This is a genomic window from Clostridium sp. (assembly GCF_016650035.1).
In the GTDB taxonomy this organism is placed as follows: domain Bacteria; phylum Bacillota; class Clostridia; order Clostridiales; family Clostridiaceae; genus Clostridium_AD.
Genome location: NZ_JAENWM010000002.1, coordinates 1 through 57,671, shown reverse-complemented (window position 1 = coordinate 57,671; position 57,671 = coordinate 1). Strand labels below are relative to the sequence as shown.

Sequence of the window (57,671 nt, the reverse complement as noted above, 5' to 3'; positions counted from 1 at the left end):
TATATTTACAGATGCCATGGAAACTAACACATATGTTATGATGATTTTTACGATGCAGCCTATCCCTAAATTGTATACAGGCTTCATATAATTACCTATGCTTTGGAGTATTGCAGTGCTTGTCTGAGTTAAAATTATAAATGGTATTGATATAGATATATATTGTAAAATTTCATATCCTGCTGCATCTTTCATGAAAACTAAATGCATTATAGGATAAGCCATAAAAAACATACCTAAAAAAGATGGAAGCGAAATTACATTGGACAGTTTGATGGCCATATCTACCCGTTTAACGAGTTCACCTCTTCTACCCAAATAAAACGCTTCTGCAATTATGGGTACTAATGATGCGCATAGAGCCACAGAAAGCGCCAAAGGTACATTCATCAAGGTAAACACCTTTCCTGTCAGCTGGCCATACATAACGGCGGATTGTAATTGTGTGAACCCAGCCTTCAGAAGTTGCTGTGGCACTAAAACTGAATCTATTAACGACATAATAGTCCCTACCGCCGCTCCCATAGAGATTGGTAGTGCCGCCTTCCCGAGTTCTGCTAAAATATGCTTTCGTTTTGATACTCTTCTCACAGGCAACCATTTTTTAGTTCTCATGTAAGTTAAATATAAATATATACTTCCCATAGCTCCGCCCACTAGAGTTCCGAGGGCTGCTCCTGCAGCTGCATATTCAATTCCCATTGGATACAACAAATACGCAAATAAAACTCCAGCGAAAACTCTTCCAATCTGTTCTACTATCTGAGAAATAGCAGTAGGCCTAACATTCTGTAGCCCTTGAAAATAGCCCCTAAATGTACACATAATAGAAACAAAAATTGGAGCTGTAGAAATAACCAAAAATGAATAATATGATTTAGGATCCCATTTTAATATAGATATAATAGGCCTTGCAAACAGTATCATAAGCATTGTAACTGCTGAGGCTAATGTAACCATAAAAAAAAGTGTTTGCCTTAATACCTGCCGGGCTCCTTCTTCATCATTTTTAGCACTCATCTCAGCAATAAATTTGGACATAGCTATGGGCACACCAGAAGCTACTGCTACGAATGTCATATAGAGTGGATAAGACATTTGATAGTACCCCATGCCTTGATCTTTTATAAGTGCCTGAATTGGAATTCTAAAAAATAAACCTAAAAACCTTGCAAATAATCCTGCCATCCCAAGCATAATAGTCCCTTTTATCAATGATTGTTTCTTCATAATAACCTCCTTGTATTCCTATAGTGCATACAGTAAATACATTCTCTGATTATAATTACTTGATTAAAGGACTTATTATTACTCATATTACAAAAATAAAAGTATATATTACTGCAAATAGTTTCACTTTGCTCAGTAATATATACTTTTTACTCTTATATTCTTATTGTTCCATTTGTTTTCCTAAAAAAGATGCAGCAGTTTCAGCCAACTTTAATTCTAGATTTCCAAATTTAGCTTCTGGCTCTATAGACACTATTAGTACTGCTCCAATTGCATCACCTTCAGTTATTATAGGCGCAATAACCTGTGCACTATATTTATTTTGCGTTTCATCATCATACAATGCTATAATTTTTTCTGAGCCCTCACCAAAGATGATAGCTTTTCTATCTTCCATAATTTTTTCTAATTCCATACTAATTTTTTTATCAACATATTCTTTTTTAGCACCGCCGCTTACAGATATTATATTATCCTTATCGCATATAATTATTACATTACCTATAGTCTGTTGTAACGAATCCGCATATTCCTTAGAAAATTCACTTAATTCACCTATAGGCGAGTATTTTTTTAAAATAACTCCTCCTTCTCTATCAGTAAATATTTCCAAAGGATCTCCTTCTCGTATTCTCAGAGTTCTTCTTATTTCTTTTGGTATAACAACTCTTCCTAAATCATCTATTCGTCTTACTATACCGGTTGCTTTCATTTAACTAATTCCCTCCTTATATAAAATCTTATATAATACACTTCCACTATTATTATCTTTCTAAACTTGAAATTTTATGCACATTTGTATATGTTTAATTTTAATATTCAAAAAAACCAAAAAAAATAAAGAATACCTTCTATTAAAGGTATTCTTTTAAAGGTATTCTTTATAATAAAATCTATAGATTTTTTTCATATTTCGTTATTTTGCCTTCTTCTTGCCATTTTAACATTGTATCGCTCCAAGTCTTTTCTTTTCCCTGTGCTAATAATGTTTCTTGTATTTCGTCCTTAACATCTTCAAATTTCTTTGGATCATACTCTTCCTTTTCAAGAACTTTTATTAAATGAACTCCAGCATCTGTTGTAATAGGTTCTGAAACCTTACCTTTTTCTGTGGCAATAGCCGCTGCTAAAAAAGTTTGATCAATTTGAGTCTCAGTGTATTCCACAAATCCTAAGTCTCCACCAGCTTCTTTACTAGCTGTATCAATACTTTTTTCTTTTGCAAGTGCTGCAAAATCCCCACCCTCATCTAAAAGCTTCTTAATTGCTGCTGCTTCTTCAGGCGTTGCAACTAAAATATGTGCTACTTGAACTCTATTAGGTTCTTCTGTATACATAAATGGATTAGCACCATAGTATACTTTTTCCTCTGCCTCGTTTACCTTAACATCTTTTGTAACTTCTGTAATTAAAGCAGTTGAAATAACACTTGGCTTTATATTTTCTTTTAATTTTGCTTCTGTAGTGTTATAATTTTTTAGCTCTTCCTGAAATGCCTCATCAGTTTCATACCCTGCTTTTATAATTTCTAATTGTTTATTAATTTCTTCATTCAGTTTTTCTTCAGTAGGCATTACTTTTAACTCATTTGCTTTATAATTTATAATTTTTTCCTGAATTAGACTTTCTAATATTTGAGTCTTTTGAGTTGCTATTACATCCATAGCTTCAGTATTACTGGCATAATTTTCTCCATACTGCTCCTCTATCTGAGGAATGACCCCTTCTAATATTATATCCACTTCTCCTCTTGTTATTTTAGTGTCAAAAACCTTTGCTACTACACTTTTAGCAACACCTTCTGGTGTTTTTTCTATCATATTACAGCCAATTAAAGATGTAGTGACCATAGTTATTAAAGCTATACTAATTATTTTTTTTACGTTTTTCATTTTATTTCCCCCATTCTATATATGATATTGTAATTTAAATCCTTATTACAATACCTATTAATTTTATCATAGATTTATTTTTTTTCAACTATACTTTTTATATACTTCACAATATCTATGAGATTTGTAATAGTATCTTCTTTTGTTAAATTCTTGTTTTTGTATGCAAAGGCTGGTTTACTACCTAATTTAAATACAATACTCCTATTATATTTATTAATTAGCGCTTTAACTAATGTCCCATTTATCCGATCACCACTATCAAATTGTAATATTACCTCCTCATCTGCGTCTTTTATTTCTATTATTCCTATCTTTGATGCCATACTTCTAAGATAAGCTATATTCATAAGATTTGCAACAGGCACTGGTATATCTGAAAATCTATCCTCTATTTCCTCTTGTATGTCTAACATATACTCATAACAATCAATAGCAGCAATTTTTTTATAGATTTCAATTTTTTGTGACTCATCTTCGATATAGGTACCAGGAATATATGCATCTATTTTAATTTCAACAGAGGTTTGAATAGGTTCCACTTCCACATCGCCTCGTATATGTTTCACTGTTTCTTCAAGCATCCTACAGTATAAATCATAGCCTACGGAAGCCATATGTCCATGTTGAGCTGCTCCCATCATATTTCCAGCACCCCGAATTTCAAGATCCCTCATTGCAATTTTAAAACCTGACCCTAGTTCCGTAAAATCCTTAATTGCCTTAAGTCTTTTTTCAGCTACCTCGGTTAACACCTTGTCTTTTTTATAAGTAAGATACGCGTAGGCTATTCTATTTGACCGCCCAACTCTTCCTCTTAATTGATAAAGCTGAGAAAGTCCCATCTTATCAGCTTCATAAATTATTATAGTATTTGTATTTTGGATGTCTATCCCTGTCTCAATGATGGTAGTACACACTAATATATCATACTTGTTCTCCATAAAATCTATCATAACGGATTCAAGTTCCCTTTCTGTCATTTGCCCATGACCAATACAAACTCTTGCTTCAGGAACTAGTTTACCTATATAGGCTGCCATTTCTTTTATAGTTTCTACTCTATTGTACACAAAGAAAACTTGACCATTTCTATTTAATTCTCTTAGAATCGCATCCCTTATTAGTTGATCATTAAACTCCACCACATAAGTTTGTATTGGATATCTCTCCTCTGGCGCAGTTTCTATCACACTTATGTCTCTTACTCCAGTAAGAGACATATGGAGGGTTCTTGGAATCGGAGTAGCAGTTAGGGTAATTACGTCTACGTTCTTTCTAAGACTCTTTATTTTTTCCTTGTGAGTAACCCCAAATCGTTGTTCCTCATCTATAATTAATACCCCTAAATCTTTAAATTTTACATCCTTTTGAATTATTCTATGGGTACCTATTAATATATCTACATTTCCTTCTTTTGTAGCCTTAAGAACAACTTTCTGCTGTGCTGGCGTTCTAAATCTACTAACCATTTCAACTTTTACTGGAAAATCGGAAAATCTTTCAGTAAGATTTTTATAATGCTGCTCAGCAAGTATTGTAGTTGGTACTAAAAACGCTACTTGTTTACCATCCATTACTGCTTTAAACGCCGCTCTAACTGCTACCTCTGTTTTACCATATCCAACATCGCCGCATATTAATCTATCCATAGGTTTGTCTGATTCCATATCTTTTTTGATTTCTTCAATCGCTATTATTTGATCTGGTGTTTCCTCATATGGAAATTCTTCTTCGAATTGTTTTTGCCATACAGTATCCTTACTATATATATAGCCCTTAAGTGTAGCCCTTGTTGCATAAAGTTTTACCAAATCCTCTGCAATATCTGCAATAGAATTTTTCACCTTATTTTTAGCCTTGGCCCATTCTACTCCACCTAGTTTGCTAATCTTTGGAGCTTTGCCTTCGCTCCCAATATATTTTTGCACCATATCTAATTGTTCTACAGGAACATAAAGGGTATCACAAGCACTATATCCAAGGACTAAATAATCCCTTTTATGACCGTGAACCTCTAACTGACTAATCCCTTTGTACACCCCAATACCATGATTTACGTGAACAACATAATCCCCCAGTTTAAGTTCTGTAAAACTTTTTATTTTACTCGCTCCTTTTTTACTGGAACGACTCACAGTTTTTCTTTTTGCTCTTCCAAAAACCTCTTTGTCTGATATAACACATATCTTTAGCTCTGGATATTCGAACCCTCTTAATTGATTACCAAAAGTAACTACTACTTCTCCGAACTCAATTTTAGAAATACTATCTTTATATACACTATCAATACCTCTGTCCCTAAGTGTATCTATAAGCCTTTCCCCTCTGGTTCTTGTACCAGAAAGAATTACAATCTTATAACCTTTATGCTTTTTATCCTTTATATCTTCAATAAGAAGGTCTAACTTTCCATGATAATCATTAGCCTCTATTTGAGAAAAAGATACTATAGACCTTGGTTTAAGCACCTTTGCAGATTTGGCAATTGACTCTAATGTCATCACCTCAAGTGTCTCTAAATCCTGATATATGTTGTCCTTATTAATTAGATTTTCTGCCTGTTTAGGCAGTATATTGCCTCTTTTTATAAAATTCTCGTAATTTTCTTGAAACTCAAAATACACACTATCCAGTTTCCCGGAGCACCTCTGTGCGTCATCAACTACTATAAAAGAACCTTTCATATAGTCTAAAAAAGTGGATGTATTATCATAAAAATAAGGCATATAACTATCTACAGAGTCAAAGCTCCAAGTTTCTTTAAGCTGTTCTAAGTTAACATTAACTAAAGACTTTATTCTTTCCATACTTTCCTTGTCTTTTCTTTTATTAAAGCTACCTAATACATTTTGTAAATCTTCCTTTATTTTAATATATCCATTATTCATTATTTCCTCAGTTAATATTATTTCCTTTGCTGGGAATATCTCTATTTCATTTACCTTATCAATACTCCTTTGAGTTTCGCTGTTGAACGTTCTTATAGAGTCTATTTCCTCATCAAAAAGTTCTATTCTAAATGGTAACGCCGAAATAGGAGGGTATAAATCTATAATCCCTCCCCTTATGGAAAACTGTCCTTTAGTATGGACCATATCAACTCTTTCATATCCACACTGAATTAATTTCTCTGAAAAATTATTAATGTTTAATGTACCTCCTACAGATAATTCAAAAACATATTTTCGAAATAAATCTAAAGGAATATATGTAGCCGCTAGGGCTTCTATACATGTGATTATTATTTTTTTACCCTTTTCAGTAATTTTTTTCATTACTTTAAGTCTTTCCCATCTAAGGTCACCAGATACAGCATCTACATTATAAAATCCCACTTCTCGAGTTGGATAATAATACACATCATTCGCATAAAAACATAAATCTTCATAAATATTTTTAGCCTCTACATCGCTGTGTGTTAAAATTAATAGAGATTTATCCAGTTGCTCGTACACACCACTCACTAAATAGTTCTTAGCTGATTCTGATAGTCCATACACACCAATTGGATACATTTTTTTTTCTACATTTGTTATTATATTTTTAAACTGACTACTATCTTTCAAAGGCTTCATAAGCCCTTTTAGCCTCATGCTAACACCTCTCACTCACTGAATAATTTATATATAATGTTTTAATAATGACTTTAATTAAGCACTAAACCCATTAAAATCATTCATAGCCTCAGAACATCCTTTTTCTATTATCGTTTCGACAGCTTTTATACTAGCATCAAAAGTCTTTTCTATAAGCACCCGATCCTCTTTAGAAGATCTCCCTAAAACGTGTGGTATTATAGAATTTTGTGGTTGCCCTACACCTATTTTTATTCTTGTAAACGCATCTGAAGATAAATTAGAAATAATGCTTTTAAGTCCATTATGTCCTCCTGCACTACCTTTACTTCGTATTCTTAATTTACCTGCATCCAAACTAATATCATCATGTATTATGATGATATTCTCCCTTGGAATCTTATAAAAAGAAACTGCTTCTCGTACACTCTCTCCACTTAAGTTCATATAAGTGCTAGGTTTTAAGAGAATAACTTTTTCTCCTGATATATTAACTTCTCCATATACACCTTTAAATTTTATCCTATTAATACTAATGTTATACTTACCCTTCATTAAATCAATTACATCAAATCCCACATTATGCCTCGTATGTTTATATTCATCTCCCGGATTCCCTAGTCCAACCACCAAGTACATTGCTACCTCCAAATATTCTTATGTTTAGGATGTTTATCTAACACATAATTATTTTATTTCTTTTATTAATAATAGTATACCAAAATATTATTAATTTCCACACTAAATATAAATATTACTATACGATTCATGCTAATAAATATAAAAAATAACCAGTAAATGTACTAGTTATTTTAGTTTACTTTTAGTTCAGAGAGAACTATACTAATTTTTTTTATTTTCCCATCTCTCCATATTTTACATGATATATCATCGTTAACTTTGTATTCTGACAAAATGTTATTTAAATCCTCCATGTTTTTAGCACTATGCCCACCTATTTCAGTTATGATATCAGTGGGCATAATTCCAGCTATAGCAGCTCCGCTTTCTCTTATAACATCTTTCACATACACTCCCTCTACACCACCACTGGCAGCAGAAGTTGCTGTTTCACCATAAATACCTATAGATGGTCTAATAACCTTGCCATCAGTCATTAAATCATTGATAATATCTTGAGCTTCATTTGAGTTAATAGCAAACCCCATTGCAAAAGCGTCACCATAAGAACTTACTTTCAAACTATTTATGCCAATAACTTCTCCATTGCTATTGCATAATGCTCCACCGCTACTCCCAGAACCGATAGTTGCATCTGTTTGTATTACTTTATATATGGTTTGTTCTGCAGTTTTTTTATCAATCATATTAATTTCCCTGTCTGTTGCACTTATAATTCCTGCAGTAACTGTTCCCGTAAACTCTTTTCCCAGTGGATTTCCAATTGAAATAGCTAAATCTCCAACGTTAATTTTTGATGAATCTCCAAATTTCGCAACGGGCAAGTTGCTAGCTTCAACTTTAATAACAGTTAACCCTGTTCTCTCATCCGTTCCTACTAACGTAGCCCTCAAAATATTATCATTACTAAGTTTTACTTTTATTTCTGTTGGACCTTCAACCACATGGTAATTAGTAATAATATATCCATCACTTTTAAATATAATTCCAGAACCACTGCCTTCTGCAGTATTTTCTATTCCTTCTGACTTATTACTAATACCAACTACCACCGGTGACACCTTGCGCGCAACTTCGGAAATAGTCTTATTATAAGTCCCACTAGTGTTATTGTTCCCTAAACCTCCTGAATCTAAAACACCGCTAAAATCTTTATTAATTACAAATTGGGCTGTAATTCCACCAGAAAGTGCTGCTATAAGTATAAAACTAAATACTTTTAAAGATAATTTAAAATAATTCTTTTTATTGTTTTTTCTAAATTTAATTTCTCCAAAAATATCATGACCACATTCTGCATTCTTCCACATGGCATCTCTTATTTCTTCAGAAGATTTATGGTTATCCTTTTTATTCATAGCATTACCTCCTACTAAGTTATTTTACTTTCGTTAATGTAAAGGTAAAACAAACGCCATTCTCCTTATTTTCAACCCATATATCTTCCTGTAATTGAGTTATTATATTTCTAACTATAGAAAGCCCTAGCCCAGTACTCTCTTTTGCCGTTCTTGATTTATCCGCTTTATAAAATCTATCCCAAATATGTTTTAAATCTTCCTCAGCTATTAGAGGACTTTCATTAAAAACGGATACGAAGACTTTTTTTCCTTTAGTTTTTGAGATAATTTTTATTTTTCCAATTGGGTTTACATATTTTATTGCATTATCAAGTAAATTTGTTATAACTTGCACTAACCTATCTGTGTCTCCAGCTACAAATAAATTTTCTTCATCAAAGCACACATCTACGACTGCTCTTTTTTCCTTGATTTTAGTTTCATTTTTTATAACTGTAAGTCTAATAATTTCATTTATATCCACTTCTATAATCCTTAATCTGAACTCCCCAGCCTCTATTGCAGACATATCTAATAAGTCATTTACAAGCCTTGTTAGTCTTTGGATTTCTTCATAGGCAATAGACAAATAATATTTTTCTTTTTCCTCAGGAATTACGCCATCTAATATTCCACCAATAAATCCTTTAATTGATGTTATAGGTGACCTAATCTCATGGGATACATTCGATATAAAATTCCGTCTGTTTTTCTCTATTTTCTCTATGGAATCGGCCATAAAATTAAAGGATTGAGCAAGTTCTCCAATTTCATCGTCGGAATTCAAATAAACCCTTTTATCCACATCACCATTAGATATTTTCTTAGCTACAGAATTAATCTCTGCTAAAGGCTTTATAATTATTTTTTGAGAGAAATAATATATAACTATGCATGAAATTATTATAACAAAAATTGCAGATATCCAAATTATTTCATAAACCCTATTTAATGGTTCACTTAATTGTTCAATGGAATTGTACAGAATTATAGAACCACTAAATCCTACCTCAGTCATCATAGGTGTGCCATAAATTCTTACAGGTTTATCATCATATAAACCACCATAGGGCTCTGTAACTTCAAATGTATGACCCGATCTAAGATCTTCTAGTTCCTTATCAAAAACCTGTTTATGCATAAAATCCACATGTTCTTTATTAGATACGGCATAAACCATCCCATAACTATCGGTAAGCCAAATATCTGACTTTATAATTTGTCCAATAAAAATTATATAATTATTTACTTCCTCGCGCGTATAATCATTATCCATAGCAATTTTTTGTATCATATAGGAATATTCCAAAAATTGTTGTTTTCGTTCGTTCAAGAAATAATTCTGAAACCAATAAGACAAAAAAGAAGCAATAAATATTAAGCTGAGAGATATTATAATTGTATAGGTGGCTAGCATTTTAAAAAACAGCCCTTTTTTCACCATTTATTTCACCTCGAACTTATATCCTACTCCCCAAACAGTCTCAATCTGCCAATTGGGTCCTCCTTGAAGCTTTTCTCTTACCCTTTTAACATGCACATCTACAGTTCTAGAGTCACCTGGGTAATCGTATCCCCAAACTTCACATAATAATTGTTGCCTAGTAAATACTCTGTTCTTGTTAAGCGCTAAATAATGTACTAATTCAAATTCTTTAGGTGGCATTTTTACCTCTTCACCTTTATATGTAACATTATAAGAATTAATGTCAATTTCTAGTCCTTCAAAATTTAAAACTTCTTTACCACCATTGTCTAAGTTATAACGCCTAAGAACAGCTTTCACTCTTGCGATTATTTCTTTTGGTTCAAAAGGCTTTACTACATAATCATCTGCTCCAAGTTCTAGGCCTAATACCTTATCAAAGGTCTCCCCTTTAGCAGTAAGCATAATAACCGGAGTTTCATAATCTTTTCTTATCCATTTTAATACATCGATTCCATCAATATAAGGCAACATTACATCTAAAAGCACCAAATCTGGTTTGTAGCTTAAAAACGCCTCCTGTGCAGCCCTACCATCATATGCTACTTTTGTCGCATATCCTGAACTTTCTAGATACATCTTAATTACCTCAGCAATATTTTTATCATCATCAACTATTAGTATTTTTCCTATAGTTCCTTCCATGTTTGTACCTCCATTTTTTTTATGTGTTTTTCATTTATTATTTTTGATATTTTTATGTTCTATGTGTTTTCAAAAATAGATAGTCATTTGCTAATTTATCTTTTGTAAGATTATTATAAATAATTAGTCTTATAAGTAATTTATCATACTTTGCTGTTAACTTATTAGTTTTTTTGAAAATGTTACAATTTATTCACCATTTCCATTAAATAATTTTGATATCCAGCATTTTATTGCTTATATATATTATAATCATTATCTCACTTTTATATATATAATTATAACAATTTAATACAATATTCACTATAACGAATTGCATAAAAAATAACGCTAACCTATTATAAAGATAACAGAGTAGCGTTATTTAAAATATGTATCTACAAATTACATTTCTTTACTTTAATTCATTACATGAACGCTATTAAACATCCTCAAATAATTTACTTACAGAGACATTCTCATATATTCTTCTTATAGCTTCAGCAATAATTGGTGCTACAGATAATGTTGTAAATTTATCACTGTGTTTACTTTCTGGCACATCAATAGTATTTAGTATTATTAATTCTTTTATTACTGAATCATTTATTCTTTGAATAGCAGGTCCAGATAATACCCCATGACTGCAACAAGCGAAAACATCTTTTGCTCCTAGCTTAACTAGTGCATTAGCACCATTAGTTATAGTTCCTGCTGTATCTATCATATCATCCATCATAATGCAAGTTTTGCCCTTAATGTCACCTATAACATTCATAATCTCTGAAACATTAGCCTTTGGTCTTCTCTTATCCACTATAGCTATTTGCGCATGTAACTTATCCGCAAATTTTCTTGATCTAGCTACGCTTCCAAGATCTGGTGCAACTACTACTACATCTTCTCTATCTTTGAATCCATGTTCGATAAAATATTTTGCAAGTATAGGTGTTCCCATTAAATTATCAACAGGAATATTGAAATATCCTTGTATTTGAGCTGCATGCAAATCCATAGTAAGTACTCTATCCGCTCCTGCAGTTGTTATAATATCTGCCACAAGCTTAGCTGTAATTGGGTCTCTAGCTTTTGCTTTTCTATCCTGTCTTGCATATCCATAGTACGGTATAACAGCAGTTATTCTTCCTGCTGAAGCTCTCCTAAAGGCATCAATCATAATAAGTAATTCCATTAAATTGTCATTTACTGGTTCATTAGTAGATTGAACAAGAAATACATCTGCTCCCCTAACCGTTTCGTGGATATTAACAGATATTTCTCCATCACTAAAAGTGCCAACTTCTGAATCTCCAACTTTTAGTCCTAGAATTTCAGCTATATCTGCAGCTAATTTAGGATTTGAGTTACCGGTAAAAATCTTAATGTTTTTGCTCTGGTTTATCATCTGTAGTCCTGATTTTTAAAATTATAATAAATAATATTTATACTAATTTTCATTCTGTCCACTAAACAGAACGGTAGTATCATAGGCTTTGAAATTTGTACTTTCCCCTTTTACTACAAAAATCAGTTTTACACCTCCCTTTATAATTTACTTATTGAATATTGTCCTTGTTGCACTATTTTTTAAGTCCTTTTTTAATTACCCAGTTCTCAATATTTACCTGTTTTGCTCTAGCTATTGAAAGTGCATTTTCAGGCACCTCTTTAGTTATTGTAGAGCCAGCAGCAATGTATGCATTATCATTAACTTTTACAGGTGCTACTAGGTTAGTATTACAGCCTATAAAAGTATTATTGCCTATTATAGTTTTATATTTTGATTTTCCATCGTAATTTACAACCACAGTTCCGCAACCAAAATTACATCCACTTCCAACCTCAGCATCACCAATATAAGTAAGATGGGATACCTTTGTGTTATCTCCAATAGTTGACTTTTTAATTTCAACAAAATCTCCTATTCTAGCATGTTTTCCAATGCTACTTTCTGGTCTTATGTATGCGTAAGGTCCCACTGTAGTTTCCTCGCCTATTTGGCTTTGGATTACAACAGAGCTTTGAACAGAAACTCCCTTTTGAAGAATACTATCTACAATTCTATTATTTTGATAAAGAATGCAGTCTTCTTTAATAATAGTTTTACCCTCAAGTATATTCCCTGGATATATAATAGTATCTTTACCTATAATAACTTCAGAGTCAATGTATGTATTATTCGGATCCATTAATGTAACTCCATTTTCCATATGCACTCTATTTATTCTTTTTCTCATAATTAATTCTGCCTCTGCAAGCTCTACCTTAGAATTAACAGCAGTAATTTCATGGACTGGTACATCAAAAGCTCCAACCTTACATCCCTCGCTTTTTAGTATACCGATAACGTCTGTTAAATAGTATTCCCTTTGAGCATTATTATTATTTAACTTATCTAAACTATTAAGTAATTGTTTTATATCAAAGCAATACATTGCTGAATTTATTTCTTGTACTAATACTTCTTCCTCAGTACAATCTTTAAATTCAACTATTTTTTCAACTTCGCCATTTTTACTCCTAATTATTCTGCCATACTTTGCAGGTTCACCACTTCTTGAAGTTAATATAGTCGCCTTAAAATCGCCTTTTTCATGATAATCTATTAGTTCCCTAACTGTCTTTTCAGTAATTAGTGGACCGTCTCCAACAAATATTACTACAGTGCCTTCATTATCGCCTAGAAATTCTTTAGCACACATTACTGCATGTCCTGTCCCTAATTGCTCGTTTTGAAGGGAGTAACTAATTTTTCTATCTTGTGTTCCTTTTTTAAGTTCCGCAGCCCCTATTCCAATTACCACATTAACATTCTCAATGTCTGCATCTCTAATAGTGTCAATAACATGATTTATCATTTCCTTGCCACAAACTTTATGTAGAACCTTAGGAGTATTAGAGTTCATTCTTTTTCCTTCACCCGCAGCTAATATTATAGCGCATTTATACAAATAAAACACCTCTTTATACATTAATTCGACAAATTTAAACATTATTTGTTATATCATCTTCAATTAAAATATCACTTATATTATATTTTATATTACCCTTAATTGCAACCAGCCATAGATATTATTTGCTTATTTATTTTAAAAAATAAAAAGGGGGTTCCCCCCTTTTTATAATTCTGCTTTTTCTTCTACTTTTTCTTGCAGATTTTCTATTACTTTTCTTACTACTGGCTCTTCATTTTTTACTTTTTCATACTCACTCAAAATAGCTGCTTGAATTTTTTCTCTTGTCCCAGTATTTATTGGGTGTGCTATGTCCTTAAATTCTCCGTCTGGAGTTTTTCTACTCGGCATAGCGATAAAAAGTCCACTTTGCCCTTCTATAACTTTAATATCATGAACAACAAATTCATTATCAAAAGTTATTGATACAATTGCTTTCATTTTACCCTCTGTAGCTATTTTTCTAATTCTAACGTCTGTGATTTCCATACACTCCACCTCCAAGTTGCGTTAATATTATACTATTTCTCTATAACTTGGGTTTTTCCTTCTTAAATTATAAAAAAATATTTAATTTTTTGAATATTATGCCTTTTCAGTGATTTTTGATGAAATTAACAGGGGTTTACCATCTTTACTTATCCCTTTAAACTGAATAATTGATATATAATCATCTATTAGCTTATGCTGATTTTCTATATTATCAATAAGAACACCAACACCTAAAACTTCACTTTCAAATTCTTTAAGCAAATTAATTATGCCTCTTGCAGTACCTCCTGCTTTCATAAAATCATCTATAAAAATGCATTTACTTCCTACTTTGATGGATTTTTTTGAAAGAGACATAGTCTGGATTCTATCACTTGAACCAGATATATAATTTATACTAACTGTACTTCCCTCGGTAACCTTAGTATCACGCCTTACTATAACTAATTGGACCCCCATCATTTTTGCTACTTCATAAGCAAGCGGTATTCCTTTAGTCTCTACCGTTACTACATAGTCTATATTTAATTCACTAAAAGCAGCTGCAAGAATTATTCCTGCTTTATGCACTATTTCCGGATTATACATAATATCAGTCATATATATGAAATTTCCTGGTATTATTCTGTCATTCTGTGCTAAAATTCCACATAACTCATCTGCAAATATACCGCTCTCAATGTTTGATATTCCACAGATATATTTCACACCCCCAGCTGCTCCTGAAACTGTTTCAATCCTTCCCATAGATAATTCATTTAAAGTTTCGCGAACAATAACAATATCTTCGCTAATTGTTGATTTAGCTGCATTAAATAATTCTGTAAATTTTTTTAAATTTATTGTCTTATTAGGGTTTTCTGTTAATATTTTAGTAATACCTGTAACTCTTTGATTTCTACTATATTTTTCCATAATATCACCTATGTTTTTTTATTTTTATTTACGAATTATAATATATAAAAGTACATTATCATTCGTAATTTTATTGTAGTTCAATTTTGCATCTTTTACAACGGTTATCTAATTAAATTCAAAACATAAAAATATTATTGCTTATTTGTATTGTTTTTATGTTATTTTGTATATAATTAAGAAGTGACCCGTACCTTAAAAAATGTCGTGCCAAAGATAACACAATTATTTTATAAAGCTGCACTATATATAATAATTTGTTACAATCAATATTAATGCTATTCGCATATACTAAACAAGTGTAATTATTTAAAGGAGTTGATATAATGTCTTTTGATTTTATAAGAGATAAAAACAAAAAAGTTCATTTCATAGGAATTGGTGGTATAAGTATGAGCGGCCTTGCAGAAATTCTTATGAAAAACGACTATAAGGTTTCTGGATCTGATATGAAGTTATCCCATATAACAAACAAACTTAAACAAAAAGGTGCCGAGATTTATATAGGCCACAATAGTGATAACATAATAGATGCAGATTTAGTTGTTTACACTGCCGCTATTTCTCCTGAAAACCCTGAATATATTAAAGCTATGGAATTAAACCTACCTTTAATGGATAGAGCCGAATTTTTAGGTCACATTATGAAAGGTCATAAGTATAATGTAGCCGTATCAGGTACCCACGGTAAAACTACAACAACTTCCATGATAGCTCACATAATTTTAAAAGAGGATGTAGACCCTACCATACTAGTAGGTGGCGAACTCGATGCCATCGCTGGCAACGTTTTAGCTGGTAATGGCGACTATTTTATTACAGAAGCCTGTGAATATAAGGAATCATTTTTAAAATTCTTCCCTTATATAGGCACAATACTAAATATAGATGCAGATCACCTAGATTACTACAGAGACATCGATCACATTAAAGATGCTTTTAAAAAATTCATCAATATTATACCTGTGGATGGCTATTTAGTTGCAAATATAGACGATGAAAATGTTAAAACTGTTCTAAATAATAATTATAGCTGTAACATACTTACTTATGGTATAAATGAAGGAACACTTAAGGCAAAAAATATTACCTATAATAACCTGGGTTGTGCTACCTTCGATGTATATAAAGACGACAAATTGCTATTTCAAATAAATCTTAATGTGCCGGGGCAGTATAATGTTTTAAATTCCCTTGCAAGTATAGGCACGGCTCTAATACTTGGTTTTTCTGAAAACTCAATTGTGGATGGCCTTTCAGGTTTTAATGGTACACATAGAAGATTCGAACTTAAAGGTACTAAAGATGGTGTAACTGTTATTGACGATTATGCTCATCATCCTACAGCAATTAAAGCAGCCCTAAGTGCTGCAAGAAATTACCCTCACAATAAGATTTATTGTGTTTTTCAGCCCCATACTTATTCAAGAACCATAAGTTTATTTGAAGATTTTTCAGATTCTTTTTATAATATGGACAGTTTAATACTTGCTGATATTTATGCTGCCAGGGAAAAAGACACCGGGGTAATAAGCTCAACTATGCTTGGAGACAGAATCCGAGAGAAAAATGTAGATTGTATAAACTTGCATAGTTTTGAAGCAATTGTATACCACCTTAACGCTAATTTAAAACCAGGGGATATGCTTATTACAATGGGTGCAGGAGATGTAAATAAAATAGGAGAAATGTATTTAAAATAATCCATTGAATATTTTTTTAATTGTTTATTGACATACATTAACAAATAAAGTATTATGAAAAAGTGATTTTTAAAGCCATGGAAACTTCCATGGCTTTTTTCTGTAAGGCATTTTATTTCTGAATATATTTCTACCTTAAAGGAGGCTCCGATTTAATGAAACGGATTTTAAAATATGTTACAAAGTATAAACTATTTATTGTTATACCTGCTATTGCAATGTTAATTAGCATAGCACTTGATATGTTTAATCCCTATTTAGTAAAAATTATGATTGATAAGGTTCTACAAAATAAACAATATGATCTTCTTACTTTTGTGTTAATGTCTTTAGCTGGAATTACTCTTGCTAGGTCAATTCTTGGATATATTAAGGACTACATTTTAGATTATGTATCTTCTAGAGTAAGCATAGATTTAAAAACTGATCTCTTTAACCATATTCAAAGATTACCTTTTAAATATTTTGATAACATGAACACTGGTGAGCTTATGTCAAGGATGAGTTCTGACGTAGATAATGTATGGATGTCCATCGCTTTTGGTATAAGCCTTGCTATAGAACAGCTAATTTATTTTTTAGTTGCCTCTATCCTTATATTTCTCATAAATTGGAAACTGGCAATAGTAACACTCCTAACCATGACCTTTATTGGTTTTATAGCAATGAAACTTGAAAAAGAGGTGGGGGAAGCGTTTGATAAAATAAGTGACCATAATGCAGTTTTAAACACCACAGCTCAAGAAAATATTGCTGGTGCAAGGCTTGTAAAAGCTTTTGCTCGCGAAAAACATGAAACAACAAAATTTTTAAATCACAATAAAACAAATTATCATCTTAATATGAACCAAGCTAAAATATGGAGTAGACGCTTTCCTATGATAGAATTTTTGTGCAATATATCTGTTCTAGCCGTAGTATGCGTCGGTGGCCTTTTAGTAATTGATAAAGCCTTGTCTATAGGTGAGCTCGTAGCCTTTAGCCAGTATGTATGGATGTTAATTTGGCCTATGAGGATGATAGGCTGGCTTACAAATATGATAACTCAAGCTAATACTTCTGCTAAAAAGATATTTAATATCATGGATGTTGTGCCAGAAATTAAAGATAAAGATGATGCCATATCTATGAGTGAAGTTAAGGGCCACATAAAGTTTTACGATGTGTCTTTTAAGTACAATGATAATTATATACTGAAAAATATAAATTTAGATATACCTGCTGGAAGCACAGTTGCGATAATGGGTACAACAGGGTCTGGTAAAAGCTCTCTTATAAATCTTATAGGCAGATATTATGACATCTCAAAGGGGTGCATTACTGTAGATGGTAATGACGTGCGTGATATATGCATAGGTGATTTGAGGCGTAGAATGTCCATTGTTGCTCAAGACACTTTCCTGTTTTCAGAAAGCATTTCTGAAAATATACGTTTTGGGAAACACGATGCATCCACTGAAGAAATTAAAAATGCCTGCAAGGATGCTTGCGCAGATGAATTTCTTGAAAACCTTGCAGAGGGGTATGACACAGTTATTGGCGAAAGAGGCCTGGGTCTCTCCGGTGGTGAAAGACAAAGACTTTCTATTGCAAGGGCGCTTGTTAATGATTCAAGCATTCTAATCCTTGATGATGCCACCTCAGCCCTAGATATGGAAACTGAATACAATCTTTTGAAAAATCTTCACAATAGAAATAATAGTGCAACTACTTTTATAATTGCACATAGAATATCTGCAGTTAAAAATGCTGACATAATACTGTTTCTTGAAGATGGTCATATCGTGGAAATGGGAAATCATAAAACACTCATTGAAAAGAAAGGGTACTACTACGATGTTTACACACAACAATTTACAGACTTTATGGACCTTGAAGGGGTGGTGATATAATGATTAAAAATTCATCCAAACAAGATGAACAGATTAACGAAACTTCAAAGGGAGAGTTAATTACAAGGATATTTAGTTATTTAAAGCCTTATAAATTCAAAGTAGTTTTAGTTATACTTCTTATGATTTTAGTAATGATATGCTCCCTATTAAACCCCTATATTTTAAAGCTAGCAATAGATAAATATATAGTGAATTCAAATATAAAGGGATTGTTTCAAATTGCTGGATTCATGCTGTTTTTTAATATAATAGCACTTATTGCGTCTAAAATTAGATTTAATATGATGGCCTCTGTTACTAACTCTGCGCTACTGGATATAAGACAAGAATTGTATACTCATATTCAGAAACTATCCCTCACTTTTTTTGATAATAGACCTGTGGGGAAAATACTTGCAAGGGTTATTGGGGATGTAAACTCCCTTCAAGATCTTTTCTCCAGTAGCGTAACTAACCTAATCCCAGAAATTTTAACCCTTGTATTTGTTACAATCATTATGTTTTCTATGAATTTTAAATTAGCTCTTATTTCAATATCATTTTTGCCAATATTAATTATAGGGTTTGCTGCTATAGAAATTTTTTCTAGAAAGCGTTGGCAGCTATATAGAGCTAAACGTTCAAATCTTAATGCCTACACCCATGAAGATTTCTCGGGTATAAGAATAATCCAATCTTTCGTCTCAGAGGACAAAACTTCTAAAACCTTTGGAACCTATGTTAAAGATATGATGGATTCCTTTATGAGTGCAGTAAGATTAAACGATTTGTTTTGGCCAATGGTTGAACTCTCTTGGGGTCTTGGGAGCTTACTTGTATATTGGTATAGCGTTCCGCTTATTAAATCAAACCAATTAACCATTGGTGAACTGGTAGCCTTTAGCGCTTATATTTCAATGTTCTGGAAACCTATTATGAACATCAGTAATTTTTATAACTCTTTAATAACAAACTTTGCTTCTGCTGAAAGAATTTTTGAAATACTAGATGTAAAACCAGATATACTAACTATTGACAATGCTATACAAATGCCCAAAATAAAAGGTGATGTGGAGTTTAAAAATGTAATGTTTAGTTATGATGATGATGTTCCCGTATTAAACAATATTAACTTTACGATAAAATCTGGAGAAACGGTAGCTTTAGTAGGTCCTACAGGTGCAGGAAAAACTACTGTAATAAACTTGATTAGTAGATTTTACGATGCAAATAGCGGTGAAATTTTAATTGACGGTAAAAATGTATCCCATGTTGATATAGGATCCCTTCGAAGTCAAATGGGCATAATGTTACAGGATACTTTCCTCTTCTCTACTACCATTATGGAAAACATTCGTTATGGAAAACTAGATGCCACAGATGATGAGGTAATAGCTGCAGCTGTTGCCGTTAGTGCCGATTCATTTATCATGAAACTTACGAATGGTTATGCAACAGAAGTAAATGAACGAGGTGCTAGGCTTTCTGTAGGCGAGAGACAACTTATATCCTTCGCTCGTGCACTCCTTGCTAATCCAAGAATATTAATATTAGATGAAGCTACTTCTAATATTGACACCACTACAGAAAAGCTTGTACAAAAGGGAATCAAAAAACTCCTCTACGGTAGAACCTCATTTGTTATTGCACATAGGCTATCAACTATAAGATATTGTGACAAAATAATGGTTATAGACGATGGCAGAATTGTAGAGAGTGGAACCCATGAGGAGCTTATAGTTTTAAAAGGATTATATTATAATCTTTATATGTCTCAATATAAATTCTTAAATGAAGGTGCTTAGATTAATTAAAATCAGAAAGGAATATTTTTTTATGAAAAAAGTTATATACAGTGTAAATGCTTTTTCAGATATGCCTCTAGGCGGGAATCCAGCTGGAGTAGTGCCCAATGCTATTGGCCTTAATTATAATGATATGTTAAGTATTGCCCGAGAAATGAATCTATCGGAAACCGCCTTTATTTTTCCACTACAAAATGATGAGTCAGATTATGAGGTAAAATTTTTCACACCCACTCAAGAGGTAGATTTGTGTGGTCATGCTACAATTGCTTCTTTCTTCGCTTTAGCTTCAAAAGGTGTTATTACTGGAACTGATAATATTAAAATTATAAACCAAAAAACAAAGGCTGGAATATTACCAGTTGAGCTTCATTTTAAAGATTCTAAAATACAAAGCATAATGATGACCCAATCTAAGCCAAAATTTGTTTTTAATGTTAAACCCGTAGGTGAACTTGCTGAAATTATGGGGTTAAAAGTAAGTGATATAGGAATAGACGGGTATACTCTTGTCCCTCAAGCTGTATCTACTGGACTTACGGACATTATACTTCCGGTTAAAAGTTTATCAACACTAAAAGCCATAAATCCGAACTTTGCTAAATTAACCGAGTATAGTAAGAATCTAAATATTACTGGAGTACATGCTTTTACACTTGAAACTGAAGAAGAATCCTCTACTCTCGCTTGTAGAAACTTCGGCCCTGCAGTTGGAATAAATGAAGAATCTGCCACAGGAACTTCTAATGGAGCACTGGGTGCATATTTAGTTGAAAATGATGTGCTTAAATTTAAAAATAATATAACTATAATCTGTGAACAAGGATACTATATGAATAGACCTAGTAAAATAATTGTAAGCCTAATCGGAAGCAAAGATAACTTAATAGTAAAGGTTGGTGGCAAAGCCATTATTGTTAAAGAAGGGCTTACTTCAGAGGTATAAATAATTTTTTTATCTTTAATGGTATACTGGATTTAAAATATTAATAAGGGGGAGATACTATGACCGAAAAAGAAAAAATGATTGCAGGCATGCTTTTTGATGGAAAGGACCCACAATTATTTGCAGATAGAGAAAGGGCTGGCAATTTATGCCATGAATTTAATAGTATGGCTTTTGATAAATATGATGAGAGAAAGGCATTACTCAGAAATTTATTTCAAACAGAAAATACTTGTTACATAGAGCCTACTTTCTTTTGTGATTATGGGTATAACATTGAAATTGGAAAGCACTTTTATGCAAATCATAATTGCGTTATTCTTGATTTAACCAAGGTTAAAATTGGTGAAAATGTAATGTTTGGACCAAGCGTGCATATATACACCGCTACCCATCCTCTTAATGCGAAGGAAAGAAATGCTGGAAAAGATCTAGGAAAGCCTGTGGAAATTGGAGATAATGCATGGCTAGGTGGTGGCGTCATAGTGTGCGCCGGAGTAAAAATAGGTAAAAATACTACTATTGGAGCTGGAAGTGTGGTAACCAAAGATGTTCCTGAAAATGTTTTAGCCGCCGGTAATCCCTGTAGAGTGATTAGAGAATTATAAGACTTAAGCTAATGACCGGAAAAACTATCATACTATATTTTTCCGGTCACTTTTCTATTTTCTACTATATTATTTCCTTGTAGCACATTTTCATATCCACATAAAATTCTCTATCTTTTATTTCTATATATGTTTCACTATAATCCATTTCAAAATTTGCTATAGTTGAATGAACTCCGCTGTCACTTAAAAAGTGTATGGTACATATGCTATTATCTTCTATAATACAAAATCTTATTAGTATGGTTTTAACTGATGGAAATTGCACCCTAGAATTAATACACTTAGGAAAATCAGTAAAATATAAATTTACACACCTATACTCTAATGGAATTAATAAATCAATGTTATACTCGTCCTTTTGTATTTGCTTCACTTTAAAGTCGCTATCTATTTTCAATTTTTTTTTTTCATAAATCATATAATTCCTCCAGTAAAAGATAAATACAACTATTTTGTTTACAATATATTATATCATGTTTATTTGTTATTTCTATTTCATTAGTTTTTTCAACCATTTAATCTTACCATTATATGGTGCATATCTTATTTTTACATCTATAATATTACTCTTCTTGGTCATGCTTTTTTTGTGAGAAAAAACATCATAACTTCCTTTGCCGTGGTAAGCGCTCATCCCACTAGCCCCTACTCCACCAAATGGCAAATATGGTGACCCTACATGCATAATTGTATCATTTATGCATCCTCCACCATAAGAAATCATTTCTATAATCCGTTCTTGGTTTTTTCTATAATCCGTTCTTGGTTTTTTCTATTAGTAGAGAAAAAATATAGTGCTAGAGGTTTAGGTTTTGAATTAACCACTTTTATAACCTCTTCTAAATTTTCAAATTCCACAACCGGCAAAATAGGTCCAAATATCTCATCTAACATAATCGGGTCATTCCAGGTTATTCTATCTATAATGGTAGGTGCAATATATTTTTCTGTTTTGTTATATTCTCCACCTGTAACAATGTTACCCTCACCTAATAATCCTACAAGCCTATTAAATTGCCTTTCGTTTATTATCCTTGGAAAATCATTGCTATTCGCTGGGTCTTCTCCAAAAAATTCCGTGATATATGTTGTTATTTCATCTAAAAGCTCTGTTTTAACACTTTCATGTACCAATATATAGTCCGGTGCGACACAAGTTTGCCCTGCATTTAAAAACTTCCCCCAGGCTATTCTCTTAGCTGCTAGCTTTACATCAGCATCTTTGTCCACTATACAAGGACTTTTCCCACCCAATTCTAAGGTTACAGGGGTAAGATGTTTTGATGCTGCCTCCATTACTATTTTACCAACTGGTACACTACCTGTAAAAAATATATAATCAAACTCTTCTTGCAAAAGTGCCTCTGCAGTCTCCTTACCACCATATGGTTCAACCACAGAAACAAATTCTTCTTTGAAGCAGTCCTCAATAATTTTTATAATTACTTCAGTAGTCTTTGGCGAATTTTCAGATGGTTTTAACATAGCACAGTTACCTGCTGCTATAGATCCAATTAGTGGAGCTATTAATAATTGGAATGGATAATTCCAAGGTGACATAATTAAACTGACACCATAAGGCTGTGAATATATATAACTAGAGGATAAAAAATTCGTTAGTGGAGTCTTCACTTTTTTAGTCTTTGCCCATGACTTCAAATGCTTTATAACAAAATTTATCTCCTCTAAAATTATTCCTATTTCAGTAGCATAAGCTTCAAATTCTGATTTGTGTAAATCAACCCAAAGTGCCTCTAGTATTTGATCCTCATTATTCACTATAGATTGTTTTAATATTTTTAATTTTTCTATTCGAAAATTTACATTTCTTGTTTCTCCAGTATTAAAATATCCCCTTTGTTTTTCTAAAATTTCCTGTATATTATTCATTATCTCCCATTCTCCCTTTTATGCTTAATTCATTACTATAATAATATTTATATAGTTCAGATTAAAAGATATCATACTTTTATATTATAACAAAATATCATCAATGTAAATATTTGTATTTATATAATCCAGGACTAAATTTTCTAAATATATTGCGTAAAAGCATTAATCTTTGGTAACACTAATTATGAAAATTTGTTTTGGAGGTATATATAATGAAAAATTTTCTAGTTTCAGCTATAGTGGATATTGTAATAATTTTTGCTTCCTACTTTCTGTTTAGGAGTATTATAAGTGGACCAACTCGTCATAGGTTGTATGAAAAATTTATGAGTTCTTTCGCAAAATTTGTAATTATTATTTTTGTAGCTAGTGTGCTAATCACTTCTCTTGTTGCTTTAGTTTTATACAAAACTAGATTTATAGTATATATTAACGTAATAGCACCTGCCTTAGTGTCTATACTGGTAGGTTTCGTTATGTCTACTGTGCCTACTAGAGGTATTGGCGATAAAGAAAAGGATGCTAAAAAATGATAAATAGAGAGCAGTTTTGTGGATGATATAATTTCCACAAACTGCTTTCTTCCTTCAAATGATTAATTTAACAAAGGAATACGCTAATTTAAATCCATAAAGCATTATAACTACCCCACATACTAAATTTATTATTCTAATAACTTTAATGTTAAATTTCCCTTTAAATAGTGACACAATTGTTGCAAGTGAAGTAAACCAAATTAATGAGGCCAAGCAAACTCCTATAATAGAGTAAATACCCATATTTAAAGGTAAGGAAGCTCTCATAGGTCCTAGCAATAAGGATCCATCAATTATAGCTTGAGGATTTAACCAAGTGACTGCAAAACACGTCCATATTATTTTTATAATTGATTTATCCACATCCACCGTTTCTTCATAGGTCCCTTTTGGCACTTGTCTCATAAGGCCTATACCAATATAAATTACGGCTACACTTCCTATTAAAAGAATAATCATCTTTAAAATTTTAAAATTTTCCATAAGTGCTCCCATTCCAAAAAAACATGAAAGTGCAAGGGATATATCAAAAAATATAGTAATAAAGGCCACTTGGTATGCCTTTAACCTGCTTTTACGTATAGCTGTGTTAATTACAAATATATTCTGTGTACCTATAGGTGCCACGTAAGCAAATCCTATAAGTAAGCCCTCTATTAAATATTTATACATAATTCTCACCCCCACATACTATTCTTTAAATACAAATAAAGCCTTCCAAACTGTATTCCACTTTAAATTATAGCTTGTAAGTATTATCATGTATAGACTTAAATGTATTCTTAAATAACAGCTTATGTATTTTGAAAAAGTATTTTCACATAATTTAAAAAAAGTTTTTTCACATACTGTTGACTTTTATCCAATTCTATTATATAATAAATCTTGTCGTCGGGGTGTAGCGCAGCTGGGAGCGCGCGTGGTTTGGGACCATGAGGTCGCAGGTTCAATCCCTGTCACCCCGACCAAAAAGAGTTGTCTAATGACAACTCTTTTTTTATTGTATATTTTTAATTCACTTCTATGCATAAAATCACTTCTTTTTCACAAAATAATTAACATGCTACCATTTTAATATTTTTTCTTAATACCGGTTAAATTATTATTATATTGAAAGTATGAAATTAGGAGTGATTCTTTTGAATAAAGTTAATACTGAAATTTTTAAAATCCTTATTAAATCCTATTATGAGGACGATTTTGAAAATAGCGTACAAAAATTGCTATCTCAGGAAAATATAAATAAAAATGAACTAAGTGCTACAATTTCTTCGCTCTGCGGAGTAGATGTGGACTTTTCTGATAAATACATAGAAGATTTAAAAAAAGCCATCTTATCCTACGACGCAAATCATAAAGTTGTAAGCAAAATTAAAAACTGCACTAAGTGTTGTACAGACAACGCTCCAGAGACTCCCTGTCAAGCTTCTTGCCCTTTTGATGCCATATTAATAGATAATAAAAATAATACTACCTATATTGACAATGAGAAATGCACCGACTGTGGATTTTGTGTAGATGCATGCCACACTAGTGCTTTAATGGATAAAGTAGAATTTATTCCCCTATTAAATTTATTAAAAGGAAATTCTAGTATAATAGCAACCGTAGCCCCTGCAATCGCTGGTCAGTTTGGAGCAAATGTTAATATAAATAAACTTAGAACCGCATTTAAAAAAATTGGTTTTACAGATATGATCGAAGTAGCTTTTTTCGCAGATATGCTTACATTAAAAGAAGCTATTGAATTTGATGAAATTGTTAAAGAGGAAAAAGATTTAATGATTACCTCCTGCTGTTGCCCTATGTGGGTAGGGATGGTAAGGAAGGTTTACCACACTCTAGTGAAGCATGTTTCTCCTTCTATATCTCCAATGATTGCCTCAGGTAGAGTTTTAAAAGTGCTAAACCCTGACTGCAAGGTAGTCTTTATAGGCCCATGCATTGCAAAAAAAGGCGAAGCTAAAGATCATGACCTTTTAGGTGATATAGATTTTGTGCTTACCTTCACAGAACTTAAGGATATTTTTGATACTTTAAACATTCAGCTAGATAAACTAGAAGAAGACGTGTCTACGGAATATGCTTCTAGAGGTGGTAGGCTTTATGCTAGGACTGGAGGAGTATCTATAGCTATTGGAGAGGTTATAGAAAGATTATTTCCCGAAAAATACAGTTTATTAAAAGCTACTCAAGCAAGCGGCGTAAATGAATGCAAGGAATTACTTTCTAAAGCTCAAAACGGAAATGTAAATGCCAATTTTATAGAGGGTATGGGTTGTATTGGTGGATGCGTAGGAGGGCCTAAATCGCTTATAAGCGCAATCTCTGGTAAGCGCACCGTAGATGAATTTGCCGAAAGCAGTAAAACTAAGGTAGCCATAGATAGTGCTTGTATGAACGAGATTTTAAGCAAGATTGGCATTGATACAGTTGATGATTTTAAGGATAAAAATAAAACTAAAATCTTCCTCAGAGAGTTTTAGTAAATATTTTACAATATAAATATTTACTAAAATATGATACAATATTAATTAATTAATAAAAATAATTTGTTATATCTAAGGGGGTTTTTATGAAAGCAATAATTAAATATATAAGCCTTAGAGATATTAATCTACTTAAAATTATAAATAATTCTTGGAAGTGTAAATTTCTAGACATTATAATGCCAGCCATGACTTACCTCGGCTCCTTTTCTTTTATGTTTGTATTTTGCACCGTTGTCTTTTTATTAAAAGGTGATACTCTTCACGCCATGGCTGTTCGTGCCATGATTTCTATAACAATCAGCACTGGTATTGGCAAAATTTTAAAAATGACCGTTACTAGATTAAGACCTTTTATAAATATCCCAAATTTAAATATAAAAAAAATAGGTATAGATAAATACTCCTTCCCATCCGGACATACTACTGGTGCATTTTCATTAGCTATTATAATAGCTTTATATTTTCCTATGTTTGGATTTATAACTATACCTCTTGCATGTGGTGTGGGTATTTCTAGAATATACATAGGGGTCCATTACCCTACAGATGTGATTGTGGGTATTTTTATTGGAACTATCTGCTCTATTCTTACATATAAATTCTTTTAAGAGAAACTTAGATGGAAAACGCCCGTCTAAGTTATTTTTAATTAAGCTTTGCTAATAGTTTTTAAATTCAAGTATATAATACCGGTTTCACCTGTTATACTTATACAAGAGGTGATGGAATGCTAACAAATATTAAAGCTGCAATTTTTGATTTAGATGGTACTCTTGTGGATTCTATGTGGGTTTGGGGTAAAATAGATACAGATTATTTTAAAAAAAGAAATATGGATTTACCTTCCAATCTAAAAAGCCAAATAGAGCATCTTAGCTTTGATGACACTGCAGCATATTTTAAAATCAATTTTAATATACCAGATACCATAGAGGAAATTAAAAAAGAATGGACAGATTTTGCCTATGAAGAGTATCTTAACACTGTAAAACTAAAACCCGGTGTAGTACAATTTCTAGCTTTACTTAAATCACTAAATATAAAAATAGGACTAGCTACAAGCAATAGTAAAACTCTTTTAGAAGCTTGTTTGAAGTCTAATGATATATACCATTATTTTGACTCTATAACCCTCACCAGCGAAGTGTGTAGAGGGAAAAATTTCCCTGATGTATATTTACTTGCAGCTGAAAAATTAGGTATAAAACCAGAAGAATGCATTGTATTTGAAGATATACTCCCTGCAATTAAAGGTGCAAAAGCCGCTGGAATGAAGGTAATAGGCGTATATGATGACTTTTCTAAAGAACAAAAAGAAGATATTATAAGTCATGCAGATATGTATATAACCGAATACCATGAATTAACTACGGCCATTTAGATATTCATATAAAAAACTCATGCATGGAATGGGTTTTTTATATGAATTTTTTACTTTTCTACTGAATATATATACTATTAGGGATTATGCAATTTAACATATGCACAAATATTTGAATTAATCTCTATTATAATAATATATCATTATCTAAAAGGATCAATTTACAAGGAGCGTTATTATTGCTTATTTTTCTAATTGCAATTCTTTTAATATGCTTTGGCGTATATTATACTATCATGAACCAAAAATTATCAAACCAGAAAACTCAACTAAAAATTATTTCCAGACAGAATAGAGAATTCAAATCAAAAATTGCAAGCACGCGAAATGCGCAGGGACCAATTATTATAAAGTACAAAGCACCATTTTTTAAAATAGGAACTATAAAAGAAAGTTGTAATTTACATCTAAGTCCTATTGAAAGTTCACCGGTTTTAACTAATATAGTTAAAGAAACGTCCCTAGAAATTCAAGATTCCGCTGATATTTTTGATATTGCTTGGTATGAAGTGTGTCTAAAATCTCAGACTAACATCAATAATAAAGGGTGGGTAAAAAAAGATAACATAATTACCTTAGATGATACTGTTAATAATGAAGAAGGTTCTGCTATTTAACAAAACGAAAGGCATATATTGCTAAAATATATGCCTTTTACATTTTCTTAATAAAGTTTTTTATAAACTTTATTCAAAAATTCTTCCTCAGTTATATTAATAAAATCTTTTATAATCTTAACTACTTTATCTTCTGACACTAATACAAACATTCTTTTCTCACTATCTGAATAAACCACAATATTATTAGGTAGTTTAGTTTTTTGTTCCAATAAATCAGTATCATAACTATTAAGTTTACTTAATAACCTATCTTCATAGAATTTAACTACTAAGGGATAGTCGCTTTGAAAAATTGTATACCTTAAATAATTGTCGTCGTTACCGCCAGAATAGTCTACTCTTTGAGCTATTATGCTTTTATCAAAATTAATATAGGGACTTTCATCGTTATTTCCTACGAACCCAAAGTCCACAGTTGTTAGATTGAATTTTTGAGTTGGAACTTCATTTTGTAAAGTTTCGCCACTAAAAAGAATTACGCTAACGACAAGTATTAGTATTACATATGTTGAAACTACTACACTACCTATAGTTATCCCCATGTTAATATTTTTTGCATACCTTTTTTTATTAATAAATTTTCGCACAAATATCATAATTATGATAGGAATGCACATTATTATTAAGAAAGTAATACTAAATCCTTTAGAGTAAAGATTATCAAAAATAAGAAGTTTTAAAAGTATAAAAAAATATATTACAGCAACGCTGCTTCTAAATATATTTTTTTGCCTTACTTGCTTATAGTTACTATAATTCATAACTATATCTTTTTTTAATTTAGCTCTAACTTTTGTAACCCAAAGTAAAAAGCTAACAAATCCTATACTATTCATAAGTACAAGCGAACCCATTCCAACTATTGATAATATGCCCATATTAGTCGCTAGTGCAAACCCGGTATCTGCTATAAATAATTGCATATAAAGATTAAAAACACACAGTATCGTTATAAAAAACTGACTTCCCATACTATATAATGAAGCTTTAAAAACTGATTTAAATTTTTCTTCTTCATCAGTATGTATCGAAATAGTTTTGTTATCAGCCTCTGTATAAAATATTTGTATTTTACCTATCTGACATACATAAATCCACCCAGCTGCCTTGCAATATTCCCTATATTCTAAAGCCACATCACTATCTTTATGATCGAAAATAGAAACTTTATGGAGTACATCCACTGAATATTTTATATTCTTCATCTGTGTTTTTTTAAACTTATAAAATTTTCCTTTAACTGATTGTAATAACCATCCCTTTTCTGCCATTAGTTCAAGATATTCTTCTGCTGCCGCACATTCATAGGGCAAAAAAGTAAAAAATGTTCTCTTTGTATTTTTATTCCACATAGTTTCCCCTCCATGTTCTTACTAAAAAAGTTCTTTATATGCCATATTTAAAAATTCTTCTTCACTTATGTCATTTGCAAGTTTTATAAAATAAATAACTTTATCCTCTGATACTAATACAAAATAATTCTTTGTACCCCCACCCCCTTCTAAATAAACTCTAATATTACTAGGTAGATCAGTCATTTGTAGTTTTAAATTCAAATTCAAATTATAATTATAAACATTATTATTAAGTCTACTTACTACTCTATTCTCATCCAATTTAATTAACCAAGGATATTTACTTTCAAAAATAGTATAGCTTAAAAAGCTACCCCCATTACTACAGGAATAAAATGTTTTTTGAGCTACTATACTTTTATCATATTTAATATCAAGATTTTTATCCCCATTTTTTTCATACCCAAAGTCCTCGAATGTTAAGCTTGCTTTCTGAGTTGGCGCTTCACTTTGCTTAGTATTAGTAACGGTATCAAAATCCACATGGCTAAGAACCACATAACCAAGAATATTCACAACTACTAATGAAATTATCATACTACCAATATATATTCCTATATTAGCATCTTTTGAATATTTTTTTCTATCGATATATTTTTTAATACAACTTATTGATATTGCAGGAATAAAAACTATTAATACTATAGGAATATATGGTTTGCTACTCGCAGGAATATCAAAAATTGCTACTAATAATATAATGAACCCTATTAAATTGTAGGCTATCATTAATATATTTTTTCTCCTTAACTGCTTATAGCTATTAAAAGGCATTAGCTTATTTTTCTTTAAGTAACTTTTAGCCTTTATGACCCAAATAAAAAAGTTAATAATTACTATAATATTCATCAATATAACAGAAAACTGCAAAATTATTGAAGATATACCTATATTAGATGCTATTGAAAATCCTGTATCGTTTGTTAATTGACGATAAATATTATAAATAAAAAATATAATTAAAAACATTTGTACGTATACAACTTTTATTGAAGATTTAAAAACAACTTCAAACTTTTCCTCTTCATCAGTATGAATAGATATAATTTCCTTATCACCCTCTGTGCAAAAAACTTGAGTACCGCCTTCCTCACATATATATGTCCATCCTGCAGTCTTACAATATTCCCTGTATTCTACAGCTACATCACTATCTTTATGATCAAAAATAGAAACTCTATCAAGTACATCTACTGAATATTTTATTTCCTTTATTTCTATTTTTCTAAATTTGAAAAAACCTCTTTTCATTGATGTAAGTAACCATCCTTTTTTTGCCATTTTCTCAAGATACTCTTCTAAAGCAGAACATTCATAGGGTAAATACATAAAATATGTTGTTTTTATATCCTTATTTCTCATAATTTTTCCCTCCTCTCTATACCTTAAAATCATCTTCAGATTTCTCCATATGCAATAATCCATCATTCGCCATAGTAATTACTCTTCATTACTTATTTTAAAAAAAGTTTTTTATATGATATCTTTAAAAATTCTTCTTCACTTATGTCATTTGAAAGTCTCATAAAATAAAAAACTTTATCCTCTGATACTAATACAAAATCATTCCTTGTACCCTCGCCCCTCTCTGAATAAACTCTAATATTAGCAGGTAAATTAGCATTCCCCGGTTTTAACTTAAAAGTAAAAGGGATATCATAATTAAGTCTACTTAGTAATCTATTCTCATCTAATTTAACTAACCAAGCATATTTACTTTCAAAAATAGTATAACTAAACCAGTTAACCCCATTATTAAAAGAATAGAATGTTTTTTGAGCTAATATACTTTTATCAAATTGGATATTAATATTTTTATCACCATTTTTTTCATATCCAAAGTCAGTGAATGTTAATCTTGCTTTTTCATTTGGCACTTCACTTTGCCTTTCATCAGGAATGCTCCCGACAATAACATAGCTAAATATAATAGAAATTGCTAATGAAACTAGTAATGAAAATAGTATACCGCCAACATATATTCCCAAATTAGCCTCTTTAGAATAATTTTTTCTATCAATAAATTTTTTAATACAATTTCCTGATAGTATAGCCGATAGCATAGGAACAAATATTATAAGTGCCATAATAATATATAGTTTGCTATTCCCAGGTATATCAAAAACAAATACTACTAAAAATATAAGGGTTAATATTAAATAGCAGGCTATTATTAAGATATTTTTTCTCTTTAAATACTTATATCTATTATAATGTATTGACTTGTTTTCCTTTAACCGACCTTTAGCTTTTATGACCCAAATATAGAAGTTGATAATCCCTATAAAATTCGTCAATATAACAGAAAATATTAAAATTAACTCAAATATACTCATATTATTTGTTAATAAAAATTCTGTACTTCTTGATAATTGCAAAAACATAATAAAAATTAAATAAATAATTAAATACATTTGACCATATACAAATTTACTAGAATCTTTAAAAACAACTTTAAACTTCTCCTCTTCATCAGTATGAATAGAGATAATATCCTTATCGTCCTCAGTGTAAAAAATTTGAACCACACCATCTTCACATATATATGTCCATCCTGACGCTTCACAATATTGCCTATATTCTAAAGACACATCACTGTCCTTATGATCAAAAAAAGATACCTTATTAAGTATTTCTACCGAGTACTTTATTTTTCTTGTTTCTATTTTTCTGAATTTAAAAAAACCTCTTTTTGTAGATGTAAGTAACCACCCTTTTCCTGCCATCTTCTCAAGATATTCTTCTAACGCAGAACATTCATAGGATAAATACTTGAAAAATGTTCTCTTAGTATTCTTACTTCTCATTACTTCTACCTCCTTCCTATACTTGAAATTTTCTTAATATCACTCTATATGCATTACTCCATCATTAACCATGGTAATTAATCTTCTATACTCATCTAGTAGTATTTCTTTTCCTTTATCAGTAATTATATAGCTTCTTTTTCTCCCTTTTACTTCTGTTTCTATTATCATATTTTCCTTTTCAAACTTAGAAAGAAGTGCATATAAAGTTCCTGGTCCAACCTTTACACGCCCTTTGGAAATTTCAGCTACAGCTTCCATGATATCTACTCCACACATTTCCCTGAGTAATGACATTAATATATAATACATTGGCTCTGTTAAATTTTGAAATTGCTCCCTTGCCATTTTTTATCTCCTTTTAATATCGAGTATCGATATCTATAGTCTTAGTATATTATCGATACTCGATATTGTCAATATGTCATTTCTATTTATTTGAATTTTTAGTTATTATGTAAAACTTTATATTCTCCAGGTAACTAATATAAATTAAAATTTAATTTTAAAATAGGAAAACCTAAAAAAAAAAGAATCAAGATAAATGATTCCTTTTCCTTTAAGTTTTCAATCAAACTAGAATAAATTATCACCCTTTTATAATAAATAATATAAAAGATACTATTGCCAAAAGACCAGCGTAAATAAATACAAGTAAATTCTTTTTATCTTTTAGCTCTTTATATTTATAAAAATCTGTTGCTGATTGTGAAGCTAGCGCAATAATAAGGACCTCCGTATAGCTTTTACCTTTTATCCCGTTGATGGCAATGAATATGAAACATAAAATAAGTGTGATCATATTCCCCTGCGCAAATGAAGATAACCACACGCTTTGCACTCTTTCACCTGAGCCTTCATTTTTATTTTTCGCTAAAATTTCATCTTTATTCATCTACTAACCCTTCCCCTCTTCATTACTTTGTTATAAATAGAACGTGTAAACACTATTATTACTTAGTATGAATATACCACATTTATTACATATATAAAGTTCACTTGTCACAACAATATTAAAACTTGTTATTATATCAAGTGCCATTTGCATGTATATACAAGCTTTAATCCACATGTATATACATGTTTCAATCATAAGTTTTATCATATTCTTTTTCTATTATATACTCATCAGAGAATGCACAAGTTATAGCTGTAAAATCCCTTCCATCTTTCTTTTTACCCTTAAACATATAATTAGACACCACATAATTTTAAATATAACCTTCTGGATCGCTGACCAACACAAATTTTAATGACCCTATTTCTATCATTAATTAAGTTTTTTATTTTTTCAAGTACTAATTATGGTATAATTTATAAATCAAACTAATAATTTTTTTAGAACTAAAGGAGTTTAATATGAGAATAATATCTGAAAATAACCTATGTATAAATAGACCATATATAAATTTAAAGAAACTACCTATGAAAAGTTCACTTAGAGTTGGTGAAATTACTGAAGCTGGTTTTAAGGGTACTTATATAATAAACCAACATACACAAAACCTATCTACTAATGAGAATTACATTGTGCAATTTAGTAAAGGAATCGAAAAAATAACACTTGATACAGAACTACTCAATGAATGCTTATTAGTTGAAGTCAATTATTCATCTAAAAATAGTAAATCTTCTAAATTCAAGGTTTACCTTGTTTTAGATAATATAAAATATTCCTTACCATTTAGTTCGTTTGAAGATATTTATGATAACTGTATGAATATCTTAGCTAGAGAACTTGATGAAAAAGAAGAATTAACTTACATAAAAGAAAGTTTTAGCAGTTTAGAAAACGATGAAATAGCAGTAGATATAAAGTTGAATTTAGAAAGATTACAAGAATTTAAAGATAAGGTAAACTACAAAAGAAATATTTATTATTTTGTTATAGATAATATTGCTGCAACTACTTCAAAGTATGATATAAACACTAAAACTAAAGGGGTACTAGTAGGTAATACTTTAAAAGTTCTAAGATATAACAATCATACAAGACTTTATAGCACAGCAGAACCTATTAATAATACAACTAAAATAAAATTAACCGCATCTGATATTATTTGTGATTTAGGTGAAATTAATTTCCCTACTGTCAGCATATACACTGATTATGGACTTGGAAAATTATTAGATATTAAAAATAATGTTATCCCAAATACTAATACATTATCATTATTTGCTAATATACTAGACCTAGGATTAGACGTCTTGAACTAAAAACACTATGAAAAAAGAGCTAGAAATTATTCTAGCTCTTTTTGTTTTGTGTAAATTACACTATTTTAGTTGTCCACTTTTCGCAGTCCCAAACGTCTGTCACTATGTCTTGATAGAACTCTGGTTCATGACAAACTATAAGTAAGCTTCCTGTATATTCTTTTAGAGCCCTCTTTAATTCGTCTTTAGCATCTACATCTAAGTGATTAGTAGGCTCATCTAGGATCAATATATTACTTTCCCTATTAATAAGCTTAGCAAGTCTTACCTTCGCTTGCTCTCCACCACTAAGCACAGTAACTTTACTTTCAATATGCTTTGTAGTAAGTCCACACTTAGCAAGCGCAGATCTTACTTCCCCCTGAGTGAGACTAGGGAATTCTTGCCAAAATTCTTCGATACAATTATTGCGGTTAACGCCCTTAATTTCTTGTTCATAGTATCCTATATATTGATAATCACCTAAGTTTGTCTTACCTGAAACAGCTTTTATATCACCCATAAGACTCTTAAGTAGTGTTGTTTTCCCAACACCATTAGCACCAGTTAGAGCAATCTTTTGCCCTCTTTCCATATATAAATCCAATGGCTTAGATAATGGACTATCATACCCAGTAACTAAATCCACAGTTTTAAATATTATTTTCCCTGAAGCTCTTGCAGATTTAAAATTAAATTGTGGTTTTGGTTTATCTTTTGTAACTTCTATTCTGTCAATTTTATCTAATTTCTTTTGTCTTGATTTTGCCATTCCACTAGTAGAAGCTCTTGCTTTGTTTTTAGCAACAAAAACCTCTAGTCTATTAATTTCCTTTTGCTGCCTTTCATAATCGGCTTCTATTTGTAGCCTTTTAGCCTCATGAATTCTCAAAAACTCTTCATAAGAGCCTATATATCTAGTTAGTTTTTTATTTTCTACATGATATATTATATTAACTGCATCTTTTAAAAATTCAATATCATGAGATATTAGGATAAATGCATTTTCATAATTTTGAAGATATCTCTTGAGCCATTCTACATGCTGCTCATCCAAGAAGTTAGTAGGCTCATCGAGCAGTAGGACATCTGGAGTTTCTAATAAAAGTTTTGCAAGAAGAACTTTCGTTCTTTGTCCTCCACTTAAATCTGCAACATCATTCTCAAGGCCTACCTCTTTAAGTCCAATTCCTGCAGCTACCTCATCTATCTTAGAATCAATAGCATAAAATCCATTATTATCAAGCAAATCTTGGATTGTTCCCATTCTGTCCAGTAATTTTTCTAGTTCCTCTGGCGTCGCATCTCCCATTTTCTCTGTTACATCAAGCATTTCCTCTTCTAAATCAAAAAGATATTTAAAAGCATCCCTCAAAACTTCTCTAATGGTTTTCCCCTTTTCCAAAACAGTATGCTGATCCATATATCCAACTCTAACGCTACTTGACCATTCAACATCACCTTCATCTGGCATAAGCTTACCTGTAATAATGTTCATAAATGTTGATTTGCCTTCTCCGTTAGCTCCTATAAGTGCAATATGTTCACCTTTAAGTAATCTAAAAGATACATCTTCGAATATTGATCTATCACCAAATCCGTGGCTCATGTTTTTTACTATTAATCTACTCATTTGTGTTTCTCCTTACTATAATATGATTTTATATATTTATTTTTAGTTATATACTTATTTATTTTCAATACTGGTATTATCTATATAAATATATAGATATCCATTGAAAGAAAATACATCCAACTTTTATCTAAATTCCCTTAAATCAAGTATACATATAAAAATGACACATATATAAGTGTAATTTATAATTGCGCTAATGTCAAAAGAATTTTATGGATTTTATATTACAATTTACTTCAGTGTGGTATACTACTATAGATAAATAGGGTAATATTTATTATTGAAAATTAATTTATGCCCCTAAAAAGTACAGGAGGGATTTAATATGACTTGTAAATTTTACTTATATAGAGGTAAAGGTAGAAATGCAGAAAGTGGACATCTTTGGATATACGCCAATGAAATTGAGTACTTTGATGGCGAATATGAAAATGGAGACATAATTGAAGTGTATAATTTCAGACAGGAATTTATAGGAAAAGGCTTTATAAATGATGCTTCTAAAATTGCCATACGAATAATGACTAGAGACATACACGAAGAAATAGATGAAGATTTTTTCAGAAAGAAGCTACGCGCTGCCTCTGACTACCGAAAAACAGTTATAGATTATTCTAGCTGTAGATTCTTATTTGGAGAAGCAGATTTTGTACCTGGAATGATTATAGATAAATATGAAGACTATTATGTTATTCAATCATTAGCACTGGGCATAGATAAATATAAAGATATAATAGTTAAGTTACTAACCCAGGAATATGGTGCAAAAGGTGTGTATGAAAGAAGTGATGCTAGAGTTCGAGAGCTTGAAGGTATGGAACAAACAAAAGGATTCTTAACAGATCCATTTGACACTAACATCGAAATTGTTGAAAACGGAGTTAAATATAATGTTGATATAGAAAACGGTCAAAAGACTGGATTTTTCTTAGATCAAAAGGAAAACAGAGCTGCTATACATAGATTATGCAAGGATGCTGATGTCTTAGATTGTTTTACCCACACAGGTTCTTTTGCTCTTAATGCCGGTATAGCTGGAGCTAAAAGTGTACTTGGAGTAGATATATCTGAGTATGCAGTAGAATATTCAAGAAAAAATGCTGAGCTTAATGGACTTTCAGATATAGTTAAATTCGAATGCCATAATGCTTTTGATGTTTTACGCCAATGGTCAAGAGAAGGAAGGCAATACGATGTAGTTATCCTTGATCCTCCAGCCTTTACAAAGTCACGTTCTACTGTAGATGGCGCAACAAGAGGATATAAAGAGATTAACCTACGTGGTATTAAATTAGTTAAACCAGGTGGATATTTTGTAACTTGCTCCTGTTCGCATTTTATGAAGCCTGACTTATTTAGAGATACAATAGCAGAAGCAGCAAGCGACGCAAAAAGAACACTTAGACAAGTAGAGTTTAGAACTCAATCAGCAGATCATCCTATACTATGGAATTCTGATGAATCTTACTACTTAAAGTTTTTCGTATTCCAAGTGGTATAAAATATAAAAAAGTATATATTACTAGAAATGCTTTCATTTCGCTAATTAATTCTAAAATTTATTTTATTTATATCTGCTAAAAAACTCAAACTCGCTATCGCTCAAACAATGAGTTTTTCTTGACGCAGATTTAAATAAAATAAATTAGAATTACTAAAGCTTATTCAAATGCATTTTACGTAATATATACTTTTTTTGCGTCTAAGATTACATATTTTTAGAATATAATCCCATCCTTATATTCTGGAACCATATCTATAATATCTTTTCTACAGCAGTAATCTAAATCTGCTTCAAGACCTAATTCCATAATCTTTTTATAGTGACTTGCATACTTTATAAAACTATAGATGTCTTCATTGTTTTTATAAATATAATGAGAGGTTACAGCTATATCTGATAGATCTGCTTCTATTTCTTTTAACACACAATTGATTATGTACCCACTACATAAAAAATCATCTATAGAAAATTCACCATAAGTCCCCGCATTGACTATCACAACATCTCTATTTAATTCTATTATTCGTTTTGCAGTAGACTTAGCATTTATCATGGCACCTATTAAGATGCTACTGGCACCCACGCAGCCTTTTATAGCTTTAGTCCCATTGGTAGTCGTCATCACAAGAGTTTTGCCTTCTATGGTATCTCTAGTGTATTCTAAAGGGGAATTTGAATAGTGAAAGCCTTCTATTTTTAATGCATCTCTCTCTCCCCCTAGCATAAACTCCTCTTTGCTATTTCTCACAATGTCAGCTGCTGCTTCAACTGTTAAAACGGGGATTACACCTTTGCATCCATTATTAAGCGCAGTAACTATTACACTAGTTGCCCTAAGCATATCTATCACTACAACTGTTTTGTTTTCTATTTTCTCCTTTTTTATATCCTCAGCAGAAATTATTATATCTATTTTCATATTATCTTCACTCCTTTGAATAATTGTGAATAATTGGGGACGGTTAACAATTTTTTAAGCTATTAATCCAAAAATATGAATATCATTTCACTCCACAGGCAATAATTTAAATAAAATCTTATGAGTAGGAGTGATTTTCCATGGCAAGAATGGCAAGATTAAAAGCAGCTGATGCTATATATCATATTATGTGCAAAAGCATCAGCGAGGTAACTTTATATAGAGATTCCGAGGATAAGAAAAAGTATTTATCCCTTGTGAAGAAGTACAAAAATCTACACAATGTTAAAATTTACGGGTACTGTCTTATGGATAACCATGTACATTTATTGCTTGATTCCAATGGCGCAGACATATCAAAAGTAATGCATGGAATAAATTTTTCTTATGCAATGTACTTTAATAAAAAATATAAAAGAGACGGACATCTTTTTAAAGGTAGATTTAAGAGCAAAATAGTTGATAATGACCAATACTTAAAAACCGTATCATTATATATACATAATAATCCTTCAAGTATATGTGAATTTAAAGATTGTCCTGAAAAATATGCTTTTTCGAGTTTGGGAGTATATATTGGGAAAAAACGAGACCATTTCAATATAGTTGATTATAGATTTGTAATGGACCTTTTCAGTAATAATCTTTCCACCGCAAGGAAAAGCTACTATAGCCTCATTGATGGATGCACCGATGAGAAATTAAAAGAAGAATTTGAATTTGAAGATGAAAAAACAGAATATAGAAGTGGACGTAAAATCCCTATAACAAATTATACAGCTAAAGATGTAATGAACTTTATAGCATTAAAGATGAATATATCAGAGTTTCATTCTTTCACGAAATACCGTAGAAAACTTGTAGGTGCAAAAGCCTTAATAGTTGTTTTAATGAGGTGTCTCTGCAATTTAAAATTTAGCGATATATCTGACTCCCTTGGGAACATTACTCAGGCTAGAGTTTCCCAATTAACTAGCATTGGTATTGAATTAATTGAAACCGATAAAAAATATACAAATATTATAGATGAATTTATTGAATTTTATGCTTAGCAAAAATTCAATTAGATACTATAACCTATAAATATTTTATTATTTCAAATGAAAATTTTTATATTTAATAGGCATAAAATTTATTTTAGATAGAGTTGGACAAGTATTGAAACATATACTACTTTAACTAACCAAATCATAAGTCCAATGAAAATATATTGTGAATAAATGCATCTTGCAATGATCAGGTACAAGCTTTCGAGAAAAACCTGAAATAATCTCTAAGGTTAAATACTTGTTAACCGTCCCTATTTACCAAAAGAGTCATTTCTGTTTCTTTATCAAAAACATGAATTTTTTTTGTATCGAAAGCAATTATAATTTTATCTCCAACTTTAGCATTAGAAGACCCGTTAACTCTAGCTACAATACTTGCATCTCCTTTTGACATATAAATATTAGTTTCTGCACCCATAAGCTCTGCAACTTCAACTTGTGCTTCAATAACTGAATTTTTATTTTTTTCAATAAAGGCTATACCGTCATCAATATCTTCTGGTCTAATTCCCATTATAACAGTTTTACCAATATATGATTTTTCTTTTATAACTTGTGCTTTATCCTTTGGTAATACTATAGTTTCATTATCAAAAGAAAGAACTACTTCTCCATTTTGCTCTAAAACTTTAGCTTCCATAAAGTTCATTTGAGGACTTCCTATAAATCCAGCAACGAACATATTAACTGGGTGCTCATATATGTTATGAGGAGTATCTACTTGTTGGGCCAGGCCATCTTTCATTACAACTATTCTTGTTCCCATAGTCATAGCTTCTGTTTGGTCATGAGTTACATAAATAAAAGTTGTTTGAAGTTTGTGATGAAGTTTAGCTATTTCTTTTCTCATTTGAACCCTTAGTTTAGCATCTAAGTTTGATAGTGGCTCGTCCATTAAAAATACCTTTGGATTTCTAACTATTGCTCTTCCAAGTGCTACTCTTTGCCTTTGACCACCTGATAGTGCCTTTGGTTTTCTATCAAGTAAATGTTCTATATCAAGTGTTTTAGCCACATCAGTAACCTTTTGTTTTATTTCATCTTTTGGCATTTTTCTTAGTTTTAATCCAAAAGCCATGTTATCATATACAGTCATATGTGGATACAATGCATAGTTTTGGAAAACCATAGCTATGTCTCTGTCCTTAGGCGCCATATCATTTACTAGTTTATCACCAATATAAATTTCACCTTCTGTAATTTCTTCAAGACCTGCTATCATTCTTAAAGTTGTTGATTTACCACACCCTGATGGTCCTACGAAAACTATAAATTCTTTATCTTCTATTTCAAGATTAAAATCTTTTACCGCTGTTACATTTCCAGTATAAACCTTGAATATGTGCCTTAATGATAAATTCGACATAATTTATTCCTCCTACATATACATTTTAAATGATTTTAATATACATACATTGCAATCCTTTAAATTATATTTATCTATTCTCAAAACACCCAAAAGTCATAACGTTAATTTGTAGAAAGACACAAATGCCCTCTTAAATTTTAAAATTAACTCCTTGATATATATCTAATTCCTTTAATTTGTTATCTATACCATTTAAAACTTCCCATTTTTTTAAACTCCACATAGGACCTATTAATAGTTCCCTTGGCGCATCACCTGTTAATCTATGTATAACCATATTAGGTGGAAGCCTAGTAATTGCCGTACAAATTGTATCAATATATTCTTCCTGTTCTAGAAATTTTAGTTTTCCACTTTTATATAGCTCAGTCATAGGTGTATGCTCTATAAGATGAAGCAAATGCATTTTTATACCCTTTATATCTTTACTAGCCACATAATCTATTGTTTTTAACATATCCAATGTACTTTCACCAGGAAGTCCAAAAATAGTATGCACCACCACATCAATATTTCTCTCATTAAGGTTTTCAAGTGCCTCTTCAAACTTTGATAATTTATATCCTCTATTAATGATTTTTGCACTTTCATCGTTACAAGTTTGAAGTCCTAATTCTATCCATGTGTATATTCTATGCGAATATTCTTCTATAAGATCTAACACATCATCATCTAAACAATCCGGTCGAGTAGCTATAGCAAGTGCCACCACACCCTCTTGTAATACCGCTTCATCATATTTTGCTCTTAATAATTCTATTGGTCCATAAGTACTAGTATAAGCTTGAAAATAAGCAATATATTTTTCTGATTTCCATTTTTTACTCATCATATCCTTTATGTCTTCAAATTGTTTTTTAATAGTAAATTCTCTATTTCCAGCAAAATCTCCCGAGCCCCTTTCGCTACAAAATAAACATCCTCCACTACTAATGGTTCCATCTCTATTGGGACATGAAAATCCGCCATCAAGCGATATCTTAAAAACCTTACCATAAAACTTTTCTCTTAAAAAATAATTCAAACTGTGATATCTTTTGTCACCCCATGCTTTCTGCATTAATCTCTTCCTTCCTCTATGTAAGGTATAAATTAAAATGACTAGTCACTAAACTAGTCATTTTAATTAATTTACTAACTTCATACTAATTATACCTTATAGTATAGCACGCGAGAGTTAGTTATAATTTATCTACGGTAAAAATCTTTAAATCTAATTTCCATTTGCCAACAATATCAATTTCCGAACTATTAAGCTTTGGTTTAGGTATTACTTCATACGTCATAGTATCCTCACCGAAGGATGAAAATACTATTTCCACATTTTCTATTGGATAATCTTTTTCAAAATTAACAGGAATCATATCCCCATCGTCTACTTTGTAAATCCTGATACATTTACCCATGTCTTCTTTAATGTATTGAACAAGAAGGAATTTTTCATCTAATGAGAAGATCATAAAATCCACTTTACAATCCAGCAATAAATCAACTGGAATTAACTCTTTACCAATTGGTTTCTCCTTAGCTACTTCTCCAGATTCGCCTCCTTCCCCTCCCGAAGCTCCTCCAGACTGGCCCCCTACATCTCCTTGAACTGCTAGCGACTCGTCAATATTAACAATACCTATAAACGAATTTTTATTATAAGTACTAACCGCAAGTTTTTCTCCTTCATAGCTAAAATTTATAGAACTGAATTTTTTTATTGGTACTACTATTTTATAAAGATGCGCTTCATCTTCACTTGAGTATGCATATTTAGGAAGCCCTGCTTCATCAATTATTAAATTAGTTTTTATATTTTTCTTATCTCTATATCTAATACCTTTACCTTCAAGGAAAGCTTCCTCTTCTGGATTACTAGTAATCTCGCTTATTTTGTATTCAGCTCCATCTTTAACAATTTTAATGGAATATTCATCAAGGCATGACTGTGAGCTAACCATGGATGTTCTTGTAACTCTAACCTTAAAAATTCCACTTCGACCAACTTCATTACTTTCTGTAACTTTATAACCCTTTATCTTCATATCACTAATTGGCATATTTGAAACTTTTAGAAACAAATCTTTAGTATATAATTTTTTACCATTTTCATAATCTTCTTTCATAATTAATTTCATATAATTTTCAACTACATTGGTTGCAGTTTGAATTTCAAAAGTGTTAGTTTGTACCTTCTTCTCTTCCTCCTTTTTTGTGCACGCTGTAAAAGACAAAATAAATACCATTATTAATAAACAGCTTAAGAACTTTTTCAATATCTCCACTCCCTCTAAATGAATTTTAGTTCAATAATATTGATTATAACTGCTCTCACATTTAAGATTTACAAAGTAAAATTTATTATACTAATTATAGTTTCCCTATAAATAAAATTTTAATTTATAAAATCGTTATTTATTATTAAATATTATACATATATTTATAAAGACAAGCATTTTATTTAAGTATGACCTTAATTTAATAATTTTATGGAGGAGATATTTTGAAAAAGACAATTGGTCCAATATTTCAAATTGCTGCTGTATTTATCGGAACCATAGTGGGTGCCGGACTAGCTTCCGGGCAGGAGATAACTCAATTTTTCAGTACTTATGGATATATAAGCTTTTGGGGTATTCTGATATGCTGTTTAATTTATATTGTTATAAGTTCTATTATAATTTCTATTAGCCTAAAGCATAAATTAAGTTCCTATACCGAACTTATTACTCTTGTAAGTCCTGGTTTCTTCGGGGTAATTACAGACATTTTTACAAGCTTTTTCTTGATAAGTGGAGCTGCCATAATCCTTGCTGGAAGTGGTGCACTGCTTCATCAATATTTTGGCGTTTCAAAATGGGTGGGAATTTCTCTTATGTCTATAATCTCTTTATATACACTGCTTAAAGATACTAAAGGGCTAATAACTATAAATTCCTTTATAGTTCCATGTCTTACTACAATTATTATAACTATATTTGTTTTATACTTAGTATTCTACAGAGATATTGTAAGTGCTTCCTATATAAAACAAATTCCCTCTTATAAAAATAATATTGTTCCTGCTCAATGGTTTTTCTCAGCCTTACTTTATGCTGGTTTTAATATGCTATGCTGTAGCGGCGTTCTAGTTCCCTTAAGTCAAGAAATGAAGCATAAACGTATTCTCATTCCTGGAGTTATAATAGGTGCGTTAGTTCTAACCGTATTATGTTATTTGGTAAATGTAATGCTTTTATTAAACATACCTCAAATTTTTAAGTACGAAATTCCCCTCCTATACATAACACACCGCTTTGGTATGTTAATGCAAATTCTTCTACTTTGTGTAATATTTTTTGAAATGTTTTCAACTGAAGTTTCGGATATATATAGTGTAGGAAAAACTTTGGAGAAAAAATTTAATATATCTTATAAAAAAGCTGTAATTTTGATACTTATTATAGCCATACCTATTTCTCAAATTGGCTTTAGGACTTTAATAAAAGTCCTTTACCCTGGCTTTGGTGCAATAAGTCTTATTTTTCTAGTTCAATGTATTATATTTTATAGAAAAACTACTAAGAAGCATAATTGACCTTATATATAATGAGATGTACAATTCTTATATAAGATATATATATTATCTTAGATTATACCGATAGATATACAAAAGGGAGATACCAATGATTAATAGTGATACAGAAGAATTAAATGATTCATCTTTTTTAAGTCTGCTAAAAAAATGTAATCTATGTCCTAGGAAATGTAATGTTAATAGATTAGATGGAGAATTAGGCTTTTGCCGATCTTCTGTGGATATAAAAATAGCTAAAGTTACCTTGCACCAGTGGGAAGAGCCCTGTGTTTCAGGGCTACTTGGCTCTGGCACTGTATTTTTCTCTAATTGCAATTTAAAATGTGTGTTTTGTCAAAATCATAGAATAAGTAATGAAGGTATTGGAAAGATAATATCTATTAAAAGACTTAGTGAAATTTTTTTAGAGCAACAGAAAAAAGGAGCCCACAATATAAATTTAGTTACACCTACTCACTATGTACCCCAGATAATTGAAGCTTTAAAGCTTGCTAAAGATAAGGGACTTAATATTCCTATTCTCTATAATTCAAATGGATATGAAAATGTGGATACCATTAAGTCTCTTAGAGGATTTATTGATGTTTATTTGCCAGACTTAAAATATTATAAAGATAAATATGCACTTAAATATTCCGGTGCCCCTGATTATTTTAATACAGCTAGGAAGGCTATTACTGAAATGGTTTCCCAAGTAGGCGAAGTCAAATTCGATAGCACCGGGATTATTCAAAGGGGCGTAATAATTAGGCACTTAATGCTACCTGGCTTATTATTTGACTCTAAAAAAATAATAGATTTTATATATAATACTTTTAATAATTCAGTGTATATTAGCCTAATGAATCAGTATACTCCTATGCATGAATCATATAAATATCTTGAAATAAGCAAACCTTTAAATCATGATCATTACGATGCTTTAATTAACTATTGCTTAAACTTAGGTATCACAAAATGTTTTATCCAAGAAAGTGGAACTTCCTCTAAAGCTTTCGTACCAGAATTTGATCTAAGCGAAGTGTAAAAATGGAAATTATAAAGTTTCATAAAAATAAAAAATCCCCATGATTAAAGTCATGAGGATTTTTTAGATAATAATTATTCTACATATGTAGTAGATTTATCTTCATCAATATTAAAATTTATATTCTTAAAGGAAAAATATAATACACAAGCGAATATTATGCCTACCGCCACATCAGCAAAATAATGCTGTTTTATAAACATAGTAGATATAATTATGGATGTAGCCATAATAACGCAAATTATTTTAGTAAGTTTATTAACCTTTTCTGATTTATAAATATAAAAAGCTATTAATGCGGAATTCAAAACATGAATACTTGGGAAAGCGTTATAAGGATTATCCGCAGCATATAAATTAGAAACTAAATTGCTTAAGAAATCACTGCCTGTTATTATGGGTCTTGGAACATATGTTGGATAAAAGAAATAAATTACATAGCATGTAATCATGCCTATATTTATAGTTATAAGAAGTTTTAAATACCTTTCTTTATCTAATACACATAAAATAGCCAAGAAAATTGCAATAAATGCATACCAAGATACATATGGTAATATGAAGAACCTATTAAAAGGTATAAACTTATCCACAAATGTAAACACTGAGTTAGTACTTCCTCTATATTGATTTAACATTGGATAGGTCAAACTTATTAATGGTATGCTTAGTCCCCACAAACCACGTTTCATAATATCCTTCCATTCGTGAGCAAAGACTTTCTTTTGTAATTGTTCCATTTGTGACCCCCTAATAGCTCTAACAAAAGCTATATTTTATATTTTCTAAGTTCATTTTTAAATGAACTTGTTATCCTTTTAAATTCATATATATTATTAATAAGTTTCTTTATTTCACTGGTATAACTTCCAACACTTGCACTTACCTCTTCTGAAGATGCAGAGCTCTCTTCAGCAATTGCTGCTAAAGACTCTATTGTTTCATATATATTTGAAATAGATTCAGCTTCTCTATCTAAATCATTTATAGTATTTATCATTGATGTAGAAACTATTCTAACAGACATTGTAGCCTCGTAGCTTATATCTCTTACCTCTTCTAGGCCTTTTGTTTCGTTTTGAAGAATATCATACTGGTCACCAATTTTAACAACAAGTAAATTTATATCCTTAACAAATTCGATTAGATTAGTATTAATTTCTTCTACCGCACTCTTCGACTGTTCTGCAAGCTTTCTAACCTCGTCAGCAACTACAGCAAATCCCCTACCTTGCTCACCTGCACGTGCAGCTTCAATAGACGCATTTAAAGCCAGAAGATTTGTTTGTTCAGAAATTTGGGAAACAATTGATACTATATTTGTTATATCATGAGCCTTTGTTTCTAAACTAATGCCATTATCCTTAACCTCTTGAAATTTCTCTAATGTTCCAAGTATATTTTTACTTGTACTATCAACGTTTTCATAGCTATTATTGATCTTTACAATAGCCTTTTCTAATTCATCTTTGTTATTGTTTTCATTTTTAACAATATCCCTAAGTGCCCTTATATTATCATTTAAAATTAAAACAGCATTTTCAGTGTTCTCTGCTTGGCTTACCGAACAGTTTGCCATTTGATCCACTACTCCTGATATATCTTCAGAAGTATTGTTCATAATACTGGAGATTTTATTAATGTTTTCAGCGAATGTATCCATCTCATCAGTTACGCCTTTAAACTCAACAAAATCTGCTCTAAATACTTTTTTATATTCCTTAAGTTTTATATATAGTTCTTCATACTCATCCCCAGTTACTATATCTCCATCTTCAACATAATTATTACTACTTATTTGGTCTATAGTTTGTAAAATTAGGCTCATAGGTCTCCCCATTATAAAAGATGCAAGGCTTGAACCTGCTCCAGATAATGTAGCAAAACCTAATACTTTTACTATATTTTCACCTGTCATTAGAACTACAGCTCCAAGTAAAGATATAATAAAAGTAACTATACCTACTTTAAAAGGCACCTTCTTAATAAACCCTAAAGATAGCATTTTATTAATTTTATATATTTTTTTATAATAAATATCTTTATCAAATGTAAGTTTTAAACTCATACTATCTGAAGTTTTTTCTATTTGCTGTATTTCAATTTTCTCATTGAAATACTCACAAGTTCCATCTAAAAGTCCTAAAAAATAATCAAACATTGCCCTCTTAGAATTATAAGTAAATATTGCCTCCCGTCTTGAAATAGGTTTTATACCCACAAGTGGCGGTTTAGCTCCATCAATTTTTTTTGTCATTACTACATGTATATCAAATAGGGATTTTAAAAATGAATATACATTTTCAGTCTGAAAAAATGCAGGAAAATCTCTATGGAAAGCTGTTATATTATCTTTTCCTATGCTTCTCCACAATTTTTCAAGGGATATATTTTGTTCTTTTGATATACTACCTATTATATTTTTAACCTGTCCATCATCTATGTTCTCTGCTGGTAAAAATATTTTATGCGCACTCCATCCCACTGATTCCATTGCATTATCAACTACACCATCACCATAAAGCTTCCTACAAGTTTTCATCCATGTTGCTACTACTGTGCCTTTCATTATGTTAATCCCCCTCATTTTGTCCCTTGTTAATTTTTAGCTATTAAAATTGCTAAGTTAGTATTATAACCAATAGCCCCCTAAAGTTTATAGTATACTATAAAATATGAATAGTGTTTTGTTAATAATATTATAACTTAAACTCTACTCTGTCTAGTCTTGCAATTACCACAATTTCCTTATGATTAACTGTCTCAGTTCTTAATGACGCTTTATTACTTATTAATAGTATTTTATTACTATCCAATTTCTTTATTTGTCTTAATACTCTTTCTCCATTATAATCCACAAGTGAAATAGCATTATTTTCTATTTCGTGTGTCAAATGAGCAAAAGCAATATCTCCACTACAAATTCTAAACCCAAGCATATCATCATTTTCTATCTCTAAAAACAATACTTTATCTTGAGCATACCCATCTATTTTGTTTGATATTATGGGCATTTGTTTTATGCCTATAGATTTAATCAAGTCATATTTATAAATAGCCACATCTTTCAAAACTGAGCTAAAAGCATCATTCCAAACTTCTTTTACGTTTTGCACGCTTGGTCTTTCAAGCCTTGGTTTTCCTTCTTCTTCGTGGTCATCAGATTGAAAAGCTACAGAAGTATCTCCAATTTCTTCGCCTAAAATTTTAGATATTTTTTCTATAAATTTTTCATTTATAACTTTTTTACCCATCTCAATATCATTAATAAAACTTTCAGAAACCCCAATTTTTTTAGCTAGGTTTTTCTGGCTTACTGCTTTTGATTCTCTTACCTGTTTAATCTTATCTCCTATTCTGCTCATAACTCTCCGCCTTTCCAGTTAATATTCATTGTAAGCATCCTATAAATCCAACTATTATTTATATTTTTCTATAAAATATGAATCTTCTGCATATAGCAGAAGATTCATATTTTGTTATTTCTTTATTTTATATGCATCTCTTTCCTCTATTAAATGCTCTAAAAGGTAACCAACCGTCCATTTCATAGATGTTGGCGTTACCGCAGCCAGTATAGTGCTAGCACTTTTAGTCTCTCTTATATTATCAATTAAATCATATAGTTCCGTGTCTTTATAATTGTTAAATAAGAGCAATTTTTCAAGAGGTAATTCTATTTTACTTTCTTTAATTTCTGAGCTTAACAATATTTCTTCAATTGTTGCGTTGCCCATATTTTTCTGAATTACTTTGCAGGGTAGTATGTTTTGCTTTAACAGTACACTATTAAGTTTCCCCTCTTCCTCTTGGGTTAATCCATATGCAAGGATAAGCTTTTCATTAATATAATTCATACTCTCTCCCCCTTTACACTTAAAAAATTTATTCGAATTTAATGTTTCTGAACGATTAAATGACTATATTACATTTTTTGTGGTTCACCGTACTCTTCGCCAAAAGTATCAACTGTCATACTTTCTATCTTTTGTTCTTCACGTGGTTTATCCCTAAAATCCCTTTCAGTCTTAGCTATTTCTAAAGCATTCTCCATGCCCTCAGTTACTTTACCAAACCCTGCATAACTTCCATCTAAATGATTAGAATCAGCTACCATAAGAAAGAACTGACTTCCTGCTGAATTTGAATCATTAGATCTAGCCATTGATAAAACACCAGTTGAATGCTTCAAATCATTTTTAAATTTATTAGAAGAAAACTCACCCTTTATTGAATATCCTGGGCCACCTACACCTGTTCCTTCAGGACATCCACCTTGAATCATAAATCCTGGTATTACTCTGTGAAAAGTAATTCCATTGTAAAACCCTTTATTTATAAGGCTAATAAAATTGTTCACTGTGTTAGGTGCCACTTCTGGGTACAATTCCGCTTTTATAACTTTACCATTTTCCATATTAATTGTTACTATTGGATTCATATAATTATCTCTCCTTTTATTATGTATTCATTATAAATTATATCACATTTTATATTTTTTATATGCAAATTATACATTTAATCATCTAAAAAAATAACTAAAGAATAACTAGTATCTCTGCTAGTTATTCTTTTTGACTAAGAATGAACTAAATAACCTGCTGCTCAATGCTCATTTCCAAAATCAATTTTTCTTGAGGTTCCTCGAATTTTATATGAATATTTCCTCCTGGAAGTATTATTAAAAAATTTTCGTATAGCATATCTACCTCTTGATTTATACCAATATTAAATATATCTATTACTAAGTTCTCACGGCTCTCTACTCCATCATATTCATAGCCAACATCTATACTACCAAAGGTGGTTATATCTTTTAACTGTTTATATTCGCTTGCAATGATTAGCTGAGCAATATTTTTATTTTCTACAGATTTACATACTAAATGATTTATCACACATAAACAATTACTATTCACCGGATTGCTTAGAATTATACAATTAATTTTTCTCTTCTCTTGAATTTTTAAATCAAATATATCATGCGCTATGTGATGTTCGTCATTTTTTTTTAATTTAAATACTCTCATCTCATCACCTTATTTCCTCAGTTTTTTTGCTTAAAGCATTAAAAAAAATAACCGATAAGTATCATTGTTTGTTTTTTTAGAATGCCTAATTCAGTTTATTCTGATAGTGATGATATTGCTATAATTAATTATATAAACTTTTTTATATGAACCCTTAAAACGTAACCCTAGAAACAAAAAATCAGTCTAACCCTACAAAACTAGGTTCAGACTGTTTTCACATGCATAATATATGTTTTAAAGTAAGTTTTTATTTAATAATTTATAGCTTAAATCTATCATATTATTGCTGGTATCCGAACTATATATAGTTATTATCCCCTTTGTTTTCTTTTCATTTAAAAGATCACTTTTAATAAGTTGTCTTTTTAGTTGGTTTGCCGTACCTACACTTCCGTCTATTATAATAGTTTTATCACCAACAACTTTAGTTAATTCATTTTTTATAAAAGGATAGTGAGTGCATCCTAGTACTATAGATGCTATATCTAAATACATAAAATCCTTTAACTTGTCTTTTAGGTAGCTATTGATTTGCTCCCCCTCTACAATCCCATTTTCAATAAGTTCAACAAGACCTGCACAAGGCATAGATATTATATCAACTTTCTTATTATACTTCACCATTAAACCTTTAAACTTCTTTTCAGCCAAAGTCATGGGAGTAGCCATAATTATTACACTTTTACCTAAACTTATTTCTACAGCTGGCTTTAGTGCTGGTTCTATACCAATTATAGGTATGCCCTTGTACTTTGATCGAAGCGCGTCTATCGCTGCACTAGTGGCCGTATTACAAGCAATTACTACTGCTTTCACACCTTTACTCAAAAGGAAATCTACTGCATTAAAAGTTAATTCTTTAACTTCATTTACATCTTTAGTTCCATATGGCGCATTTATTGAATCCCCAAAATATACAAAATCCTCATTTGGAAGTACTATAAGAGATTCCTTTAACACACTTATTCCACCCACTCCCGAGTCAAAAAATCCTATTGGCTTTTCTTTATTGTTCACAATATCACCACCATATTAAATTTAATAATTAAACATACACTTTATTTGAAAAGTATACAAATATTTAATGTGACTATATTTCTTAGTCACATTTACAGGTTACCGTAAATATTATGTTATTAAGGCTATCTATTTACCTTAAATTATAACATAAAAAGAAAAATTTATACTACTATGCGGGAATTTATCTTGTATAAATATTTTTCAATTTCTAAATAGAAAGGAGCGATTGTATGCCTTCTGCACCTGATTTTAACAAATTTAAAGATTCAATAAGTAATAGTTTAGAAAAACTATCAAACAAATCTGAAGACTTCCTTGAAACATCTAAAATCAAGTATAAAATTCATTCTGAAGAAAACAGTATGGAAGAACTCTACAAAGATATGGGAAGAGAATTGTACACAATTTTCAAAACTAATCATCACATTGATGACTCACTGTTAGATTATTGTAATGCATTAAAAAAAATAGAAAATCGCATAAAGAATCTTGAAAAAAAGCTCCATAACCCTGCTTATAAAAAGTAAAATACTAAAACCATTATTATTTGCACAATATAAAAAATAGTGAGATTAATTGGACCTCTTGGACCAGTCTCACTATTTTTTAGTTTTGTTTTTCTAAATATGCACTATATAATTATGTCCTTATCTTCGCCATGTAATTTATTTAAATGTCTAATCTCTACAAATAAGAACACCGCGGTTAAAATTGAAGATATTACATCCGAACTAGGTGCTGAAGCCCATACACCATTTAAGTCAAAAAATCTCGGTAAAATAAATAATAATGGTATAAGGATTATAACCTGTCTACTGAGTCCTAAAAATATAGATATATTAGCTTTACCTACAGCTTGGAAATAATTTGAACTAACTATTTGAAAGCCTATTACAGGAAGCATAAATAGATATATTCTAATTCCCTGGGCCCCTACTGCTATTAACGCTGGATCATTACTGAATATGTTTATAAGTTGTTCCGGGAATAATTGTATTATTATAAATCCAGTTGTAGTAATGGTTGTAGCTGCAAGTATGGCAAGTTTTAGAGCATGCTTAACACGATCATATCTTTTTGCCCCATAATTATAACCAATTATGGGTTGAGACCCTTGGTTAATTCCAAATATAGGCATTAACACTAGCATTGCGATACTCATAATAGCTCCCATAGCTCCAAGTGACACATCCCCACCATATTTAACTAAACTTTTATTAGAAATAATAGTTACAAGACTTGCAGCAAGTTGCATTAAAAATGGAGACATCCCTATAGCAAAAATGCTCTTTACAACCTTAATATCTAACTTTAGATTTTTATAACATATTTTTAATACACTTTTCCCGTAAAGGAAATAATGTAATACCCATATAGTGTTTACAATTTGAGAAATAACAGTAGCTATTGCAGCTCCTTTTGTTCCCATGTGTAAAACAAAGATAAAAATCGGATCCAAAATTGTATTTAAAATCCCACCAATTAACATGGTAAACATAGCTATTCGTGGGTTACCTTCAGCTCGTATTATATTGTTTAGTCCAAATCCTACACTTTGAAAGACTGTTCCTATAAGTATTATTGTTATGTACTGCTTTGCATAAGGCAAGGTAGCTTTACTAGCCCCAAATTTTAATAACATTGGTTGTAAAAATATAAGTCCCAAAATAGTCACTATAAGTGAAATTATAATAATTAAGGTGAAGGCGTTGCCTAAAATATGTTCTGCTGCTTCTTTTTTCTGTTGTCCAAGCCTTATAGATATTAGTGCAGCAGCCCCAATCCCTACTAACATTCCAAAAGCCATAATTATAATAGAAATGGGAAATGTAATTGTAACCCCCGATAAAGCAAGTGTATCTACCCGTCCTATAAATATTCTATCTACAATATTATATAGAGCATTTACTAGCATTCCTACAATTGCAGGAATAGAGAACTTCATAAGTAGCTTCCCTATATTTTCTTCACCTAATTGTTTTGATCTATCCAAATTTTCTTCTCCTTTATCCTTTAAATAATGAACAGTATACTTTGTATAATGAACAGTATACTTGTATAATGAACAGTATACTTGTATACTGAACAATAACCAACATTATATTAGCTCTATGTTGGTTATTATATATCTTATTTACTAATTAATAAATTCAGCTTTTCTTCTATGTATTCATTGATATCTTTGTCCGCAATATATATTTTATCCTCTACAAAATCCGGTTTTACTCTAAAGAAATTAATCACTAATTTGTTCGAAGTAATTAAATATTCATCTGAATGTAGTGGAGAGAATATCACCTCTAATTCATCATATTTACTTTCACCCAAAGCATCCTTTAATTTTTCTACCATATTGTCTAGATTAAGTTTTTTTAAGGGTTGAATCATTGCATTTGTGTATTCTAAGTCCTCCATCATCCACATATTGTTGCTCCAGAACTTTAACTCTTTTTTGTTCCCAACAAAAGGTTCTCTATTCTTTATTGCACTCAAGGCTCTTCTTACTGATTCAGCATTAAATTCCTCATCATAAGCGCAAGATAAAGCTTCCATTTGTGCTACATCATAAAAAAACTTTTCTGCTATATTGTCTTTTTCCTTAGCAGCCTGCCAAAAATAGTGCATTGCTTCCACTGCTTCTAAATTAACTTTAATCCTTTTTAACATTTTATTACCCCCTTCAATCCTAATTATTGTATCACTAATTTTACAACCATACTTCAATTATACCCCAAATACATAGGATTATGAATTATAATCATATAGGAATGGATAATTAATGCTCTTATACTTTGTGTTCCGCAATCTATAGAAAGAACATATTTATCACGCATTTTCGTTCTCCTTTAATGTGATTATAAATTTGCAACCTTTCCCTATGTCCGACTTTAAATAGATACTTCCTCCATGCTTTTCAATTATGGCCTTTGAGATTGCAAGGCCAAGCCCTGTACCACCTGTTTTGGAGTTCCTTGTAGCGTCTACGCGAACAAAAGGTTCAAAAATATTTTCTTGAAGATCCTTAGGTATTCCTACTCCATCATCTTCAATAATAATTAAAGTCATACCGTCTTCTATTAAAAGCTTCACGTTAATAGTAATTCCTGCACTATTATATTTAATACTGTTTAATATAATGTTACTTAAGGCTCTATCTAAGTTTTTTCTATCAAAAGAAAGTTCTACTTCATCCTCTGTAATATCAACTTCATATTCCACTCCATTTTGCTCCATCATGGGTACATAGCCTGCTATAAGTTCTCTTAAAAATTCACCTATATCTTGTTTTTTTATATCTAATTTGTATTCTATGCTTTCAACGCGTGAAAGTTCAAAAAGATCTTGAATTAAATCATTTGCCCTTTTACTATTATTATTGATAACCCTTAGCAACTTATTTCTATCTTCAGATAAAATATCACCATTTTCTAATAAAAGTTCTGAATATCCTAATATACTCGTTAATGGATTTTTTAAATCATGAGATACATCAAGAATTATTCTTTTCCTGTTTTGCTCTGATTTTTCCTTTAGGGTGATTTCTTGTTGTATCTTTTCTGCCATTAGATTAACAGCATCTTTTAATTGACCTATTTCATTTAATGAATTAATTTCAACCCGAGCTGAATATTCGCCGCTTTTTAAAGTATTAACTCCTTGTAAAAGTTTTTTTAAGGGTTTAACAAAAATCCTTGATGTAAGTTTAGAGTAAAGTATCATTGTAGATAGCGAAAATATGAATATTATAAAGGGAAATATTTTCAGAAAAGTAATTCTGGTTTGTTTTGCTTTACTTACCTCTCTTAGAAGTTCTATATGTTCAAGTCCCCAAGTATAAGTGTCATAAATGTTGTTAGGCATTGCTGTAATCAAAATGAAATCTTTGTTATCCCCATATTTACTAGAATAAAAATAATCATCTTTTAAATTATTAGTAACCATATCATGAAAATATTGAAGTGTATATTTAAACCCTACTTCATGTTTACTTCCACTTTCCATAATAACCACTAAATTTATATCAATTACTTCAACAAAGCCCTTGTACTTCATAACATTAGAAACATTAATATCCTTATATTCTTCCCTTATAATATAATCTGCTGTTGTATTAACTGTTGGTGCATCCTTGTTATTGATAGAAATATAAAGCAATAGTGCCCCAATAGCTAGCATAAATATGCCAATTAAAATAACTAGAAATAAAATATAATTTCCGAACAATTGAGTAGCCATTTTTTTGCTTTTGAAATGCGAAACTAGTTTATTAACTTTATTTTTATCAATCATGTTTATTCTCCATTTTATACCCTATACCCCTTATTGTTTTCAAATATATAGGATCTTTAGGATCAGCTTCAATCTTTTCTCTAATATGACTTATATGTACCATAATCGTGTTAGAGTCGCCATAATATGGATTTTGCCAAACTATCTCATATAGCTGCTTTTTAGTATATACCTTTCCTGGGTTCTCAATAATAAACTCTAGTAACCTATATTCCTTTGGATTTAAATCTAGCTCTACATTGTTTTTATAAATACAACAGCTTTCCTTATCCAACATAAGTTCTCCAATTATTATACATGTTTTATGCGTTTTATTTGAATATTTATAATACCGTCTTAACTGAGCCTTAACTCTTGCAGTTATTTCAGTAGGACTAAAAGGTTTTATTACATAATCATCTGCGCCGAGTCCAAGCCCACGGATTTTATCCGCCTCTTCTTCTCTTGCGGTTATAAAAATTACTGGTATTTCACTAGTTTCTCTGATCTTTTTAAGAACCATAAACCCATCTATTTTAGGAATCATAACATCAAGTAGTGCAATGTCTATATCTTTATTTTGGAATATATCTAATGCCTCCATACCATCCTCTGCTGTAAACATTTCGTACCCTTCTTTTGATAAGTGAATTTCTAGAAGTTCTCTTATATCCTGTTCATCCTCAACAATTAAAATATTCACAAAGTCCCCCCCTCTTATTATATATATTGTAAACCAAAACATCACTTTAGCACAATTAAAAGGTAAGCGATGGAACACCTACCGTATCCTAAAAAACAAGCTCCACATCAATGTTGTGAAGCTTGTTTTTTAATAAAATCCTTCTTTTGCAATTTTCTTTATATAGTTATACTGTTTTCTAATAAGTTTCTTAAATTCAGTA

Annotated in this window: 51 protein-coding genes, 1 tRNA gene and 1 pseudogene (1 of these 53 running past the window's edge); 17 read left to right on the top strand and 36 right to left on the bottom strand. The window is 30.8% G+C overall.

Annotated features, from left to right (window positions below; genetic code table 11):
• The 12 genes from JJD95_RS00815 to purR form a co-directional block, all read right to left on the bottom strand.
• On the bottom strand, positions 1–1,230 hold the 5' portion of the coding sequence (locus tag JJD95_RS00815) for a polysaccharide biosynthesis protein (RefSeq protein ID WP_291639382.1). Its footprint begins 303 nt before the window's first position; the window shows 1,230 of its 1,533 coding nt (coding positions 1–1,230); the start codon lies at positions 1,228–1,230; its stop codon lies beyond the left edge, outside the window.
• A 163-nt stretch (positions 1,231–1,393) separates the two neighbouring features.
• Positions 1,394–1,945: a stage V sporulation protein T gene (gene spoVT, locus JJD95_RS00810; protein WP_291639380.1), complete on the bottom strand. Its 552-nt coding sequence runs from the start codon at positions 1,943–1,945 to the stop codon at positions 1,394–1,396.
• A 181-nt stretch (positions 1,946–2,126) separates the two neighbouring features.
• Positions 2,127–3,125, bottom strand: coding sequence for a peptidylprolyl isomerase (locus JJD95_RS00805; protein ID WP_291639378.1), 999 nt, complete (start codon positions 3,123–3,125; stop codon positions 2,127–2,129).
• A 74-nt stretch (positions 3,126–3,199) separates the two neighbouring features.
• Complete coding sequence (gene mfd, locus JJD95_RS00800; RefSeq protein WP_291639376.1) at positions 3,200–6,721, bottom strand: transcription-repair coupling factor; 3,522 nt, start codon at positions 6,719–6,721, stop codon at positions 3,200–3,202.
• 57 nt (positions 6,722–6,778) lie between these two features.
• A complete protein-coding gene (pth, locus tag JJD95_RS00795) occupies positions 6,779–7,342 on the bottom strand; it encodes an aminoacyl-tRNA hydrolase (protein WP_291639374.1) in 564 nt (187 codons plus the stop codon).
• Positions 7,343–7,515: 173 nt separating this feature from the next.
• Entirely contained in the window at positions 7,516–8,703 is a 1,188-nt protein-coding gene (locus tag JJD95_RS00790; RefSeq protein WP_291639372.1) for a trypsin-like peptidase domain-containing protein, read from the bottom strand.
• 19 nt (positions 8,704–8,722) lie between these two features.
• The gene (locus JJD95_RS00785; protein WP_291639417.1) at positions 8,723–10,126 is read right to left on the bottom strand and encodes a HAMP domain-containing sensor histidine kinase; all 1,404 of its coding nucleotides are present in this window, start codon (positions 10,124–10,126) and stop codon (positions 8,723–8,725) included.
• Positions 10,127–10,129: 3 nt separating this feature from the next.
• Entirely contained in the window at positions 10,130–10,816 is a 687-nt protein-coding gene (locus JJD95_RS00780; protein WP_291639371.1) for a response regulator transcription factor, read from the bottom strand.
• A 421-nt stretch (positions 10,817–11,237) separates the two neighbouring features.
• Entirely contained in the window at positions 11,238–12,200 is a 963-nt protein-coding gene (locus tag JJD95_RS00775; protein ID WP_291639369.1) for a ribose-phosphate pyrophosphokinase, read from the bottom strand.
• Positions 12,201–12,375: 175 nt separating this feature from the next.
• Positions 12,376–13,746: a bifunctional UDP-N-acetylglucosamine diphosphorylase/glucosamine-1-phosphate N-acetyltransferase GlmU gene (gene glmU, locus JJD95_RS00770; protein WP_291639367.1), complete on the bottom strand. Its 1,371-nt coding sequence runs from the start codon at positions 13,744–13,746 to the stop codon at positions 12,376–12,378.
• Between the two features lie 168 nt (positions 13,747–13,914).
• Positions 13,915–14,238: a septation regulator SpoVG gene (gene spoVG, locus JJD95_RS00765; RefSeq protein ID WP_291639365.1), complete on the bottom strand. Its 324-nt coding sequence runs from the start codon at positions 14,236–14,238 to the stop codon at positions 13,915–13,917.
• Positions 14,239–14,334: 96 nt separating this feature from the next.
• Positions 14,335–15,156 (bottom strand): pur operon repressor, encoded by an 822-nt coding sequence (gene purR / locus JJD95_RS00760; protein WP_291639363.1) that lies wholly within the window; start codon positions 15,154–15,156, stop codon positions 14,335–14,337.
• 326 nt (positions 15,157–15,482) lie between these two features.
• On the opposite strand from purR, the gene murC reads away from it, so the two are divergent.
• The 5 genes from murC to JJD95_RS00735 all read left to right on the top strand — a co-directional run bounded on the left by murC (position 15,483) and on the right by JJD95_RS00735 (position 22,092).
• Entirely contained in the window at positions 15,483–16,859 is a 1,377-nt protein-coding gene (gene murC, locus JJD95_RS00755) for a UDP-N-acetylmuramate--L-alanine ligase (RefSeq protein WP_291639361.1), read from the top strand.
• 155 nt (positions 16,860–17,014) lie between these two features.
• Complete coding sequence (locus tag JJD95_RS00750; protein ID WP_291639359.1) at positions 17,015–18,751, top strand: ABC transporter ATP-binding protein; 1,737 nt, start codon at positions 17,015–17,017, stop codon at positions 18,749–18,751.
• Positions 18,751–20,538, top strand: a complete 1,788-nt coding sequence (locus JJD95_RS00745; RefSeq protein ID WP_291639357.1) for an ABC transporter ATP-binding protein — start codon at positions 18,751–18,753, stop codon at positions 20,536–20,538. Before JJD95_RS00750 ends, JJD95_RS00745 begins: the two co-directional genes overlap by 1 nt.
• A gap of 31 nt (positions 20,539–20,569) precedes the next feature.
• Entirely contained in the window at positions 20,570–21,484 is a 915-nt protein-coding gene (locus JJD95_RS00740) for a PhzF family phenazine biosynthesis protein (RefSeq protein ID WP_291639355.1), read from the top strand.
• 59 nt (positions 21,485–21,543) lie between these two features.
• Complete coding sequence (locus tag JJD95_RS00735; RefSeq protein ID WP_291639353.1) at positions 21,544–22,092, top strand: sugar O-acetyltransferase; 549 nt, start codon at positions 21,544–21,546, stop codon at positions 22,090–22,092.
• A 64-nt stretch (positions 22,093–22,156) separates the two neighbouring features.
• Here the strand turns inward: JJD95_RS00735 and JJD95_RS00730 are convergent, their stop codons facing one another.
• Together JJD95_RS00730 and JJD95_RS00725 are read right to left on the bottom strand one after the other, a co-directional pair.
• Complete coding sequence (locus JJD95_RS00730; RefSeq protein WP_291639351.1) at positions 22,157–22,513, bottom strand: hypothetical protein; 357 nt, start codon at positions 22,511–22,513, stop codon at positions 22,157–22,159.
• Between the two features lie 72 nt (positions 22,514–22,585).
• Positions 22,586–23,985: pseudogene (locus JJD95_RS00725) on the bottom strand (aldehyde dehydrogenase).
• Positions 23,986–24,200: 215 nt separating this feature from the next.
• On the opposite strand from JJD95_RS00725, the gene JJD95_RS00720 reads away from it, so the two are divergent.
• A complete protein-coding gene (locus JJD95_RS00720; RefSeq protein WP_291639349.1) occupies positions 24,201–24,521 on the top strand; it encodes a hypothetical protein in 321 nt (106 codons plus the stop codon).
• Between the two features lie 54 nt (positions 24,522–24,575).
• On the opposite strand, the gene JJD95_RS00715 is transcribed toward JJD95_RS00720, so the two are convergent.
• Complete coding sequence (locus JJD95_RS00715) at positions 24,576–25,196, bottom strand: LysE family transporter (RefSeq protein ID WP_291639347.1); 621 nt, start codon at positions 25,194–25,196, stop codon at positions 24,576–24,578.
• A gap of 220 nt (positions 25,197–25,416) precedes the next feature.
• Between JJD95_RS00715 and JJD95_RS00710 the strand changes: the two genes are divergently transcribed.
• The 5 genes from JJD95_RS00710 to JJD95_RS00690 all read left to right on the top strand — a co-directional run bounded on the left by JJD95_RS00710 (position 25,417) and on the right by JJD95_RS00690 (position 29,014).
• A tRNA-Pro gene (locus JJD95_RS00710) sits at positions 25,417–25,492 on the top strand.
• Positions 25,493–25,663: 171 nt separating this feature from the next.
• Complete coding sequence (locus JJD95_RS00705) at positions 25,664–27,010, top strand: [Fe-Fe] hydrogenase large subunit C-terminal domain-containing protein (protein ID WP_291639345.1); 1,347 nt, start codon at positions 25,664–25,666, stop codon at positions 27,008–27,010.
• Between the two features lie 89 nt (positions 27,011–27,099).
• A complete protein-coding gene (locus JJD95_RS00700) occupies positions 27,100–27,624 on the top strand; it encodes a phosphatase PAP2 family protein (protein WP_291639342.1) in 525 nt (174 codons plus the stop codon).
• 119 nt (positions 27,625–27,743) lie between these two features.
• A complete protein-coding gene (locus JJD95_RS00695) occupies positions 27,744–28,397 on the top strand; it encodes an HAD family phosphatase (protein ID WP_291639340.1) in 654 nt (217 codons plus the stop codon).
• A gap of 179 nt (positions 28,398–28,576) precedes the next feature.
• Entirely contained in the window at positions 28,577–29,014 is a 438-nt protein-coding gene (locus JJD95_RS00690) for a hypothetical protein (RefSeq protein ID WP_291639338.1), read from the top strand.
• A 47-nt stretch (positions 29,015–29,061) separates the two neighbouring features.
• Here the strand turns inward: JJD95_RS00690 and JJD95_RS00685 are convergent, their stop codons facing one another.
• The 5 genes from JJD95_RS00685 to JJD95_RS00665 all read right to left on the bottom strand — a co-directional run bounded on the left by JJD95_RS00685 (position 29,062) and on the right by JJD95_RS00665 (position 34,074).
• Positions 29,062–30,369 carry a DUF2812 domain-containing protein gene (locus JJD95_RS00685; protein WP_291639336.1) on the bottom strand — a complete coding sequence of 436 codons (1,308 nt, stop codon included), beginning with the start codon at positions 30,367–30,369 and terminating at the stop codon, positions 29,062–29,064.
• Between the two features lie 21 nt (positions 30,370–30,390).
• The gene (locus JJD95_RS00680; RefSeq protein ID WP_291639334.1) at positions 30,391–31,734 is read right to left on the bottom strand and encodes a DUF2812 domain-containing protein; all 1,344 of its coding nucleotides are present in this window, start codon (positions 31,732–31,734) and stop codon (positions 30,391–30,393) included.
• Positions 31,735–31,826: 92 nt separating this feature from the next.
• Positions 31,827–33,179, bottom strand: a complete 1,353-nt coding sequence (locus tag JJD95_RS00675) for a DUF2812 domain-containing protein (protein WP_291639331.1) — start codon at positions 33,177–33,179, stop codon at positions 31,827–31,829.
• A gap of 39 nt (positions 33,180–33,218) precedes the next feature.
• Complete coding sequence (locus JJD95_RS00670) at positions 33,219–33,527, bottom strand: PadR family transcriptional regulator (protein ID WP_291639329.1); 309 nt, start codon at positions 33,525–33,527, stop codon at positions 33,219–33,221.
• Between the two features lie 241 nt (positions 33,528–33,768).
• The gene (locus JJD95_RS00665) at positions 33,769–34,074 is read right to left on the bottom strand and encodes a DUF6442 family protein (protein ID WP_291639327.1); all 306 of its coding nucleotides are present in this window, start codon (positions 34,072–34,074) and stop codon (positions 33,769–33,771) included.
• Positions 34,075–34,538: 464 nt separating this feature from the next.
• Here JJD95_RS00665 and JJD95_RS00660 point away from each other — a divergent pair, with 464 nt between their 5' ends.
• Complete coding sequence (locus JJD95_RS00660) at positions 34,539–35,396, top strand: hypothetical protein (RefSeq protein WP_291639325.1); 858 nt, start codon at positions 34,539–34,541, stop codon at positions 35,394–35,396.
• A 55-nt stretch (positions 35,397–35,451) separates the two neighbouring features.
• Here the strand turns inward: JJD95_RS00660 and JJD95_RS00655 are convergent, their stop codons facing one another.
• Complete coding sequence (locus JJD95_RS00655; protein ID WP_291639323.1) at positions 35,452–37,008, bottom strand: ABC-F family ATP-binding cassette domain-containing protein; 1,557 nt, start codon at positions 37,006–37,008, stop codon at positions 35,452–35,454.
• A gap of 328 nt (positions 37,009–37,336) precedes the next feature.
• Between JJD95_RS00655 and JJD95_RS00650 the strand changes: the two genes are divergently transcribed.
• On the top strand, positions 37,337–38,512 hold the full coding sequence (locus JJD95_RS00650) for a class I SAM-dependent rRNA methyltransferase (RefSeq protein ID WP_291639321.1): 1,176 nt from the start codon (positions 37,337–37,339) through the stop codon (positions 38,510–38,512).
• Positions 38,513–38,729: 217 nt separating this feature from the next.
• Here the strand turns inward: JJD95_RS00650 and JJD95_RS00645 are convergent, their stop codons facing one another.
• Complete coding sequence (locus JJD95_RS00645; protein WP_291639318.1) at positions 38,730–39,434, bottom strand: 2-phosphosulfolactate phosphatase family protein; 705 nt, start codon at positions 39,432–39,434, stop codon at positions 38,730–38,732.
• 140 nt (positions 39,435–39,574) lie between these two features.
• Between JJD95_RS00645 and JJD95_RS00640 the strand changes: the two genes are divergently transcribed.
• A complete protein-coding gene (locus JJD95_RS00640) occupies positions 39,575–40,486 on the top strand; it encodes a transposase (protein WP_291639316.1) in 912 nt (303 codons plus the stop codon).
• Between the two features lie 238 nt (positions 40,487–40,724).
• On the opposite strand, the gene JJD95_RS00635 is transcribed toward JJD95_RS00640, so the two are convergent.
• The 3 genes from JJD95_RS00635 to JJD95_RS00625 form a co-directional block, all read right to left on the bottom strand.
• Positions 40,725–41,849, bottom strand: a complete 1,125-nt coding sequence (locus JJD95_RS00635) for an ABC transporter ATP-binding protein (protein WP_291639314.1) — start codon at positions 41,847–41,849, stop codon at positions 40,725–40,727.
• Positions 41,850–41,982: 133 nt separating this feature from the next.
• Complete coding sequence (locus JJD95_RS00630; RefSeq protein ID WP_291639313.1) at positions 41,983–42,912, bottom strand: TIGR01212 family radical SAM protein; 930 nt, start codon at positions 42,910–42,912, stop codon at positions 41,983–41,985.
• A gap of 121 nt (positions 42,913–43,033) precedes the next feature.
• Positions 43,034–44,116, bottom strand: a complete 1,083-nt coding sequence (locus tag JJD95_RS00625; protein WP_291639311.1) for a hypothetical protein — start codon at positions 44,114–44,116, stop codon at positions 43,034–43,036.
• A 227-nt stretch (positions 44,117–44,343) separates the two neighbouring features.
• Here JJD95_RS00625 and JJD95_RS00620 point away from each other — a divergent pair, with 227 nt between their 5' ends.
• Positions 44,344–45,417, top strand: coding sequence for a transporter (locus JJD95_RS00620; protein WP_291639308.1), 1,074 nt, complete (start codon positions 44,344–44,346; stop codon positions 45,415–45,417).
• Between the two features lie 88 nt (positions 45,418–45,505).
• The gene (locus JJD95_RS00615; protein WP_291639306.1) at positions 45,506–46,444 is read left to right on the top strand and encodes a radical SAM protein; all 939 of its coding nucleotides are present in this window, start codon (positions 45,506–45,508) and stop codon (positions 46,442–46,444) included.
• Between the two features lie 74 nt (positions 46,445–46,518).
• Here JJD95_RS00615 and JJD95_RS00610 read toward each other — a convergent pair whose 3' ends face one another.
• From JJD95_RS00610 to murI, 7 genes are all read right to left on the bottom strand, one after another.
• Positions 46,519–47,184: a phosphatase PAP2 family protein gene (locus JJD95_RS00610; protein WP_291639304.1), complete on the bottom strand. Its 666-nt coding sequence runs from the start codon at positions 47,182–47,184 to the stop codon at positions 46,519–46,521.
• A gap of 29 nt (positions 47,185–47,213) precedes the next feature.
• Positions 47,214–49,013, bottom strand: a complete 1,800-nt coding sequence (locus JJD95_RS00605) for a heme NO-binding domain-containing protein (RefSeq protein WP_291639302.1) — start codon at positions 49,011–49,013, stop codon at positions 47,214–47,216.
• A 130-nt stretch (positions 49,014–49,143) separates the two neighbouring features.
• Complete coding sequence (locus JJD95_RS00600; RefSeq protein ID WP_291639301.1) at positions 49,144–49,809, bottom strand: S24 family peptidase; 666 nt, start codon at positions 49,807–49,809, stop codon at positions 49,144–49,146.
• A gap of 114 nt (positions 49,810–49,923) precedes the next feature.
• Positions 49,924–50,301 carry a DUF3783 domain-containing protein gene (locus tag JJD95_RS00595; protein ID WP_291639299.1) on the bottom strand — a complete coding sequence of 126 codons (378 nt, stop codon included), beginning with the start codon at positions 50,299–50,301 and terminating at the stop codon, positions 49,924–49,926.
• A gap of 68 nt (positions 50,302–50,369) precedes the next feature.
• Positions 50,370–50,885, bottom strand: a complete 516-nt coding sequence (locus JJD95_RS00590) for a peptidylprolyl isomerase (RefSeq protein WP_291639297.1) — start codon at positions 50,883–50,885, stop codon at positions 50,370–50,372.
• Between the two features lie 148 nt (positions 50,886–51,033).
• Positions 51,034–51,474, bottom strand: a complete 441-nt coding sequence (locus JJD95_RS00585) for a hypothetical protein (RefSeq protein WP_291639295.1) — start codon at positions 51,472–51,474, stop codon at positions 51,034–51,036.
• Between the two features lie 237 nt (positions 51,475–51,711).
• A complete protein-coding gene (murI, locus tag JJD95_RS00580) occupies positions 51,712–52,494 on the bottom strand; it encodes a glutamate racemase (protein ID WP_291639293.1) in 783 nt (260 codons plus the stop codon).
• Positions 52,495–52,727: 233 nt separating this feature from the next.
• Between murI and JJD95_RS00575 the strand changes: the two genes are divergently transcribed.
• Positions 52,728–53,024, top strand: a complete 297-nt coding sequence (locus JJD95_RS00575) for a hypothetical protein (protein WP_291639292.1) — start codon at positions 52,728–52,730, stop codon at positions 53,022–53,024.
• Positions 53,025–53,128: 104 nt separating this feature from the next.
• Here the strand turns inward: JJD95_RS00575 and JJD95_RS00570 are convergent, their stop codons facing one another.
• The 4 genes from JJD95_RS00570 to JJD95_RS00555 all read right to left on the bottom strand — a co-directional run bounded on the left by JJD95_RS00570 (position 53,129) and on the right by JJD95_RS00555 (position 57,469).
• Positions 53,129–54,490, bottom strand: a complete 1,362-nt coding sequence (locus tag JJD95_RS00570; RefSeq protein ID WP_291639290.1) for an MATE family efflux transporter — start codon at positions 54,488–54,490, stop codon at positions 53,129–53,131.
• A gap of 137 nt (positions 54,491–54,627) precedes the next feature.
• Positions 54,628–55,164 carry a hypothetical protein gene (locus tag JJD95_RS00565; protein ID WP_291639288.1) on the bottom strand — a complete coding sequence of 179 codons (537 nt, stop codon included), beginning with the start codon at positions 55,162–55,164 and terminating at the stop codon, positions 54,628–54,630.
• 159 nt (positions 55,165–55,323) lie between these two features.
• Positions 55,324–56,787: a HAMP domain-containing sensor histidine kinase gene (locus tag JJD95_RS00560; protein ID WP_291639286.1), complete on the bottom strand. Its 1,464-nt coding sequence runs from the start codon at positions 56,785–56,787 to the stop codon at positions 55,324–55,326.
• A complete protein-coding gene (locus JJD95_RS00555) occupies positions 56,780–57,469 on the bottom strand; it encodes a response regulator transcription factor (RefSeq protein ID WP_291639284.1) in 690 nt (229 codons plus the stop codon). Before JJD95_RS00555 ends, JJD95_RS00560 begins: the two co-directional genes overlap by 8 nt.
• Positions 57,470–57,671: the final 202 nt, after the last annotated feature.

Excerpts from the sequence above, each read along its gene's own strand:
- spoVT (WP_291639380.1), bottom strand. The coding sequence starts at position 1,945 with ATGAAAGCAACCGGTATAGTAAGACGAATAGATGATTTAGGAAGAGTT.
- JJD95_RS00805 (WP_291639378.1), bottom strand. The coding sequence starts at position 3,125 with ATGAAAAACGTAAAAAAAATAATTAGTATAGCTTTAATAACTATGGTC.
- mfd (WP_291639376.1), bottom strand. The coding sequence starts at position 6,721 with ATGAGGCTAAAAGGGCTTATGAAGCCTTTGAAAGATAGTAGTCAGTTT.
- pth (WP_291639374.1), bottom strand. The coding sequence starts at position 7,342 with ATGTACTTGGTGGTTGGACTAGGGAATCCGGGAGATGAATATAAACAT.
- JJD95_RS00790 (WP_291639372.1), bottom strand. The coding sequence starts at position 8,703 with ATGAATAAAAAGGATAACCATAAATCTTCTGAAGAAATAAGAGATGCC.
- JJD95_RS00780 (WP_291639371.1), bottom strand. The coding sequence starts at position 10,816 with ATGGAAGGAACTATAGGAAAAATACTAATAGTTGATGATGATAAAAAT.
- JJD95_RS00775 (WP_291639369.1), bottom strand. The coding sequence starts at position 12,200 with ATGATAAACCAGAGCAAAAACATTAAGATTTTTACCGGTAACTCAAAT.
- spoVG (WP_291639365.1), bottom strand. The coding sequence starts at position 14,238 with ATGGAAATCACAGACGTTAGAATTAGAAAAATAGCTACAGAGGGTAAA.
- purR (WP_291639363.1), bottom strand. The coding sequence starts at position 15,156 with ATGGAAAAATATAGTAGAAATCAAAGAGTTACAGGTATTACTAAAATA.
- murC (WP_291639361.1), top strand. The coding sequence starts at position 15,483 with ATGTCTTTTGATTTTATAAGAGATAAAAACAAAAAAGTTCATTTCATA.
- JJD95_RS00750 (WP_291639359.1), top strand. The coding sequence starts at position 17,015 with ATGAAACGGATTTTAAAATATGTTACAAAGTATAAACTATTTATTGTT.
- JJD95_RS00745 (WP_291639357.1), top strand. The coding sequence starts at position 18,751 with ATGATTAAAAATTCATCCAAACAAGATGAACAGATTAACGAAACTTCA.
- JJD95_RS00740 (WP_291639355.1), top strand. The coding sequence starts at position 20,570 with ATGAAAAAAGTTATATACAGTGTAAATGCTTTTTCAGATATGCCTCTA.
- JJD95_RS00735 (WP_291639353.1), top strand. The coding sequence starts at position 21,544 with ATGACCGAAAAAGAAAAAATGATTGCAGGCATGCTTTTTGATGGAAAG.
- JJD95_RS00730 (WP_291639351.1), bottom strand. The coding sequence starts at position 22,513 with ATGATTTATGAAAAAAAAAAATTGAAAATAGATAGCGACTTTAAAGTG.
- JJD95_RS00720 (WP_291639349.1), top strand. The coding sequence starts at position 24,201 with ATGAAAAATTTTCTAGTTTCAGCTATAGTGGATATTGTAATAATTTTT.
- JJD95_RS00715 (WP_291639347.1), bottom strand. The coding sequence starts at position 25,196 with ATGTATAAATATTTAATAGAGGGCTTACTTATAGGATTTGCTTACGTG.
- JJD95_RS00700 (WP_291639342.1), top strand. The coding sequence starts at position 27,100 with ATGAAAGCAATAATTAAATATATAAGCCTTAGAGATATTAATCTACTT.
- JJD95_RS00695 (WP_291639340.1), top strand. The coding sequence starts at position 27,744 with ATGCTAACAAATATTAAAGCTGCAATTTTTGATTTAGATGGTACTCTT.
- JJD95_RS00685 (WP_291639336.1), bottom strand. The coding sequence starts at position 30,369 with ATGTGGAATAAAAATACAAAGAGAACATTTTTTACTTTTTTGCCCTAT.
- JJD95_RS00680 (WP_291639334.1), bottom strand. The coding sequence starts at position 31,734 with ATGAGAAATAAGGATATAAAAACAACATATTTTATGTATTTACCCTAT.
- JJD95_RS00675 (WP_291639331.1), bottom strand. The coding sequence starts at position 33,179 with ATGAGAAGTAAGAATACTAAGAGAACATTTTTCAAGTATTTATCCTAT.
- JJD95_RS00670 (WP_291639329.1), bottom strand. The coding sequence starts at position 33,527 with ATGGCAAGGGAGCAATTTCAAAATTTAACAGAGCCAATGTATTATATA.
- JJD95_RS00665 (WP_291639327.1), bottom strand. The coding sequence starts at position 34,074 with ATGAATAAAGATGAAATTTTAGCGAAAAATAAAAATGAAGGCTCAGGT.
- JJD95_RS00660 (WP_291639325.1), top strand. The coding sequence starts at position 34,539 with ATGAGAATAATATCTGAAAATAACCTATGTATAAATAGACCATATATA.
- JJD95_RS00655 (WP_291639323.1), bottom strand. The coding sequence starts at position 37,008 with ATGAGTAGATTAATAGTAAAAAACATGAGCCACGGATTTGGTGATAGA.
- JJD95_RS00650 (WP_291639321.1), top strand. The coding sequence starts at position 37,337 with ATGACTTGTAAATTTTACTTATATAGAGGTAAAGGTAGAAATGCAGAA.
- JJD95_RS00645 (WP_291639318.1), bottom strand. The coding sequence starts at position 39,434 with ATGAAAATAGATATAATAATTTCTGCTGAGGATATAAAAAAGGAGAAA.
- JJD95_RS00640 (WP_291639316.1), top strand. The coding sequence starts at position 39,575 with ATGGCAAGAATGGCAAGATTAAAAGCAGCTGATGCTATATATCATATT.
- JJD95_RS00635 (WP_291639314.1), bottom strand. The coding sequence starts at position 41,849 with ATGTCGAATTTATCATTAAGGCACATATTCAAGGTTTATACTGGAAAT.
- JJD95_RS00630 (WP_291639313.1), bottom strand. The coding sequence starts at position 42,912 with ATGCAGAAAGCATGGGGTGACAAAAGATATCACAGTTTGAATTATTTT.
- JJD95_RS00615 (WP_291639306.1), top strand. The coding sequence starts at position 45,506 with ATGATTAATAGTGATACAGAAGAATTAAATGATTCATCTTTTTTAAGT.
- JJD95_RS00610 (WP_291639304.1), bottom strand. The coding sequence starts at position 47,184 with ATGGAACAATTACAAAAGAAAGTCTTTGCTCACGAATGGAAGGATATT.
- JJD95_RS00605 (WP_291639302.1), bottom strand. The coding sequence starts at position 49,013 with ATGAAAGGCACAGTAGTAGCAACATGGATGAAAACTTGTAGGAAGCTT.
- JJD95_RS00600 (WP_291639301.1), bottom strand. The coding sequence starts at position 49,809 with ATGAGCAGAATAGGAGATAAGATTAAACAGGTAAGAGAATCAAAAGCA.
- JJD95_RS00595 (WP_291639299.1), bottom strand. The coding sequence starts at position 50,301 with ATGAATTATATTAATGAAAAGCTTATCCTTGCATATGGATTAACCCAA.
- JJD95_RS00590 (WP_291639297.1), bottom strand. The coding sequence starts at position 50,885 with ATGAATCCAATAGTAACAATTAATATGGAAAATGGTAAAGTTATAAAA.
- JJD95_RS00585 (WP_291639295.1), bottom strand. The coding sequence starts at position 51,474 with ATGAGAGTATTTAAATTAAAAAAAAATGACGAACATCACATAGCGCAT.
- JJD95_RS00575 (WP_291639292.1), top strand. The coding sequence starts at position 52,728 with ATGCCTTCTGCACCTGATTTTAACAAATTTAAAGATTCAATAAGTAAT.
- JJD95_RS00565 (WP_291639288.1), bottom strand. The coding sequence starts at position 55,164 with ATGTTAAAAAGGATTAAAGTTAATTTAGAAGCAGTGGAAGCAATGCAC.
- JJD95_RS00560 (WP_291639286.1), bottom strand. The coding sequence starts at position 56,787 with ATGATTGATAAAAATAAAGTTAATAAACTAGTTTCGCATTTCAAAAGC.